The organism is Streptacidiphilus jiangxiensis (assembly GCF_900109465.1).
Taxonomy (GTDB): Bacteria; Actinomycetota; Actinomycetes; order Streptomycetales; family Streptomycetaceae; genus Streptacidiphilus; species Streptacidiphilus jiangxiensis.
This window is the reverse complement of record NZ_FOAZ01000018.1, coordinates 172,441-228,754: the sequence shown is the minus strand read 5'-3', so window position 1 is coordinate 228,754 and position 56,314 is coordinate 172,441. Positions and strand designations below refer to the sequence as shown.

The following is a 56,314-nucleotide window of genomic DNA, read 5'->3' as shown; positions in this document are numbered from 1 at the left end:
CACCGGCATAGGTTGCGCGACGTGCCCAGTTGTGAACCCTTGACCATCCTCCATGTCTCGCAGCCCGTCGACGGCGGCGTCGCCCAGGTCGTGGCCGATCTGGTGCGCGGTCAGGTCGCCGACGGGCATGCCGTGGTGGTGGCGTGCCCGTGTCCCGAAGGCGGGCGGCTCTCCCGTGACGTCGCGGCGAGCGGTGCGCGGCTCGTGCCGTGGGGTGCGGAACGCGCCCCTGGCGCCGGGCTGCCGCAGGAGCTCATGGCGCTGCGACGGATCGTCGCGGAGGCCCGGCCGGACCTGGTGCACCTGCACAGCAGCAAGGCCGGGCTGGTCGGGCGGCTCGCGATCCGCTCGCGGGTGGCGACGGTGTTCCAGCCGCACGCGTGGTCGTTCGAGGCGGTGACGGGGCCGACCGCCAAGGCGATCGCCCGTTGGGAGCGCTGGGCGACGCGCTGGAGCGACCGGCTGGTGTGCGTCAGCGAGTCGGAGCGGGCCCACGGCCAGGCCGCCGGGCTGCACGCCCGCTGGGCGCTCGTGCCCAACGGCGTGGACCTGCACCGCTACGACCCTGCCGCGCTGCCGTCCCGGCAGCGGGCCCGGCGCAGTCTGGGGTTGTCGCAGCACGCGCCGCTGGCGGTCTGCGTGGCCCGACTGTGCCGGCAGAAGGGGCAGGATCTGCTGCTCCGCGCCTGGGGGGAGGTGCTGGCGGAGCTGCCACACGCGCGGCTCGCCCTGGTGGGGGACGGGCCGGACCGGGGCGTGCTGGAGGAGCTGGCGGCGGGGCTGAGTGTGCCGGAGAGCGTGGTGTTCGCGGGGCGGGTGGAGGATCCGCGGCCGTGGTACGCGGCGTCCGACCTCACCGTGCTGCCGTCGCGCTGGGAGGGCATGGCGCTGGCGCCGCTGGAGGCGATGGCGTGTGCCCGACCGGTGGTGCTGACGGACGTGGCGGGGGCCCGGGAGATCCTGGGGGACCAGCAGTTCCCGGTGCCCGTCGGCGACACCCGGACGCTGGCGACGTCCCTCGTCCGGCTGCTGTCGGATCTGGAGCTCGCCGCGGACCTGGGGCGGCGCTCCCGCACACGGACGACGGAGCGTCATGACCTGCGGGCCACAAGGATGTTGATGGGCCAGGTGTACGACGCGGTGTTGCAGTCGCGGCGCGTTCCGGCACCCGCCGCGCCGAGTCAGGCGCAGCGTCGACCGGTCAAAAGATCTGACTAATGGTCAACGGTGTGAAACCCCCCGCCCGGCCTCCGGAATCCGAGTAGAAATTCTGTAATGTCCTATTTGCCTGCTTCATTCCTTTCTCCGTGAGACGGCGTCGGTGCCGACCGCGGCGGCAGGTGCTACCTCCGGCAGGGGAGTACGTGCGCGGATGACCACGATCGACAACGAGGAACTGCCCGCGGGCGTCGGGGCGGTGGGCCTCGAACACGTCCGGGGGCAAGGCTCCGGCCACTCCTCCGCCGCCGGTGCCCCCGCGGTGCGCGGCGGCACCGGTCTGCCGGTCGCCCTGCTCGCCGTGGACGCGCTGGCGGCCGTCGGCGCGCTCGCGCTGGTCCTGCCGGGAGGCGCGGCCGTCGCGCTGCGAGCCGCCTGCGGACTGCTCCCGGCGCTGGTGCTGATGTACTCCTCCGGCGGGCAGTACCGGCTGCGGCTCGCCCCCTCGGTGCTGGACGAGCTGCCGGGGCTCGCCGGGCGCGCCACCATCGCGCTCGCCTTCGCGCTCACCTTCGAACGCTGCCTGCAGACGGTGCTGCTGCCCTTCGCGCTGCCGACCACCATCCCGGCCGACGTGCGCGTGCTCATCCTGCTGCTCCTCGCGCACCTCACCCTGGACTCCCTCGGCCGCGCCCTGGTCTACCGCGCGATCCGCTCCCGCCGTCGGCGCGCGCCGCGGCCCACGCTGATCGCCGGCGCCGGGCACGTCGGGCAGCGGATCGCCGCCGCGCTGTTGGAGCACCCCGAGTACGGGCTGAGGCCCATCGGCTTCGTCGACGCCGACCCGATCTTCCTGCCGGCCGACTTCCCCGTCCCTGTCCTCGGCGGCCCGGACGTGCTGGTCCGCGAGGTGCCGCGGCGCGGCATCCGCGACGTGATCCTCACCGGCGGCGGCGCCGACGAGGACCGCGCGCCGCAGATGCTGCGGATCTCCACCGACTTCGGCTGCGACGTCTGGTTCGTGCCGAGCTTCCCCGACTACGGGGCGTTCGAGCACGCCGGTCGGCGCACCGCCGTCGGCGACCACCTGTGGGGCTTCCCCTGTCTGCGTCTGGGCAGCAACCCGATGCAGCGGCCCAGCTGGGCGGTCAAGCGCGCGTTCGACGCCTGCTTCGCCGGGCTCGGGCTGCTGCTGCTCTCCCCGGTGCTGCTGGTCTGCGCGCTCGGCGTGCGGCTCGAGGGCGGCCCCGGGGTGATCTTCCGTCAGGAGCGGATCGGCCTGGACGGGCGCCCGTTCACGGTGCTGAAGTTCCGCACCCTGCGCCCGGTCGACGAGCACGAGTCGGCGACCCGCTGGAACATCGCCCACGACCACCGTCTCGGTCCGGTCGGACGGTTCCTGCGTCGCGCCTCGCTGGACGAGCTGCCGCAGCTGTGGAACGTGCTGCGCGGCGAGATGAGCCTGGTCGGCCCGCGACCTGAGCGCCCTTACTTCGTTATGCGTTTCGCCCAGGCTTACCCGCGCTACCGCGAGCGTCACCGCGTGCCGGTCGGCCTCACCGGCTTCGCACAGGTCAACGGCCTGCGCGGAGACACCTCGATCGAGGACCGGGCACGGTTCGACAACTACTACATCGACAGCTGGAGCCTGTGGCAGGACGTCAAGATCCTGCTCCGCACGGTGCTCGCTGTTCTGCGGACGGACGGGAGTTGACGGGGTGTCCCCAGAACTGGGACAGCAGGCGAGGCCCGATGGGCCGGGAGGGCCCGATCGGTCCGAGCGGCCGGGCCTGCGAGCGCGGGGCGGGCCGGCGGCGCTGTGGTGGCCGCGGCTGCGGGCGGGGCTGAGCCCGGCGCAGCTGGTCGCACTGACGGTGCTGTTGGTGTGCGTGCCGCTCGGCAACCAGGACGTCACGGCCGCCGTGCACGTGACCCCGGCGGACGTGGGCTCGCTGGCGCTGGTCGCGGTCACGCTGCCGGTCGCGCTGTGGCGCCGCACGCGCTTCCTGGCCCGGCCGACCGCGCTGCTCTTCGCCGCCGTGCTGCTCGCCGTCGGCGTGGCGACCGCCGCCTCCCAGGACCCGCACGAGAGCCTGTCGGGCTTCGTGCGCTTCGTGCAGATCTTCGTCATCGTGCCGGCCGCCGTCCTCCACGCCGTCCGCGACCGCCGCGACCTGCGGCTCGCCCTGACGGCCTTCGCCACCGCCGCGCTGGTCGAGGGCGGGGTCGGCGTCGAGCAGTACGTCACCGGCACCGGCGCCTCCTTCGCCGGTGGCGACTCCCGCGCGGTCGGCACCTTCGGCGCGCAGGACGTGATGGCCATGTCCGTCGTCGTCAGCTTCGGCCTGCTGGCCGCGCTCGGCCTGTCGCTGGAGGCGCGCCGCGAGCGGCGGCGCCGGGCCGCGGCCTGGTGGGGCCTGGCGGCCGGGTCGCTGGCCGTGCCGCTCGCGCTCTCGTTCAGCCGCGGCAGCTGGATCGCCACGGCCGTCGCCGCGACGCTGGTCCTCGCGCTGACCGACATCCGGCTGCTGCTGCGCGGCGGCGTCCTCGTCGCCGCGACCGGTGTGGTGCTGATCGGCGGGCTCACCGCCGCGGGCGTCCTCAGCAGCGGCAGCGGCGACGACGGCTCGGTGACGGCCCGGCTGAGCAGCATCGGCCAGGTCACCGGCGCGGCCGACCACTCCGTCACCGACCGCTACGACCTGTGGACCACGGCCGGACGGATCTGGCGCGAGCACCCGCTGACGGGCGTCGGCCCGAAGGAGTTCCCGTACTTCCGCGACGCCCACGCGCCGCTGCGGCTCTCCTCCGGCAGCGACACCGGCGGCGCGGGCGCCGGTTACTCCAGGGAACCGCTGCTCTCCCCGCACAACATGTACATGCTGGTGCTCAGCGAGCAGGGCCTGATCGGGATCACCGCGTTCCTCGCGCTGCTGCTCGGCACCGCGCTCGGGGCGTGGCGCACGCCGGTGGTGGTGGGGCTGCTGGTCTGGCAGATGGTGGACTTCCTCTACGCCGACATCGGCGGCACCACGACGGTGCTGATCTCGGTGGTGCTGGGCCTGTGCGCGTCGGCCCTGGCCCGGGGCAGCCTGGCGGCCATCCCCGGCCCTCGCTCCGCGCAGACCCTGCGGGAGGCCTCGCTGTGACCGTCACGACCACCGAGGACGCGACGGAGGAAGCGCCGGCGGCTCCGGCCCGGCACGGGCGCGGCTTCGTCGCCAAGGCCTTCGGCGTCACCGCCCTGTTCAGCGCCGTCGGCTCGGTCCTCGGTCTGCTGCGGGACCTGCTGCTGGCCCGCTTCTACGGCGCGGGCTCCGCGACCGACGCGTTCCTGGTCTCCTGGACCGTGCCGGAGACGGCGGCGCCGCTGCTGATCGAGGACGGCATGGCGTTCCTCACCGTGCCCGCGTTCAGCGCGGCCCTGGCCGCCCGCGGACAGCTGGAGGAGAGCGGCGAGGAGGCCCCGGACCCGGTCCGCGCCCTGGTCGCCGCGACGCTGCCGCCGCTGGCGCTCGCGCTGGCGGTGATGTCGGCCGTGGTCGCCGTCGGCGCGCCGGTGCTGGTGACCGTCCTGGCACCCGGCCTGGCCGACCCGCAGCTGGCGATCGTCTGCACCCGGCTCACCGCCGTCACGGTGCTGCCCTTCGGCCTCGTCGGCTACCTGGGCGCGGGCCTGCGCTCGCACCACCGCTTCACCCTTCCCGGGGCCGTCTACATCGCCTACAACGCCGGCATCCTGACGGTGATGCTGCTGCTCCACGGCACCCTCGGGGTCCGCGCGGCGGCGGGCGGCGTGGCGCTCGGCAGCGTCCTGATGGTGGCCGTGCTGCTGCCGTCGTTCGCCCGGCACGTCAGCCGTCTGACGGTGTGGCGGGTACGCGGCGCGAGCGTCGGTGAGCCGGTGCTGAACCCGATGGCGCTGCTGCCCGTCGTGCTGTTCACGCTGACCCGGCAGGCGCAGATCTTCGTCGAGCGCTTCATCGGCTCCTCGCTGCCCCCCGGCACCATCTCGCACCTGAACTACGCCGAGAAGGTCGCCCAGAACGTGATGATCATCGGCATCCTGGTCTGCACCGTCACCTTCCCGCTGATCGCCCGCGCGCTCGCCGAGGGCGACACCCAGGGCGCGCGGCTCCGCGCCGAGAAGGACCTCGGGGTCGTCGGCGCCGTCGTGCTGGCCGGCACCGTCGTGGTCTTCGCCTGCGCCCCGCAGCTGGTCGCGGTGCTCTTCGAACGCGGCGCGTTCACGGCGGCCGACACCGCCGCGACGGCCGTGCTGATGCGGGTCTACAGCCTCGGGCTGCTCGCCCAGGGCCTGGTCGGCGCGCTGATCCGGCCCTATCTCGCGGCCCGTCCCGCCGTCGGCTTCGGCCGCGACGGCCGGGCACGGCCGCTGGACCGGACCGACTGGTACCCGATCTGGTCGATGGGCGCGGGCCTGCTCGTCACCGTCGCCGTCGCGGCCGGGCTGACCCCGTTCGTGGGCGCGGCCGGGCTCGCCGCCGGCAACGCCGTCGGCATCAGCGTCACCGCCGTGCTGCTGCTGATGGCGCTGCGCGCGCGAGGGATCCCGATCCGGCTGCACACCGTCCTCGGCGGGCAGGCGCGGCTGCTGCTCGCCGCGGCCGGAGCGGCGGTGCCGACCTGGCTGGCCGCCAACATCCCGGGGCTGGACGCCCTCGGCCCCGTCCTCCCGCTGCTGCTCGGCACGGTGGTCGGTCTGCTCTCCTTCGCCGCCCTCGCCGGTGCGCTGCGCGCCCCGGGAGCGGACGCCGCGCTCGCCGCCGTCCGCGGCCGGGTGGCCGGCCGGCGTCCGGCCGTGGTCCGTCAGCGCAGCGGTCAGGCAGCCGAAGAAGGCGGCACGGGTGACGGCGGGGCAGGTGCGGGTGGGGGAGTCGAAGGCGCCCACGGCGCAGAGTTCCAACAAGCGAGGGGAGAGACCGATGGTCGCTGAACCGCTTCGGGGTGGAGTCCAGGCGCCGGGTGAGCCGGGTGTCGTGGCCCAGCCGCAGCCGGACGGGAGCGCCTCGCCGCGCCGCCCGGCCGGACCCGTCGAGCGCCCCGCGCTCGAAGGCCGGCCGCCGTGGGCGCTGATGTACCACTCCGTCGACAGCGGCCCGCAGGACCCGTACCTGCTGACCGTCTCCCCGCAGCGCTTCGCCGCCCAGCTCGGCTGGCTGCGGCGGCGGGGCCTGCGCGGGGTCTCCATGCGGGAGCTGGTCCGTGCGTACGAGCAGCAGGCCGCCGACGGCCTCGTCGGCCTCACCTTCGACGACGGCTACGCGGACTTCCCCCGCCAGGTGCTGCCGCTGCTCCGGGCCCACGGCTTCACCGCCACCCTGTACGTGGTCGCCGGACGGATGGGCGGCCACAACGCGTGGGACGCCGACGCGCCGCGCAAACCGCTGGTGACGATCGACCAGGTGCGGCAGCTGGCCGACGCGGGCGTGGAGATCGGCTCGCACGGGCTGAGCCACTGCCGGATGACGGGCCTCGCCGCGGACGAGCTCACGACCGAGACGCGGCGCAGCCGCGAGGCGCTGGAGAGCGTCGTGCGCGGGCCGGTCACCGGCTTCTGTTACCCGTACGGCGCCGTCGACGAGGCGGCCGAGCAGGCCGTCGCCGCGGCGGGCTACGACTACGGCGCGGGCATCTGCCACCAGTCCGCCACCAGCCGTTGGGCGCTGCCCCGTTGCTATGTCGGGGAACGCGACGGCGGCCTGCGCCTGAGCGCCAAGCGCGTCCGCCACGCGCTGCGGGGGTGGAGCGCGTGAGCGCGCCCGTCGCCGACCCGTCCGAGTCGAGGCCCGAGCTGCGCGTCCTGCACGTCGTCACCGGCCTGCACGCGGGCGGCGCCGAGCAGCAGCTGCGGCTGCTGCTACGGCATCTGCCGCCCGGGATCCACTGCGAGGTCGTCGCGCTGTGCGAGGCGGGCACCGTCGCCGACGGCCTGCGTGCCGACGGCGTCACCGTGCACGAGCTGGACATGCGCGGCAACCGCGACCTGGCCGCGGTGCCGCGCCTGGTCCGGCTGATTCGCGAGGGCCGCTACGACCTGGTCCACTGCCACCTCTACCGGGCCTGCGTCTACGGACGCCTCGCCGCCCGCCTGGCGGGGGTGCGGGCGGTGCTGGCCACCGAGCACTCGCTCCAGCCCGGGGTCCTGGAGGGCCGCCGCACCAGCGCCGCGGTGCGGCGTCTGTACCTGGCCACCGAGCGGCTCGGCCGGGTCACCATCGCCGTCTCCGAGGCGACGGCCCGTCAGCTGCGCACCTGGGACGTGCCGGACGAGCGGATCCGGGTGGTGCCCAACGGCATCGACCCCACCGCCTACCGCGTCGACGCGGTGCCGCGCGCCTCCCTGGGGCTGCCCGCCGACGCGTTCGTGATCGGCGCGGTGGGCCGGCTGGTGCCGGGCAAGCGCTTCGACGTCCTGGTGGACGCGCTCACGTTGCTGCCGCCCCAGGCGCACCTGCTGATCGTCGGCACGGGCCCCGAGCGCGACGCGCTCCTCGCCCAGGCGGGCGAGCGCGGGGTCGGCGAGCGGGTGGTGCTGACCGGTGAGCGCGACGACGTGCCGGGGCTGCTCGCCACCATGGACGCGCTGGCCGCGCCCTCGGCGGGGGAGACGTTCGGGCTGGTCCTGGTCGAGGGGCTGGCCGCGGGGCTGCCCGTCTTCTGGTCCTCGGGCCCGGCGCTCGCCGAGCTGCCCATGCAGGAGCAGTTGGCCCTCGGCCGCGGCGGCAGCGCCCGCACCGAACCCACCCCGTCGGCGTACGCCGCCGCGCTGGCCCCCGTCCTCGCCCGCCGCCCGCCGCGCACCGTCGGCCCCGTGCCCGCCCGCTACGACATCGCCCGCCTCGCCCCGCGCGTGGCCGCGGTCTACGCGGAACTCGCGGGCGTCCCGGAGCCCCGTCACCGCATCGCACCCCCGAAGGAGATGAGCCGTGCCCGATAGCGAACTGCCCGGAACCGAGCGGGCGAGAGTCGAGCAGCCCAGGGGCGGGAAGGGCGGCGCACACTCGGCCCCCGCGCCCGCCGCCGTCGAGCGCCGGTCGGCGGCGCTGCGCTCGGCGCTGCGCAAGTGGTGGCCCCTGCTGGTCGCGGTGCCGGCCGGGGCCGTCGCCGGTGGCGGCTACGCGCTCGTGGCGACGCCCCAGTACCAGGCCGACGCCTACGTGATGGTCGTCGCCGACCAGGGCGCGGACAACGCGTCCGCGACGAGCTTCGCCCAGGCCTACGGCCGGGTCGTGGCCCAGCCCGAGATCCTGGCGAGCGCCAGCGCCGAGACGGGCGTGCCGATCCGGCAGCTGGCCCAGGAGGTGCAGGCGCAGACCTCTCCGGACGCCCCGATGATCCAGATCACCGGCAGTGCGACCTCGGCCCGGCTGGCGGCCAAGGAGGCCAACGCGGTGGCCCGGTCCATGGTCACCTTCGGCGGCACCACCGCCAAGCAGACCCGGGTCAAGCTGATGGCCTTCGCCCAGGCCGCCGCGCCCGCCGCGGCGTCCTCGCCCTCACGCAGCCTCGACGTCGCCGTCGGTGGCGCGGCGGGTCTGCTGCTGGGCAGCCTCGCGCTGCTGGTCCGCCCGGGTGCGGGGGCGGGTGCGGGCGGTACGCGCCTGGCCCGCGAGGGCGAGACCGTCGTCGCGGCGGGCGAGCCGCTGGACGCGGCCGCCGCGCCGGTGCCCGAGCAGCAGCGGGAGACCGCCGGATCGGGTGTGGGGTCGGGCGCATGACCACCGCCGTCCGTTCCGACGCCGCCGGGCCCGTGGACGCGGCGCCGCGCTACGAGACCGTCGTGCTGCGCGACGAGCGCGCGCTGGAGGCCCTCGCAGGGGAGTGGAACGCGCTCCAGGAGCAGAGCCCCGGTGCGACGCCGTTCCAGTGCCACGCCTGGCTCGCGTCCTGGTGGCACAGCTACGGCCGGCCGGGGCGGCTGCGCCTGGTGACGGTCCGTCGTGACGGGCGGCTGATCGCCCTCGCCCCCTTCTACCGCGACGGCGCGGCCCTGCGGCCGCTCGGCGCGGAGATCACCGACTTCCACGACGTGCTGCTGGACGCCGAGTACGCCGAGGAGGGCGCGGCTCGGTTGGCCGCGGCGTTGGCCGCGGAGCTGCGCGGGCCCTTCGCCCGCCTCGATCTCCCCGAGGTCCGCGGCGACGCGGCGATCCACCGGCTCTTCGCCCACTGGCCGCGCGCGGCCCGCAAGCTGCCGGCCTCACTGGTCCAGCACCTGCCGGGCGTCCCGATGGACGAGCTGCTGACCCGCCTGCCCGGCCGCACGGCCCAGCGCACCAAGGTCAAGCTCCGGAAGCTGGCCGCGGCCGGGGTCGACGTCCGGCTCGTCCCGCCGTGGGAGGCCCCCGAGGCGGTGGACCGGATGCTCGCCCTCCACGCCCTGCAGTGGCGTGAACGCGGTGCCACCCCGGAGCACATGCGGGAACGCTTCGCCTCGCACCTGCGCGCGGCGGCCACCGGCATGGCGGCGACGGAACGCGCCCAGCTGCGCGAGTACCGCCTCGACGGGCGCCTCATCGCCTGTGACCTGATGCTGCAGAGCCACGCGATGGTGGCGCTGTACGTCTACGGCGTCCATCCGGAGGCCCGTGAGCGCGTCGACATCGCCGGCATGCTGTTCGGCGAGTCCCTCGCCCACGCGGTCAGCACCGGCCGCACCGAGCTGAGCCTGCTGCGCGGCGACGAGCCGTACAAGCAGCGGTGGCGCCCGGACCCGTCGCACAACGAGCGCCTGCTGCTGGGCTCCGCCCCGGCGGTCGCGGTCACGGCGTACCTGGCGGGCGCGGAGGAGCGGGCCAAGGAGTTCGCGCGGCGGCGGATGCCGTGGGTGAAGGAGCTCCGGGGCCGCGTGCGGGTCCTCAAGTCGAAGCTGTAGGTGCAATCCCCCAGGGGCGCGAGGAACCGCGCGAGAAACCAACGGCGTGCGGATGGCCCTGTTACCGGGGGGCCAACTGCTCAGATGGCTTGTCGCGCGGTTCCCCGCGCCCCTGGATGGTGCAACCTAGGCCAGTGGCTGTCACTCGCTCCGTTCTCCTCTTCGTCCTTGCCGCTCTCGCCGAGATCGGTGGCTGCTGGCTGATCTGGCAGGCCGTGCGCGAGCACCGCAGTTGGCTGCTGGCCGTCGGCGGGGTCCTCGCGCTGGGCGCGTACGGGTTCGTCGCGGCGGCCCAGCCGGACTCCCACTTCGGCCGCGTCCTCGCGGCGTACGGCGGCGTCTTCGTGGTCGGCTCGCTCGCCTGGGGCGTCCTGGTCGACGGCTTCCGGCCGTCGGTGTGGGACTTCGTCGGCGCGGCCGTGTGTCTGGTCGGCGCGGGGATCATCATCTACCAGCCGCGCGCCTAGCCGGGCAGCGTGCCGCCGAGCCCTTACCGTGGCGTGCATGCGTTCCCGCCTCTCCCTCCGGGTCCTGCTCACCGTCGTGCTGCTCGCGGGCCTCGCGCTGGTCGGGCAGGCGGCCCGGGCGGCGAGGCCGGCGCCGTTCGGGGACGAGGTGGTGGCGCAGACGCGGCGGACCGACGCCGACGCGCTGCGGGTGGGGGCCGGTGGGGGCGTGGAGGCGTACGACGCCCGCAGCGGCGCGGTGGCGTGGAGCTACCGCCGGAGCGGGCATCGGGCTTTGCGGCTGGTGCCCGTCGGTGCGACGACCGTCGCCCGGTGGGACGACGGGGAGCTGACCGGGATGGAGCCGGAGCCCGCTGTGGTGCGGTGGCACCGGTACGTGCCGGGGGTGGGGGCGAGGACGCCCCTGACGCTGGTGCCGCTCGGCGCGGGAGAAACGTTCCTGGCGCTGACCCGGGACGTGGTGATGACCTACAACACCGACGACGGGACTCTCCGCACCTCCACCCTGCCGCCCGTCGGCTGCAGCTTCCGCGACCAGGGCCCGGCGGGGCCGCTGCACCTGGGCGCGTGGGTGCTCGCCCGGCGTGACTGCGCGGACGGGGCGGGGGGGACCGAGCTGGAGGGGTACAGCCTCGACGGACGACGCTGGCAGCAGCCCACCGTCGCACCGGTGCGGCTGGCGGCGCGGCCGGACGGGGACGCCGACGTGCTCGTCGTGCCGAGGCGCGAACCCTACGCCGTGGACCCGGCGACGGGCCGTCCGGCCAAGGAATGCGTTTGCGCCGCCCGGTAGACTGGAGGCTTGTTGCCTCCTGCTGCACAGGCCGTTCGGACGGTTCTGGCCGCATCCATCGCGAGTGCGCCACCGCGCGCCGCCGCGCACCGTCCCCGGGAGTGGTTTCACCATGATCGTCGCCAACGACATCGAGCTGCGCGCGGGCGCGCGGATCCTGATCGAGTCGGCGACGTTCCGTGTCGCCCCAGGTGACCGGATCGGTCTGGTCGGCCGCAACGGCGCCGGCAAGACCACGCTGACCAAGGTCCTCGCCGGCGAGGGCCAGCCGGCCGGTGGCTCGGTGACCCGCGGCGGCGAGATCGGCTACCTGCCGCAGGACCCGCGCACCGGCGACCTCGACGTGCTCGCCCGCGACCGCGTGCTCTCCGCCCGCGGGCTGGACGAGGTGCTGCGCAAGATGCGCATCAACGAGGAAAAGATGGCGAACGGCAAGGGCGCCACCCGCGAGCAGGCGATGAAGAAGTACTCGCGCCTGGAGACCGAGTTCCTCACCAAGGGCGGCTACGCCGCCGAGGCCGAGGCCGCGACCATCGCCGCCAGCCTGGGCCTGCCGGACCGCGTGCTGGGCCAGCCGCTGCACACCCTCTCCGGCGGTCAGCGCCGCCGCGTCGAGCTCGCCCGGATCCTCTTCTCGGACTCCGACACCCTGCTGCTGGACGAGCCGACCAACCACCTCGATGCCGACTCGATCCTGTGGCTGCGGGACTACCTGAAGTCCTACAAGGGCGGCTTCATCGTCATCTCCCACGACGTCCAGCTGGTCGACGAGGTCGTCAACAAGGTCTTCTACCTGGACGCCAACCGCACCTGCATCGACGTCTACAACATGGGCTGGAAGCTCTACCAGCAGCAGCGCGAGGCCGACGAGAAGCGCCGCAAGCGCGAGCGCGCCAACGCCGAGAAGAAGGCGCAGCAGCTCAACTCGCAGGCCGACAAGATGCGTGCCAAGGCCACCAAGACCGTCGCCGCGCAGAACATGGCCCGCCGTGCCGAGAAGCTGCTCTCGGGCCTGGAGGCGGTGCGCCAGAGCGACCGGGTCGCCAAGCTGCGCTTCCCGACCCCGGCCCCCTGCGGCAAGACGCCGCTGACGGCCGAGGGCCTGTCGAAGTCCTACGGCTCGCTGGAGATCTTCACCGACGTCGACCTGGCCATCGACAAGGGCTCCCGCGTCGTCGTGCTCGGCCTCAACGGCGCCGGCAAGACCACGCTGCTGCGCATGCTCGCGGGCGTGGAGGCGCCGGACACCGGCCAGGTCGTCCCCGGCCACGGCCTCAAGATCGGCTACTACGCCCAGGAGCACGAGACCCTGGACGCGGACCGCACGATCCTGGAGAACATGCGCTCCGCCGCTCCGGACATGGACCTGGTCGAGGTCCGCAAGATCCTCGGCTCGTTCCTCTTCACCGGCGACGACGTGGACAAGCCCGCCGGCGTGCTCTCCGGTGGCGAGAAGACCCGTCTGGCGCTCGCGACGCTGGTGGTCTCCAGCGCGAACGTGCTGCTGCTGGACGAGCCCACCAACAACCTCGACCCGGCCAGCCGCGAGGAGATCCTCGGCGCGCTGCACTCCTTCGAGGGCGCGGTCGTGCTCGTGACCCACGACGAGGGCGCCGTGGAGGCCCTCCAGCCCGAGCGGATCATTCTGCTGCCGGACGGTGTCGAGGACCTCTGGAACGAAAGTTACGGGGACCTCGTGTCGCTCGCGTGAATTATCAGCAGCAAAACGCCGGGTCGGAACTGTTCGACTAGGCGAGGGATCATGCATCTGGCCCAGAAGACCTCATATCGGCTGTTGCGTGTTCTGCTGCTGAGCGCGGCTCGGATTCTGTGGAATCCGCAATCTTCGGCAATGCTCAATTACCGCTGCTGATCAGCAATTTCGCGGGACGGCCCCGCTGTGCCCAGGGGCGTGCGGCCAGATGCCGTGCGCTCCCTGTGTGCGCGGCGACACCAGTTCCGGCCAGGAATCCCGGTATCGACCTTGTCGAATGGGTGGCCATGGAGGCCCCCATGGGTGATCATGGGATTCCAACAGAGCACTGCTACGAGGAGGCACGGGTGGCCGAGACTCTGAAAAAGGGCAGCCGGGTGACTGGTGCCGCGCGGGAGAAGCTCGCGACCGAGCTCAAGAAGAAGTACGACTCCGGTGCGAGTATCCGCGCGCTCGCGGAGGAGACGGGTCGTTCCTACGGCTTCGTCCACCGCATGCTCAGCGAGTCCGGGGTGAACCTGCGCGGTCGCGGTGGAGCCACGCGCGGAAAGGCGAAGGCCGCCGCTGCGGCCGGCTGACGTCCCGACGCAACCCTGACGCAACGGCGGTCCGGGTCTCCTCCCCCTGGCCGTCGTTCGTCATGCTCCGGCTATGGATCGGCCTCGCCGACGTTGTTACTCTTCAGTAGCCACGTTCGCGCGACTGCCGGAGGAACCTGTGACCGATCACGTTGACGAGTGGGCCGAGGCCGGCGTCCGCCTGGACGTGGAGGGCGAGCTCGCCACCGTCACGCTGTGCCGCCCGGAGCGCCGCAACGCGCAGTCGCCCGCGCTGTGGCGTGCGCTCGCCGCGATCGGCAGCGAGCTCCCCGGCACCGTCCGCGTCGTCGTGCTGCGCGCCGAGGGCGTCTCCTTCTCCGCAGGCCTCAACCGGCAGGCCTTCACGCCCGAGGGCATCCCCGGCGAGGTCTCCTTCATCGATATCGCCAAGGGCCCGAACGGCGACGCGATCATCGCCGAGTACCAGGAGGGCTTCCTCTGGTGGCGTCGGCCCGACCTGGTCACCGTCGCCGCGGTCCAGGGCCACGCGGTGGGCGCGGGCTTCCAGCTCGCCCTCTCCTGCGACCTGCGCGTCGTCGCCGAGGACGTCCAGTTCGCCATGAAGGAGACCGCGCTCGGCCTGGTCCCCGACCTGACCGGCACCAAGCCGCTGGTCGACCTCGTCGGTCCGGCCCGTGCCCTGGAGATCTGCGCGACGGGCCGCTGGGTCCACGCGGAGGAGGCGGAGCGCATCGGCCTCGCCAACCTCGTCGTCCCGGCCTCCGAGCTGCACGCGGCCGCGTCCGACCTGGCCGCCGCGCTGCTCGCGTCGCCGCGCGACGCGGTCATCGAGACCAAGGCCCTCCTCCAGGGCGCGGGCGCCCGCACGCTCGAGGAGCAGCGGGCCGCTGAGCGCGCCTCCCAGCTGCGTCGCCTGCGCGACCTGGCGGGCATCGCGGAGTAGCCGAACCGCGCCCCTCCGTGCCGTCCGTGCTGTCCGTGCCGTTGACGCGGACGACGCCGCGTCCGACAGTGGGTGGCAGCCGCCGTGCCCGGGCGGCACGGGGGGAGGCGGGCATGCTGTTCATCGAGGTCACCGATTACGCGGTGCGGTCGGCCGTGATCACCTTGCGGCGTCGGGGGAGCCCGATGACCTTCGTCCTGTTCCCGATGATCCACATCGGGACGCCGGCCTTCTACGCCGACGTCCGCCGACGGGTGGACACCTGCGACATCGTCGTGGCCGAGGGGGTGACCGGCCGGTCGATGCAGGCGGGGATGCTCACCATGGCCTACCGCTTCGCCCCGCGCCGGTCGCGCAACGGGCTCGTGCAGCAGAACGACGCACCGCTGCTGACCAAGGACATCCCGGTGGTCCAGCCGGATCTGGCCGCCGCCGAGGTGATGCGGGGGGTCCGCAGGTCGATCCACTGGCAGTACCCGCTGCTGCTGCTCCTGGCACCGCTGCTCGGCCTCTGGTTCGCCCTGCGCGGCCCGAGAGCCTTCGTCGAGCAGGACCTGGCCGTCGAGGACTACCCGACCACGCGGCGGGCCGAGGCCCGCGCCAACAGCGACCTGCAGCACGCCCTGCTCGACGAGCGCGACGCCCGCCTGGTGGACGCCCTGAGCCGGATCCACGAGGAGCACCAGCACGAGCCGATCCGCGTCGCGGTCGTCTACGGCGCGGCCCACATGCCCGCCGTGGTCCGGGGTCTGCTCGGCCGGTACGAGTACCGGCCGCGTGACAGCGAGTGGATCACCGTCTGCACACCGCGCTGAACGAGCTGCGGGCGCAACGGCGTCAGATGCCGTGCAGCGCGCCGCCGTCCACCGGGATCATCACGCCCGTGAGGTAGCTCGCCGCAGGCGAGAGCGTGAAGGCGGCCACCCGGCCGAACTCCTCCGGGCGGCCGTAGCGGCGCAGCGGGATGGACGCCTCGTGCGCGGCGCGGGTCGCGGCCGGGTCGGCCGACAGGCCGTCGAGATGCTGGACGCGTTCGGTGTCGATACGGGCCGGGAGAAGGCCGAAGACGCGGATGCCCTCGGGGCCCAGCTCGGCTGCGAGCGTCTTCGCCGTCATCGCCAGGCCGGGGCGGAGGCCGTTGGAGACGGCCAGGCCGGCGATGGGCTCGCGGGCGGAGCCGGAGAGCACGAAGCCGATCGCGCCGCCCTCCGTCAGGACGTCCGCCGCCGCCCGGGCGAGCCGCAGCGCGCCGAGGAAGACCGACTCGAAGGCGTCGCGCCACGCCGACTCCGGGGTGGCCAGCGCGGTGCCGGCTGCGGGGCCGCCGACGCTGACGAGCAGGCCGTCGAGCCGCCCGAAGCGGCTGAGCGCCGCGCCGACCAGGCGCTCCGCGGTGTCGGGCGCGGCGTTGTCGGCGACGACGCCCTCGACCCGCTCGGGGCCGCCGAGCGCGTCGACGGCCTCGGCGACGGATTCCTTCTCCCGTCCGGTGATGACGAGGTGTGCGCCCTCGGCCGCCAACTCCCTTGCGCTGGCGAAGCCGAGGCCCCGTGTCGCGGCGGTGACGATGTAGACGCGTCCGGCCAGTCCAAGATCCATGGTTCCTTGCTTCTTTCAGCTCTCTGCTTCGGCTCGGGCGAGGAGGAAGGCCGTGTTGACGAGGGCGACATGCGTGAACGCCTGAGGCGTGTTGCCGAGTTGACGACCTGCCAGCGGGTCCCACTCCTCCGAGATCAGGCCGAGGTCGTTGGCCAGGCCGCGCAGGCGGTCGAAGAGTGCGCGGGCCTCGCCGACGCGGCCGATGGCGATCAGCGCGTCGCAGAGCCAGTAGGAGCAGGCCAGGAACGCGCCCTCGGAGCCCTCCAGGCCGTCGACCGCGTCGGTGGCGGCGTCGTCGGAGGGCGTGGAGTAGCGCAGGATGTAGCCCTCGTGGTTCAGCTCGCGCTGGACGGCCTCGACGGTGGCGATCGCGCGGGGGTCGTCGGGGGCGAGGAAACCGGTCTTGACGGCGAAGAGCGTGGCCGCGTCGAGCGCCGCGCCGCCGTAGTACTGGGTGAGGATGCCGCGCTGCTTGGAGACACCGCGCGCGCAGACGTCCCCGTGGATGACGTCCCGCAGCTCGCGCCAGCGTTCGACGGGGCCGGGCATGCCGGTCTCCTCGGCGAGCTTGACCGCGCGGTCGAAGGCGACCCAGCACATGATCTTGGAGTGGACGAAGTGGCGGCGCGGGCCGCGCACCTCCCACAGACCCTCGTCCGGGTCGGACCAGTGCTCCTCCAGGAACTCCAGCAGCTTGACCAGCAGGCTCCAGACATGGCGCTCTATGGTGATGCCGTGCCGGTGGGCCAGGTACAGGGTGTCCACCACCTCGCCGTAGACGTCCAGCTGGAGCTGGTCGACGGCGGCGTTGCCGAAGCGGACCGGGTGGGAGCCCTCGTAGCCGGGGAGCCAGTCGGCGATCTCCTCCGGCAGGCGGCGCTCGCCGCCCACCCCGTACATCGTCTGCAGGTCGGCCGGGTCGCCGGCGATGGCCCGCAGCAGCCACTGGTACCAGGCATCGGCCTCCTTGCGGTAGCCGGCGGTCAGCAGCGCGGAGAGCGTCATCGTCGAGTCGCGCAGCCAGCAGAAGCGGTAGTCCCAGTTGCGGGCGCCGCCGATCTGCTCGGGGAGCCCCGCCGTCGCCGCGGCGACGATGCCGCCGGTGGGCTGGTAGGTGAGCGCCTTCAGGGTGATCAGCGAGCGCCGGACCGCGGGCATGTGCTCCTCGGCCACCCCGGAGGAGCAGCGTGACGCCCAGTCCTTCCAGTCCTCCAGGGTGGTCTGCAGCGACTTCTCCGGGTCCTGGCGGGGGCCGGCGCTGTGGAACGACGGGGTCCAGCTGAGCACGAACGGGATCCGCTCGCCCGCGTGGACGGTGAACTCGGAGTACGTGGCGAAGTCGCGGCCGTAGGTGTGGACCTTCTCGTCGCAGCGCAGCCAGACCGCGTCCGGGCCGGCGACGGCGATGCGGTGGTGGTTGGTGCGCCGCATCCACGGGATGATCCGCGCGTAGTCGAAGCGCAGCCGCAGCTCGCCGACCATCGCCACGGAGCCGCTGATGCCCTCGACGATCCGCATCACGTCCGGTGTCCGGTCGCGCTGCGGCATGAAGTCGATCACCCGGACGCTGCCGGTGGAGGTGGTCCACTCGGTCTGCAGCACCAGGCTGTCGCCGACGTAGGAGCGGAAGGGGGCCTCGCCGTCGGAGGCGGGGGCCAGTCGCCAGTGGCCGTGTTCGTCGCCGCCGAGCAGCGCGGCGAAACAGCTGGGGGAGTCGAACCGCGGCAGACAGAGCCAGTCGATCGATCCGTCCCTGCCGACCAGGGCGGCGGTCTGCAGGTCACCGATGAGCGCGTAGTCCTCGATGCGTCCGGGCATGGTGCCCATCCTGCCTGCCCGGACGCCCGTTTTCAGGCCTTTCGGGCCGCCAGCCTCGCGTCGCGTCGGAGCAGGAACCACCAGGCGACCGGGATCAGTGCGGCGAAGACCCACCACTGGATCGCGTAGGGCAGGTGCACGCCCTTGCCGACCACGGCCATGCTGTCGGACTGGTTGTCGTTGGGGTTGGGCACCTGCTCGGCCTGCCCGGAGGAGGACAACGAGGGGGAGGACCCGGTCAGCTCCAGGTAGCCGGCCAGCAGCGGCTCGCTGAGGTGCTTGGCCTGCTCGCCGCTGTTGATCAGCATGAACTGCCGGTCGGGCATCCCGCCGGGGTTGCGGATGCCGGTCAGCGCGGTGGTCTCGTCGGGGCGCAGCCGCCCGCTGACGGTGACCTCGCCGGTCGGGGTGGACGGCACGGCGGGGAACTGGGCGCCCATGGTGTTGCCGGGGGAGATCCAGCCACGGTTGACCAGCACGGCCTTGCCGTCGTCCTGGATCAGCGGGGTGACCAGGTAGAAACCGATGTTGTCGCCGGAGGCGTCGGTCCGGTGCCGCACCACGAACTGGTGCGCCGGGTCGAAGTGGCCGCGCGCGGTGACGGTCCGGTACATCTCGCTCAGCGGGATCGTCGCGCCCGGCTGGGACAGCTGCTCCATGGGGACAGCCGCCGCCGCGAGGTTGGCGTTGATCATCGCGTTGTTGCGGTTGGTCTGCTGGTAGCGGTGGTACTGCCACTGGCCCAGCCAGATCATCGCGGGGATGACGGCCAGGAAGACCAGGGTGAGCACCACCCAGCGCCGGGTGAGCAGGATGCGGAACACCACAGAACGGTAACTCCTTCAGCTCAGCGCCCCTGCGCCGGGGGTCGGTCCTGGGCCCCGCCCTGGGGCTGCACGTGCTGCAGCAGCTGGAGGAAGGCCGCCTCGTCGACCGTCGGCGTGCCGACCTCGCGGGCCTTGCGCGCCTTGGTGGACCAGCCGCCCGGGTCGTTGGTGACGAGCAGGCTGGTGAGCCTGCTCACAGAGGAGGCCACGTGCAGGCCGGCCTCGGTCAGCCGGTCCTCCAGCACCTCGCGGTCGATGCCGGTGTCCCCGGTGATCGCCACGCGCATGCCCTGGACCAGTTGGCCGTCCGGCTGCCAGCGGCCCGGGTTCGGGTAGGGGCAGGCGGGCCGCCGCTTGGCCGGACGGTAGCCGCCCCAGGAGCCGGCCCGGCGCGCGGCCTGCGCGGGGCCCGCCTGACGGGGGATGCGCTGGGTGGCGCGGGCCTCCTCGGCGAGGCCGAGGTCGCTTATCGGCACGCAGGGCACCAGTGGCAGCCGCAGCCCGGCCTCGGCGGCCAGCCGCAGGCTCGGTCGGAAGACCTCCGCCAGCACCCGGGCGTCGTCGAGCGCGTGGTGCGCGTGGCGGGTCTCCACGCCGAAGTGCGCGGCGAGGGTGCCGAGCTTGTGGTTGGGCAGCGGCAGGCCGAGGTCGCGGGAGAGCACGATGGTGCACAGCCGCTGCTCGATCGGGGCGCGGTCGCTGATGCGCGCGTACTCACGGGAGATCATCGACCAGTCGAACAGCGCGTTGTGGGCGACCAGCACCCGCCCGGCGAGCCGCCGGCTCAGCTCCTCGGCGATGCCGGGGAAGGTCGGGGAGCCTTCCAGCAGATCGCTGGTCAGCCCGTGGATCCAGATCGGGCCGGGATCGCGCTCCGGATTGACGGTCGTGTACCAGTGGTCCTGCACGGCCCCGCGCGGGTCCAGTTGGTAGACACCGACGGAGATGACGCGGTCCGTCCGGCCGAGGCCGGTGGTCTCCACGTCGACCACGGCCCACCCGGCATTCGGGTAGTCCGGCGGCCACGTCTCGATGTCAGTTCCAGGAAGCACGATGGAACACAATACGGTGGAAGGCCGACAGCGCCCGACGGCCTGCTGACTGAGAGAGACGAAACATGCGCGCCACAGTGATCCACGGACCGAACGACATCCGGGTGGAGGAGGTACCCGACCCGGTGGTGCGGAAGTCCACCGACGCCGTGGTCCGCACGGTCCTCGCCTGCATCTGCGGTAGCGACCTCTGGGCGTACCGGGGTGTCGCCAAGCGGGAGAAGGGCCAGCGGATCGGGCACGAGTTCCTGGGCGTGGTCGAGGCCGTCGGGGCTGACGTCCGTTCGGTCAAGCCGGGCGACCTGGTGGTCGCGCCGTTCGTCTGGTCCGACGGCGTGTGCGAGTTCTGCGCCGAGGGTCTGCAGACCTCCTGCCCGCACGGCGGCTTCTGGGGCACGCCGGGCTCGGACGGCGGCCAGGGTGAGGCGGTCCGCGTCCCCTTCGCCGACGGCACCCTCGTCCAGCTGCCCGCTGACGCGCAGTCGGACCCGCGGCTGCTGACCGCGATGCTGGCGCTGTCGGACGTCATGTCGACCGGCCACCACGCCGCGGTCGCCGCGGGCGTGCGCCCGGGCGCGACGGTCGCCGTCGTCGGCGACGGCGCGGTCGGCCTGTGCGGCGTGCTGGCCGCGAAGCGGCTGGGCGCGGAGCGGATCATCGCGATGGGCCGTCACGAGGCCCGCACGGCCATCGCCCGCACCTTCGGCGCCACCGACGTCGTCGCCGCGCGCGGCGACGAGGCGATCGACGCGGTGCGCGAGCTCACCGGCGGTCTGGGCGCGCACGCGGTCCTGGAGGCCGTGGGCACCGAGCAGTCGATGAAGACCGCGATCTCCATCGCCCGTGACGGCGGCGCGGTCGGCTACGTCGGTGTCCCGCACGGCGGCAGCGCGGGCGTCGACATCGGCCAGATGTTCGACCGCAACGTCTCGCTGCGCGGCGGCGTCGCCCCGGCCCGCGCCTACATCCCGGAGCTGCTGGCGGACGTCCTGGCCGGCGTCATCGACCCGTCCCCGGTCTTCGACGCCGACGTGACGCTGGACGGCGTGCCGGACGGCTACCGGGCGATGGACGAGCGCACGGCGCTCAAGGTGAAGATCACCTTCTAGGTGCCGGTGGTGCCGGTGGTGCCGGTGGTGCCGGTGGTGCCGGTGGTGCCGGTGGTGTCGGCACTGCCGGTGTGACGGCGGCGGACGGCGCGGACGATGTCCTCGCCGATCCGCTCCAGGAAGACCGCCGCCGTCCCGAGGCGCGCCCCGGCCGGGGTGACCGGGCCCAGCAGGCCGGCTCCGTCGCGGGCGAACTCGGCCAGCAAGGCGTTGCGTTGGGCGCTCGCCAGCAGCGAGCGGTACCAGACGTCGTCGTCGATGACGTACCGCTCGCGGCGGCCGTCCTCCGTGCGCTCGCGGCGCAGCAGCGCCTGGCCCTCCAGATAGCCCACGGCCTTGGAGACCGACGCCGGGCTCACCCCGAGCCGCTGCACTAGCTCCGCCGCGGTGAGGCTGCCACTGTCGGTGACGTAGAGGCAGGTGAGCACCCGGGCCGTCATCCGCGGCAGCCCGGTGTGCACCAGCAGGTCGGCGAAGCGTGCCGCGTACTCCTCGACCGCCGCGAGGTCGCGCCCCCGCGCCGGACCGGGTCCGCCGCCCGCCTGCTGCCGCGCCCCCGTGCCGCTCCGCCGGGAGCGCTGCGTGGTGGCGCGCTGCGCGCTGTCCGCGCGGTAGCCGGACGGGCCGCCGTTGCGGGCGATCTCCCGGGTGACCGTGGACGTCGGGCGGGCGAGCTGCCGGGCGATCTCCCCGTAGCCGAGCCCCGCCGCCAACCCCTCGGCGATCCTGCGACGGTCCTCGTGGCGCAGCCTGGCCCCGGGCATCGGTGCTCCCTCCCTCTGTTGCAACGCGGGCATCCAGCTTGCATTAACCGGCAGGCCCATTGCAAGGATTCACCGTCATCTACCTGCGCTTATGCGGGTGTTGGCGACTTTGATCGTTGCTGGTTTCGTGAACGGCGATCTAGGGTTGTCCACGCACCGGGAGACACCGAAGCGACCAGGGGGAAGCATCATGAAGACCACCGTCCGCGCAGCAGTCACCGTCCTTCTCGCCGGCTCCGTGCTGGCCGGCGCGCCGACCGCCTTCGCCGACAGTCGCACTCACGCAGGGGTGCAGACCGTGCTCGACCGCGCGGTGACCGAGGCCGGTCTGCCCGGCGCCATGGCCCAGGTGCGGGACGGGAGTTCGACCTGGTTCGGGCAGGCCGGGACGGCCGACCTGGACAACGGCAGCAGGCTCGTGCCGCAGGACCGGTTCCGGATCGGCAGCACCACCAAGACCTTCGTCTCCACCGTGGTCCTGCAGTTGGAGGCCGAGCACCGCCTCGGCCTCGACGACAGCGTCGAGCGCTGGCTGCCCGGCCTGGTGGACGGCAACGGCTACGACGGTTCGAAGATCACCATTCGGCAGTTGCTCGACCACACCAGCGGGATCGCCAACTTCGCCATGGCGAAGCAGGTGTTCGAGGAGTTCGTGGGTCTGCCGTTCCTCCAGCACCGGTTCGACGGCTTCACGCCGCGGCAGCTGGTCGAGCTCGGCCTCGAGACCAAGCCGTCCTTCGCCCCCGGCCACGGCTGGCAGTACTCCGACACCAACTACGTGCTGGCCGGAATGATCATCGAGAAGGCCACCGGGCACAGCCTGGCCCAGGAGATCACCGACCGGATCATCAAGCCGCTGCACCTGCGGAACACCTACGAGCCCGTCGGCGACGACCCGTGGATCCACGGCCCGCACGGCCGCTTCTACTCCAAGCTGATGATGCCGGGGGACGGTACCCCCTTCTACGACGTCACCGAGCTCAACCCCTCCTGGGGCTTCGGCTCCGGCGACATCGTCTCCACCGTCGGCGACCTCGGCACCTTCGTGCAGGCGCTGCTCAAGGGCCGGATGCTGCCACCCGTCCAGCAGCGAGAGATGTTCACCATGCTGGACACCCAGGGGAACTGGGTCGGCAACAACTCCGAGTACGGCCTGGGTGTCGGCTCGATCAAGCTGTCCTGCACCACCGTCTGGGGCATGGGCGGTGCGATCGACGGCTCCTGGTCCTACACGTTCGGCACCCGCGACGGTCGGCACCTGCTCTCGACCGAGGTCGACGGCGACTGGGGCAACGGCACCTGGCGCAGCCCGGTGGGCGTGTTCAACGCCGAGATGGAGGCCGAGTTCTGCGGCGTCAAGCCGGCGCGGCAGGGCTGAACACCGCGACCAGCCCCGGGTCGTTGAACGAGGTGATCCGGGCCAGCCGCCCCTGGCGCAGCGTCAGCACCTGTGCTCCGTAAGGGTGGTAGCCGCCGTCGTCGCCGCGCTTGCGGATGACCACGGCGGCCTGCCCGTTGGCCCGGGTCGGCTCCAGCCGCCACAGGCCCGGGTGCAGGACGTGGGAGGCGAGGAAGCCGACGACGGCGTCGCGGCCGGTGAACCACGTCGGGGTGGGCGGCATCTCCAGCTCCACGTCGGCGCGCAGCAGGCGCACCAGCGCGTCGGCGTCGGCGCGGGTGAAGGCGTCGACGTAGTCGTCGAGGAGCCGCCGCAGGGCCGCCGCGTCCGGCTCGGCGAGCTCGTCGGGGTGCGGCGCCGCGTCCGACAGCGCGGTGCGGGCGCGACGCAGTGCGCTGTCGACGGCCGCCTCGGAGGTGTCCAGCATCTCCGCCACCTCGGCGCCCCGGAACGCGAGCACGTCCCGCAGGGTCAGCACCGCCCGCTGGCGCGCGGAGAGGAACTGCAGCGCCGCGATGAACGCCAGCCGCACGCCGCTGCGCGCGGCCACGACCACCGCCGGGTCGTCCCCGCCCGCCCCGAGCAGCCGGTCCGGCACCGGCTCCAGCCACGGCACGTCCGGCTCCCGCGCGGCGACCGCGACGTGGTGGTCGTCGGACGGCGCGCCGACCCCGGAGGGGAGCGGCCGCCGTGACCGCGTCTCCAACGCGGTCAGGCAGGCCGCGGTCGCGATCCGGTAGAGCCAGCGCCGGACCGTGGAGCGGCCCTCGAACCGGTCGAAGCCGCGCCACGCGCGCAGGTACGTCTCCTGCACCAGGTCCTCGGCGTCGTGGACGGAACCGAGCATCCGGTAGCAGTGTGCGAGCAGCTCCGGTCGGAACGGCTCGGTGAGAGTGGCGAACTCGGTGTCCGAGACCATGGTCCCCACGGTATCCGCAGCCTGTGGTCGAGGGGGTCAGCCGAGCGGCTTCAGGCCCGCGCCGGTCACGGCGTACTCGGCGGCACTGTCCGGGTCCGACGCCACCTGCAGGACCGCCTTCGCGACCAGCTCGGGTGTCAGGATCGGCTCCATGTTGGCAAGGAACGTCTCCCGGTCGAGGCCGGCCCGCGCGGCGTAGCCGTCGACCGCCTCCGCACCCACGCCCGTCGGAGTGAGCTGCGGCAGCAGCGTGACGAACCGGATGCCGAGCCCCGCCCGCGCGGACTCGTCGGCCGCATAGGCGCCGATGGTGCGGACCGCCGCGTTGGCCCCCGCGTAGCCGCCGCTGAGCGGCGAGCCCTTCAGCGCGGCGCCACTGGACATCTCCACGACCACGCTCCCGGGCGCGAGCGGCGCGCGCAGCGCCGCGCGGGTCCACACGAAGGCCTGACGGGTGTCGACGTTCCAGTTGACGGTGAAGCTCTCCCAGCTCTGCTCGTGCAGCGGTGCGAGCAGCGGCCGGGCGCCGGCGTTCAGCACCAGCAGCGCGGGGCGCTCCTCGCGCACGAGGCGCTCGGCGAGCTCCTCGTCGCCGGCGTCGCCGACGACGGGCACGAAACCGTTGCCGAGCTCCTCGCGTGCGGCGGCGAGATCGGCCTCGGTGCGGGCGACGCCGAGGACGCGGGTCCCCTCGGCGACGAGCGCGGCGGCGACGACGCGGCCGAAGCCGCGGCCGGCTCCGGTGACGACGGCGGTCATGGCGGTCATGGCGTTCTCCCTGTGGCTGGTCCGACAGATCCGGTGTGTCGGTATCCAGACCGGCCGCAGGGAGAAAATCCGTCGCGAACGCGCCGACGACTTTTTACCGGAATGCGTCCTGGCCGGTCAGAGCCTTGCCGATGACCAGCTGGTGCATCTCGACGGTGCCCTCGTAGGTCAGCACCGACTCGAGGTTGTTGGCGTGGCGCATGATCGGGTACTCGAAGCTGATGCCGTTGGCGCCCAGGATCGTCCGGGAGGTGCGGGCGATCTCGATGGCCTCGCGGACGTTGTTGAGCTTGCCGTAGCTGACCTGCTCCGGGCGCAGCGTGCCCGCGTCCATCCGGTTGCCCAGGTGCCAGGCGAGCAGCAGGCCCTTGTTGAGCTCCAGCGACATGTCGGCCAGCTTGGCCTGGGTGAGCTGGAAGCCGGCCAGCGGCCGGCCGAACTGCTCGCGGGTGATGCTGTACTCGCGCGCCGTTTCCAGGCAGGAGCGGGCGGCGCCCAGCGCGCCCCAGACGATGCCGTAGCGGGCCTGGTTGAGGCAGGAGAGCGGGCCCTTCAGGCCCCGGACCTCGGGGAAGACGGCGTCGGCGGGCAGTCGCACGTTGTCCAGGACCAGCTCGGAGGTGACCGAGGCGCGCAGCGAGCCCTTGTGCTTGATCTCCGGGGCGGAGAAGCCGGGCGTGTCGGTGGGGACTACGAAGCCCCGGATGCCGTCCTCCGTCTGCGCCCACACGACCGCGACACCGGCGACGGAGCCGTTGGTGATCCACATCTTGCGGCCGTTGAGGACCCAGTCCGAACCGTCACGCTTGGCGTTGGTGCGCATGGAGGCGGGGTCGGAGCCGTGGTCCGGCTCGGTCAGGCCGAAGCAGCCGATGATCTCGCCGGCCGCCATGCCGGGCAGCCACTGCTGCTTCTGCTCCTCGGAGCCCCAGCGGTGGATGGCGTACATCGCCAGCGAGCCCTGGACGGAGACGAGGGAACGCAGACCGGAGTCGGCGGCCTCCAGCTCCACGCAGGCCAGGCCGTACTGGACGGCGGTGGCGCCGGCGCAGCCGTAGCCGTGCAGGTGCATGCCCAGCGCGCCGATGGAGCCCAGCTCACGGGCCAGCTCGCGGACGGTCGGCAGCTGTCCGGCCTCGTACCAGTCGGCGATGTGCGGCAGGACGCGGTCCGCGCACCAGGCGCGGACGGTGTCACGGACGGCGAGGTCCTCGTCGCTCAGCAGGTCGTCGAAACCGAGCGGGTCACGGGGGTCCAGTGCGGTGCTCATGCTCATTCCTTATCAGGCTCGGTCTCGGAGGGGAAAGGCTGGTCGCTGGGCGCGGCCAGCCAGGCGCGCACGGCGTCATTGTGCTCGCCGAGGCGGGGCGGGGCGAGGGGGGGCCGGACCGGCGTGGCGGTCAGCGTCAGCGGGCTGCGCACCTGCGGCACGCGCCCCCCGCCCACCTCGGCCACCGGGTCCAGGCCCAGTTCGGTGGCGAGCGCGAACGCCCCGGCCAGGTCGTTGACGGGCCCGCAGGGGACACCGGCCTCGGTCAGCCGCGCCTGCCACTCGGCCGCGCCGTGGGCGGCGAGCGCCGCCTCCAGCACGACGACGAGTTCGGCGCGGTTGCGCACGCGCTCGCCGTTGGTGGCCCAGCGGGGGTCCTCGGCCAGGCCCGGCACGCCGAGGACCGTGGCCAGCGCACGGAACTGCCCGTCGTTGCCGCAGGCCACGGCGAGCAGCTCCGGGCCGCCCACGCCGTCGGTGGAGCCGCAGTGCAGCGTCTCGTACGGGGCGATGCTGGGGTGCTGGTTGCCCATCCGCCCCGGCGGGCGGCCGGTGGCGAGGTAGGACGAGGCCTGGTTGGCCAGCGAGCCGAGCAGGGAGGCGAAGAGATTCACCTCGACGTGCTGGCCCTGGCCGGTGCGGTCGCGGTGGCGCAGCGCCGCGAGGATCGCGGCGACGGCGTCCTTGGCGGTCAGCACGTCCACCAGGGCGACACCGACCTTGTGCGGCTCGCCGTCCCGCTCGCCGGTGATGCTCATCAGGCCGCCCATGGCCTGGATCACGAAGTCGTAGCCGGGCAGCGGGCTGCCGGTGCCGAAACCGGTGATCGAGCAGTAGACCAGCCCAGGGTTGGCCGCCAGCGCGGCCGCCTGGTCCAGGCCGTAGCGGGCGAGCGAGCCGGGCTTGAAGTTCTCGATCAGGATGTCCGCGCGGGCGGCGAGCTCCCGGGCGAGGGCGGCGTCGGCCGGGTCGCCGAGGTCGAGGGTGACGCCCTGCTTGGAGCGGTTGGCGCAGTCGAAGTAGGCGGCGGTCCCGTCGACGAACGGCGGCCCCCAGGAGCGGGTGTCGTCGCCCGCGCCGGGCCGCTCGACCTTGACCACCGTCGCGCCCAGGTCCGCCAGGGTGGCCGCGGCGAGCGGGCCGGCCAGCACGCGGCTGAAGTCGGCCACGAGAACGCCGTCGAGCGGCGCGGGTGTGGTTGCCATGGCTCTCATGCTTGCAAGATCCAAACAATGGTTGGAATAGGCCCCTTCGGTGAGAAGTACGACATGGACACTCCGGACCGTCCATGGCGTGGTCGGCGAGGCCGGGCTGTCGCAGCCGGGCACTAGGCTGGAGCACAGGCAAGCGGAAGGCGGAGGGCATCGTGACCACGGTGGAGACAGGCCTGCTCGACACCTTCGGGCGTCGCGCGGTGGACCTGCGCGTCTCCCTGACCGACCGGTGCAACCTGCGCTGCACGTACTGCATGCCCGAGGAGGGCATGCAGTGGCTGGCGAAGGACACCCTGCTCACCGACGAGGAGATCGTCCGGCTGGTCCGCATCGCGGTCGGCGACCTGGGCGTGCGCGAGGTGCGCTTCACCGGCGGTGAGCCGCTGCTGCGCCCCGGGCTGGTCGGGATCGTCGCCGCGTGCGCGGCGCTCGACCCGCGGCCCGAGCTGTCGCTCACCACGAACGGCATCGGCCTCGCCCGCACGGCGTCCGCGCTGGCCGGGGCCGGGCTGGACCGGGTCAACGTCTCCCTCGACACGCTCGACCCCGGGACCTTCCGCACGCTCAGCCGCCGCGACCGGCTGGCCGACGTGCTGGCCGGGATCGAGGCCGCGCACGAGGCGGGCCTGCGCCCGGTCAAGCTGAACGCGGTGCTGATGCGTGGCGTCAACGACCACGAGGCGGCGGACCTGCTGGCCTGGTCGCTGGAGCGGGGCTACGAGCTGCGCTTCATCGAGCAGATGCCGCTGGACGCGCAGCACGGCTGGGTCCGCGAGAACATGATCACCGCGGCGGAGATCCTCGCGAGCCTGGGCACGCGGTTCACCCTCACCCCCGAGCCTGACGCGGCGCGGGGCGCCGCCCCGGCCGAACGCTGGCTCGTCGACGGCGGCCCGGCGCGGGTCGGCGTCATCGCCTCGGTCACCCGGCCCTTCTGCCGGGCCTGCGACCGCACCCGGCTCACCGCCGACGGTCAGGTCCGCAACTGCCTCTTCGCGACGGAAGAAACGGATCTGCGGGCAGCCCTGCGCGCCGGCGGTACCGACGCGGACGTCGCGGAGCTGTGGCGCAAGGCGATGTGGGGCAAGAAGGCCGCCGCCGGCACGGACGCCCCGACGGGCATCGACGCCCCGGCCTTCCACCAGCCGGACCGCCCCATGTCGGCCATCGGCGGCTGACCTCCCGTTGCGAAAAGGCGCGAGCTAGAGTGGCCCGAGCCATTCGAGCCCGGGGGGATGCCCGCATGACGCCTGAGAACCGGAACGTGCTGGTTCGTCATCCCGCCCGGGTGGTCGCGGGCCTCTTCGCGGTGACGGCCGTCGTCGGCTGGCGGCTGGGGTGGCCGATGGGCTTCGACGACGCGGTGTACCGGGCCGGGGCCTGGGCCGTGCTGCACGGCAAGCCGCTGTACGAGCCGTTGGCGACCCTCCCCGACTGGTCGCAGGTGCGGCAGCTGCCCTTCACCTACCCGCCCGTCGCGGCGCTGCTGTTCACCCCGCTGACGCTCTTTCCGCTGCAGCTGGCGTGGGGCGTGATGGCGGTGGCGTCCGCGCTGGCGCTCGGCTTCGTCGTGCGGACGGGGACGGGCCTGCGGGGGGTCGCCGGCGCGCTGACGCTGCTGGGGGCCTTCGCACTGGAGCCGGTCTGGCGCAGCTTCGCGCTCGGGCAGGTCAACCTGCTGCTGCTGGCGCTCGTCATGGCGGACGTGCTGCTGCTGCGGGGGACCCGCTGGGGCGGGAGTCTGATCGGGCTGGCGGCGGCCGTGAAACTGACGCCGCTGCTGTTCGTCGCGCATCTGCTCGTCACCGGCCGGCGGGCCGACGCGCTGCGCGCCGTCGGCACCTTCGTCGGGCTCAACCTGCTCGGCGCCCTGGTGCTGCCGACCGACACCGTGAGCTATCTGACCGGCGGCATGCTGGGCGGCGACGACGCCACCGGGAACGCCTGGGGTGGCAACCAGTCACTGAACGGACTGCTGCAGCGACTCAGCGGGCAGGCGGGCTGGGCCTTCGACGTCGCGGCGGTCGCGGGCGCGGTGTGCGTGGTGGTGGCGCTGCTGGTCGCCCGTCGCCTGCACCGGCGCGGGGAGGTGCTGGGGGCGCTGCTGGTGACGGCGTGCGCCGCGGCGCTGGCCAGCCCCATATCGTGGAGTCACCACTGGGTCTTCGTGGTGCCGCTGGCGGCCCTGCTGGTGCGTCAGGTGGCACGGACCGGCGCGCGCGAGCCGCGTCTGCTGCTCGGCGGGCTGGTCGTCGTCTTCAGCGGGTGGTCGCTCTTCGTCGTGCCCATGGGGGAGGGGCGCGAGCTGCGCTGGAACGCGTTGCAGATGCTGCTGGGCGACCCGTACGTGCTGGTCGGCACGGTGGTGCTCGGTGTGCTGGCGTGGCGGCTGCTGCCGGGTCCGTCGCGTCCGACGGAACCCGTCGCGGTCAGCCTGCCTGGGCCTCGCCCCGAGAGTCGTCAGCCTGCCAGTCAGCCAGCGTCACGACGTCCTTGAGGAAACCGCGCAGGTCCAGGAACTGGGCGAGGTGCTCGCGGTGCTCGTCGCAGGCGAGCCAGGTCTTGCGGCGCTCCGGGGTGTGGATCTTGGGGTTGTTCCACGCCAGCACCCAGGTGGCGGTCGCCCGGCAGCCCTTGGCGGAGCAGATGACGGGTTCGGCTGCTTCGGTGTTCATGGCCCTAACCTACAAGGACCGAGCAACCTGCGATCCGACCCGGCAAAGGCGATGCCGGGCAGCCACGGGGGGAGCCGCCCGGCATCGGTCCGTCGCTCCGACGGGGGGATGCGGAGCGCGTCAGCAGTATGGCACGAAGGCATGTGCCAGTGGCCACCGATCCGAGTAAAGAACTTGAGCCTCGCTGAAGCCTGTCTTAAGGCTGGGTGTCGCTGTTCACGTTCGCGTTCACGTCCGCGCTCGGGCCCGGGCCGAGCGCCGGCGGAGGCACGTAGTCGATCTGGAACGTCTCGGGCGTCTTCGGCGCCCCCTCGCGGCCGGCGTTGGCGAAGACCACGGCGAAGTAGGGGATGACCGTGCCGCCGACGAGGGCCACGATCGCGGCGATCCGCGACTCCTGCCACAGCACGACGGCGAGTATCACGCACACCGTGCGGACCACCATGGCGAACATGTAGCGGCGCTGCCGCCCCCGCACGTCCTCGGTCAGGCCGGTCCGCGCGCCGGTGATCCGGATCGCCTTCGCCTTGCTCATCCCGCTGCACCGCCCCTCTGTCCTGTGTCCGGTGGAGTCCGCGTGGGGCCTCTCCCCGACAGGACCACGGTACGCCGCGGGCACCCGCCCGAGGAGAGGGGGGTGCCCGCGACACGTCGCGCCGTTACGAGGCCTGGCTCACGGAGCTCATGTGGAAGTCCCTCACCCGCACCGGCGGCATCGCCGTGCGGGTGAACCAGTCGCTCCACTCGCGCGGCAGGCAGCGCTCGGTGCGGCCGACCTCGGTGATCCGGCCGAGCAGGTCGACCGGGGACTCGTTGAAGCGGAAGTTGTTCACCGCGCCGGTCACCTCGCCGTTCTCGACCAGGTAGACGCCGTCGCGGGTGAGGCCGGTCAACAGCAACGTGGCCGGGTCCACCTCACGGATGTACCACAGGCACGTCAACAGCAGGCCGCGCTCCGTCCGGGCGACCATCTCCTCGAGCGTCGCGCCCGTCTGCGGCTCGGGGCCCGTGAGGACGAGGTTGTCGATCCCGGGGCGCACCGGCAGGCCGGTGAGGCCCGCCGAGTGACGGGTGGTCAGCAGGTTGGCCAGCTCGCCCTCGCGGAGCCAGTCCGTGGGCGCCAGCGGCAGGCCGTTGTCGAAGACGGAGCTGTCGCCGCCGGAGGCGTGCGCGACGACGAACGGCGCAGCCTCCAGACCCGGGTAGGCCGGGTCGCTGCGCAGGGTCAGCGGCAGCTGGGCCAGCTTCTCGCCGATCCGGGTCTTCCCGCCCGGCCTGGAGAAGACCGTGCGGCCCTCCGAGGCGTCGCGCCCGCCGGCCGACCAGGTCATGTAGATCATCAGGTCGGCCAGCGCGGAGGGCGGCAGCAGCGTCTCGTAGCGGCCGGCCGGCAGGTCCACCTTGCGCTCGGCCCAGGCCAGCCGCTGCGCGAGCTGGGCCTCCAGCGCCAGGGCGTCCACGTCGCGGAAGTCGCGGGTGGCCGCGCCCGCCCAGGCGGAGGCGGAGAGGTCGGCGGTCTTGGCGTTGAGCTCCAGGGTGCCGGTCGGCTGGTCGTGCCGGAGCCGGATCCCGGTGGAGGTGCCCAGGTAGGTCGACGTGACCATGTGGTTGGCGAAGCCGTAGAGCAGCCGGCCGCTCTTGCGGGCCAGCGCGAACGCCTCGCCGAGCGCCGGGGCGAACGCGGCGAAGACCTCGGCGGTGGTCTCGTCCGGGGCGTCGGCGAAGTCCGCCGAGGCGGGGCCGGCGGCGGGGAGCAGCGGCTGCGCGTCCTCGGCCGGACCGGCCGCCCGCGCGGCCGCCTCGGCGGCCCGGACCAGCGACTCCAGGTCGTCCCTGGTGACGGCCTCGCGGGAGACCACGCCCGCGGCGGTGCCCTCCTGGCCGTCGACCGTCGCGACGACGGTGAGGGTGCGGCCGCGCGTCACGCCGTTCGTGGTCAGGCTGTTGCCCGCCCAGCGCAGGTTGGCCGTGGACTCCTCGTCGGCGATGACGACGCAGCCGTCCGCGCGGGACAGCTCCAGCGCCCGCTCGACCAGCTCGTGCGGCCGGCTCCCGGCGGCGGACAGGCCCGGGCCGGTCATCGGATGTCCCCCTTCGGCCTGCGGTGCCCCCGGAAGGGCGAGCGTGCGCGCTGTGCGGCGAGCGTGTGGATATGCGTCGTCATGAGGTCAAAGGTATGGCCAGAGGGAGCCGGGAGGTAACCGTCCGCACCGGTCACTGCCTGAAACTCACGGCCCGGAACTCACCGCCTGACCCACCGCCTGACCCACCGCCCCGGACTCACCGCCCGGAACGGGAGATCGTCACGGCCACGTCGTCGAACGGCACCTGGATCGGGGCCTCGGGCTTGTGCACCGTGACCTCGACCTCGTGCACTCCCTCGTGCTCCAGGCAGGCGTCGGCGATCTGCTGGGCCAGGGTCTCGATCAGGTCGACCGGCGGCCCCTCGACGAGCGCCACCACCTGCTCCGAGACCCGGCCGTAGTCGACCGTCAGGGCGAGGTCGTCGGCGGCGGCCGCGGGGCCGCAGTCCACGCCCAGGGCGACGTCGACGACGAAGGTCTGGCCGTTCTCCCGCTCGTGGTCGAAGACGCCGTGGTTCCCGCGCGCTCGCAGCCCGCTGAGGGTGATCCGGTCCAGCGACATGAGTCTTCCCTTCGTCGCAGTGGTCGTCACAGTTGGTCGGTGTGCTTCGGACGCCACCACACCCGCGGGGAGTCCGGGTCCGGCAGGCTGTGGACGAACGTGTCGGGCTGCTCGAACGTCGGCGCCACGATCCGCGCCACGCAGTCGCCGACCTCGTCGGGGCTCACCCATCCCTCCTGCGTCGGGTAGTGCGGCCAGACGCCGGCGAGCGGCGTGAGGACCTGCAGTTCGTGGAACCGCACCCGGGCGTCGGCCAGTTCGGCGGAGAAGCCGCGCAGCATCATGTTCTGCGCGGCGCCGGCGATGGAGATCAGGCCGGACTTCCGCAGCGGCTGGGTGGCCGCCACACCGTTCAGGGTCAGGTAGACGGACTGCTCATGGTCCGTCAGGAGGGGGACGAACGCCCGGGCGACGAGGAAGTGCACGGTCAGGTTGGAGTGGAGGCTCTCCTCCCACTCCTTGTCCGTCGCCTCGGTGAGGTTCTTGCCCTGCCACCAGGTCCCGAGCGAGGCGACGACCCCGTCCAGCCGGCCGAAGGCCGCGTGCGCGAGGAGGCGGTCCCTGAACGCGGCGACGCCTGCGGAGTCGCCGATGTCGGCGACGAAGGTGTGCAGGCGGTCCACGGTGCCGTCGGGGGCCTCGGCACGCAGGCGCTCCAGCCGCTCGGCGGACCGGGAGGGCACCGCGACCTGCGCGCCCGCGGCCAGGAGCGAGCGCACCACGCCGGTGCCCGCCAGCCCGGCCCCGCCTGCGACGAGAACCGTCCTGCCGTCGAGTTCAGCGTTCACTGGGTCCCCTTCTCTCATGTGGCGGCCTTTCAGGTGGCGGCACGCAGCACGGCCTCGAAGAGGCAGCGCGTACCGAAGGAGAGGTCGCTGATCCGGGCGTGCTCGTCGGTGCCGTGGATCAGTCGCATGTAGTCGACGTCGCTGGCCGAGGGGAAGAAACCGAAGACCTTCACCCCGGGCAGCGCCCTGGCGTCGCTCGAGGCGGAGTTGATGTACGGCAGGATCCGCGCGCCGGGCTCCGCGGCGGCGATGGCCGCGCCGAGGATGTCCAGGGTCTGCGCGTCGTCGCGCACCGGCGCGCTGGCGCGCCCGCGCACGACCGTCACCTCGACCCGGTCGCCGACCACACCCTGGATCACCCGGGCCCACCGCTCGGGCTCCTCGCCCGGCAGCAGGCGGCAGTCCAGCTCCACGGAGGCCTCGACCGGCGTCACATTGATCCGCTCACCGGCCGAGAGCAGGGTGGGCACCGCGGTGTTGTGCGTGCCGGCGAGCACGTACTCGCGCAGCGTGGGGTCGATGTCGAGCCCGGTGACCTTGGCCCAGGTGGGCTCCTCGACCAGGTTCGCGATCGCCGGCGCCGCGTCCGGGTACGCCTCGGCGAGCATGCCCAGCAGGCGGCGGGCGGCCGGTGACACGAGGGTGTCGGGCTGGAACGACTGCAACCGCACCAGGCCCGAGGCCAGATGGAAGATCGCGTTGTCCGTGCGGGGGATGGAGGCGTGGCCTCGGGAGCCCGCCGCCGTCAGGCGAAGCCGGGCGCTGCCCTTCTCGGCGACCTGGACGGTGAAGAGCGGGCCGGTCGGGGTCTCGAAGCGCTGCCCGCCGCCCTCGTTGAAGGCGATGTCGGCCTCGACGAGGGAGCGGTGGTTCTCCCACAGCCAGTGCGCGCCCAGGTGGCTGCCGGCCTCCTCGTCGGCGGTGACCACGTACAGGATGTCGCGGGTGAGCGTCAGGCCCAGCGAGCGGAGCAGCTTCACGATCACCAGGCCGGCGGCGATCTGGCTCTTCATGTCCAGGGCGCCGCGGCCCCAGACGCAGCCGTCGGCGATCTCCCCGGAGAAGGGCGGCCGCTTCCAGTGCTGCGGGTTGGCGCCGACGACGTCCGCGTGGCCCAGCAGCATCAGCGGCGGTTGCCGGTCCGACCCGGACAGCCGGGCGACCAGGTTGGCACGTCCCGGCTCCGCCTGGAGCACCTGGGCCGGCACGCCGACCCCGGCCAGTTCGGCGGTGAGGTACTCGGCGACGGCGATCTCGTTGCCGGGCGGATTGCTGGTGTCGAGCCGGACCAGCCGGGACAGGTGCTCGACCACCTCCGACTCGACCTTCGCCCAGTCCAGGCCCAGCCGTGCGATCAGGCTGTCGTGTTCCATGTCGCCCTTCCCCTTTCCGTTACGCGAGTGGCTCGAGTGAGCAGACCGCGCGCTGCTCCGCCTCGTCCAGTACCCGCCGGCAGGTGTCCTCGTCGTCGGCGACGGTGACGAGGACGGCCAGCCGGGGGATCGCCTCCTTGGGCGGCAGTCGCAGCGCGGTGCCCGGGCCGGCCAGGGTGAGAGCCCGCACCACGCCCGGTACCTCCAGGCAACCGGCCAGGTCGATCTCCCGCACGGTGCAGTCGAAGGGCGGGTAGAGGAACCGGATGCCCGCCGTCCGGTGGCGGTCGGGCGTCAGCAGGACGTCCTTACCGACCGCCAGGTCGCCTGCGGCGCCCACGAGATCGATCCCCGTGGCGAGTTGCCCCGCCCACGGGATCAGGCCGCCGCCGAGCCGCCCGTTGAGCTCCACCAGCCGTGGTCCGGCCGCGGTCATCCGCACCTCGGCGTGGGTCACGCCGTGCTCGACGCCGAGCGCCCGGTGGGCGTCGCGGACGAGCAGCCGGGCCTCCTGCTGCCAGGGCTCGTCCGTGAACCCGCTCACCAGGTGCCCGACCTCCTCGAAGTAGGGCGCGAAGGCCAGTTCCTTCTTCGCCACGTAGGCGCTCCGGACCCGGCTGCCGAGGACCGCCGAGTCGATGGCGACCTCCGGGCCGTCCAGGAACTCCTCCACCAGGACGCCGTGTCCGGTCGGCAGGTCCGCGTAGCCGACCGCGGCGGCCAGCGTGTAGGCGTCGCGGACCTGCTGCTCGTCCTCCGCCAGCACCACACCCATGCTGCCTGCGAGCGCCCTCGGCTTGACGACGACGGGCAGCCCGAGCTCCTCGGCCGCGGCCAGGGCCTCGTCCTCGGAGGTGACCAGGCGGTACCGCACGGACGGCAGCCCGGCCTCGGCCATCAGGCTCCGGGTGCGGTACTTGTCGCGGCAGTGCGCCGCGGCCGCGGCGGACATGTGCGGCAGCCCGAGCTTCTCCGCCGCCTGCGCGGTCACCTCCAGCACGGTCTCGTCCCAGGTGAGGACACCGACGCCGGGGCCGTCGGCGCCGAGCTGCGCCAGCGCCTCACCGAGGGCGGCCGGGTCGGAGGTGTCGGTCACCACGGCGCGGTCCAGGTAGGCGTCCTGCCACGTCGGCCCGGCGGGCAGCACGGCGGAGAGCCGGAACCGGCGGGACAGCGACTCGAAGGAGTACTCGCGGTACTCCTGACGGCCGCTGTTGACGATCAGCAGGTGCGGCAGCTGCGTCGGAGCCAAGGCGGAGCCTCTCGTGGTGTGTTCGGGAGCGGGGAGCGGACTTCAGGTGGCCGGCGGTTCGAAACGGCCGTCCGCGACGGTCCAGCCGCCGTCGACGGGGAGCACGGCCCCCGTGACGAAGCTGGACGCGTCCGAGGCCAGGTAGACCACGGCACCGGCCAGTTCCGGCGCCCGCCCCCAGCGTCCGAGGACGCTCTTGTCGGCGTAGGCCTGGTACCAGTGCGGCTGCGCCATGATCTGGGCCGTCAGCGGGGTCTCGATGATGCCGGGGGCGATGGCGTTGGCCCGCACCCCGTACGGCCCGAACTCGGTGGCCGCGCTGCGGATGAGCTGGGCCACGCCGGCCTTGCTGGCGGAGTAGACGCCCTGTCCGGGCTCCACGGTGACCGCCCGCATCGAGGAGAACGCGATGATGCTGCCCCGCCCGCGCTCGACCATCCGCGCCCCGAAGGCCCGCAGGACGTCGAAGGTCCCGGTCAGGTTGAGCGAGATGACCCGCTCGAACTCCTCGACGGAGTAGTCGAGCAGTCGCTTGCGCACGTGGGTGCCGGCGGTCAGCACGAGCACGTCGACGTCGCCGAGCTCCTCGGCCGCCCGCTGGACGGCCTCCCGGTCCCGGACGTCGAGCTCGTAGGCGGTGGCGTCGCCGCCGATCAGGGCGGCCACCTCCTTGGCCGCCGGACCGTCGATGTCGGCGCACACCACCCTCGCGCCCTGGGCCGCCAGAGCCTGGGCGGACTCACGGCCGATGCCGCTGCCCGCACCGATCACGACCGCGGTGCGGCCGTCGAGACGGAACAGCTGCGCGTAGTCGGGCCGCGCCTGGTCGGGCCGAAGGGTGTCGGTCACGGGTTCATCCCTGTCAGTGCGAAGAACTCCTGCCGGGACCGCGCGTCCTTGCGCAGCGTTCCCAGCAGCGTGGACGTGACGGTGTTGGAGCCGACCGCCCGGACGCCGCGCAGGCTCATGCAGGTGTGCTCCGCCTCGATCACCACGCCCACGCCCTTGGGCTCCAGGTGCTCGTCGAGCCAGTCGGCGATCTGCTTGGTCAGCCGCTCCTGCACCTGGGGACGGCAGGAGAAGTGCTCCACCACGCGGGCGAGCTTCGACAGGCCGAGGATGCCCTTGCCCGGCAGGTAGCCGACGTGGGCGATGCCCACGAACGGGAGCAGGTGGTGCTCGCACACCGAGCGGACCGGGATCCGTCGGGCGAGGACCAGCTCGTCGTAGCCCTCGTCGTTGGGGAAGGTGGTGAGGTCGAAGGGCCGCGGCGAGAACATCTCCGCGTAGGCGTGCGCCATGCGCTTCGGGGTGTCCTTGAGGCTGGCGCTGTCGGTCGCCACACCCAGGGCGGACAGGAACGCCGCTGCGGCGCGCTCCGCCTCGTCGAGGTCGATCCCCTCGCTCTGGTGGCTCACCCGCAGCCGCGAGACGGTCGTCAGCTCCGGCTCCTCGGCCGTGGTGTCAAGCAGGGTCGACATGGGGTGCTCCTTCGCGCGGTGCGGGTTCGTGGGAGGGCGTCATCAGGCCGTCGTCGTCCGGGTGCGGACGAGGGCGTCGGAGATCCGCGCCGCCTGCTTGTTTGCCGCCACGTTGTGGATGCGGATCATGTCGACCCCGGCCTGGATGCCGAGGGCGGTGACCGCGAGGGTGGCCGGGTCGCGCTCGGTCGGCACGCCGCCGACGATCTCCCCGATGAAGTTCTTGCGGGAGTGCGACAGGAGCGTGGGGATGCCGAACTCCCGCATCCTCTCCAGGTACTGGCAGAGCAGCAGGTTCTGCTGCGGCGTCTTGCCCATGCCCAGGCCGTAGTCGGCGATGAGCCGCTCGGCGGGGATGCCCATGTCCTGGGCGTAGGCGATCTGGGCGTGCAGGTCGGCCGTCACGTCCGCGAGCACGTCGTCGAGCGGGACGTGCGGGAAGTAGGGGCCGTTGGGGCCGACGACGGCGCCCTGGGCCGGCGGGTGGTTGGTGAGGATCAGCGGCGCGCCGCGCTCCGCGACGACCTTGGCCAGGTCCGCGTTCCAGCCGCCCTCGGTCGTGCGCAGGCCCCAGCAGCTGTTGATCAGGTGGGCGCCGGCGTCGAGCGAGGCCTCGGCGACGCGGGCCTGGTAGGTGTCCACGGAGATCGCGATCGGGACCTCGCGGGCGATGGCCCGCACGATCGGGACGACCCGGTCGAGCTCCTCCTGCCACGGGACGGGCGCGGCGCCGGGGAAGGCCGGCACACCGCCGATGTCCACCAGGTCCGCGCCCTCCTCCAGCGCCTGCCGGGCGCGGGCGACGGCGGCGGCCTCGGCGTCGCCGGCGAGGTAGACGCCGTCGCCGCTGAACGAGTCGGACGTCGCGTTGAGGATGGCGAGGATGTAGGTGCGGCTGCCCCAGGCGATCTCGAGGTCGCCGACCTGGAGGGTCCTGTCGGTCGTCATGCCAGCTCTCCCTGCTCGGTACTCAGTTCTGGGTCGCGCACCAGGCCGACGAGGACGAAGGAGCCGGTGACGCACACCAGCCCGTCCGGGCCGGCGAGGAGCCGGGCCTGCTCGTAGGCCTTCGCCGGGTCCGGCTCGACGTGGATCTCGAGCGCCGGGTCGAGCTCGGCCAGCACGGCGGCCAGGTCCTCCGCCGGACGGCTCACCGCGGTGCCGAACTCGGTCCGTCCCACGTAGGTGGTGGCGACCACGGAGGTGAGCCGGCCCGCGAGGCCGCGCAGCGAGTTGGCCACGTCCTGGGCCTTCGACAGCGCCACGACACCGACCCGCGGCCGGTAGTGGTCGAACGCCTCCTCGAGCGCGGCGGCGAGCGCGTCCAGCTTCGGCGGGCAGTGGGCCCCGTCCATCAGGACCAGCGGGTTCGTCCCGACCGCCTCCAGGCGGCCCGGGATCTGCACCTTGGCCAGCGCCGCGCGCCAGCGCTCCTCGGGCACGTCGATGCCGTAGGGGACCAGCGCGCGCACCGCCGCCACGGCGAGGGCGGCGTTGTCCACCTGGTGCCGACCGACGGCGCGCAGTCGCAGTCCGGCGAACTCCTCGTCGCCGATCCGCAGCGACCAGCGGGCGCCCTCGTGGTCGACCTGCGCCTCGGTGACGTGGATGTCGACGCCGGCCTCCCGGACGCCGGCGCCCACGGCGGCCGCACGCTCGCGGATGACCTCGGCCAGGTCCGGCTGGGTCACCCCCGAGATCGCGGTGCAGCCGGGCTTGACGATCCCGGCCTTCTCCCGGGCGACCTCCCGCAGGGTGCCGCCGAGCAGGTCCACGTGGTCGTCGCCGACGTTGGTGATGACGCTCACCCAGGGGTGCACCACGTTGGTCGCGTCGGTGCTGCCGCCCATGCCGACCTCGACGACGGCGACGTCGACGTCACAGTCCGCGAAGTATCGCAGCGCCAGCCCGGAGACGGCCTCGAACCAGGTGGGCCCGATGTCGCCCAGGCGCTCCCCCAGATCGCGGGTGCGGTCCAGTAGTTCGTCCGCGTCGATCGGCACGCCGTCGACGAGGAAGCGCTCGGTGAGGGAGTGCAGGTGGGGCTTGGTGTGCAGGCCGACGCGGTAGCCTCCGGCGCGCAGCATGGCCGCGATCATGCGTGAGGTGGAGCCCTTGCCGGCGGTACCGCCGACATGGACGACGCGGAGCCGTTCCTGCGGGTCACCCAGGACGGCCATCAGGCGGTTCACCCGGTCCGCGTCCATCTCCTCGTCCATACGACGAGGCCGTGAGATGGCGGCGACCGCGTCGTACAGCAGATCCGGTGTGATCGAAGAAGTCGTCATTGTCCCCCGTGTTCCCGTGCTGTGAATGTGCAGGTGTGCGCACAATGCGGCGGTTTCGCGGCCGATGCGGGAATAGCGGATCAACGCGGCCGAATGTGCGACCGAATGCAAGGTCAAAGCCGACCATTGCTGCAGTGCGCAGAGCCGTCGCAGTAAAAGTGCGCTCATGGCAGCACTCGTGAGTCCCTTGCCTCCCCGTGGACCGGAGACATCTCCGCACATCCGCGGCCGTCACGTCAAGCGGCAAATTGTCTACCCGCATTGATGCTTCAACCCTCAACAGAACCCCTCCGTCCGGGGGCCCCCGGCTGGCGGTTGTCTCGGCATCCGGGCGGTGCGTAGCGTCGTCCGGCGGCTCTCTCGGGGGGAGTCGCACAACGGGGAAACGGAATAGCTCATGCGCATGCGGCGCCTCTTGTCCGCCGTCGATTCCCATACCGAGGGGATGCCGACCCGGGTCGTGACCGGGGGGATCGGTTCCATTCCCGGGGCCGACATGGCAGAGAAACGACTCACGTTCATCCGGTCCTACGACCACATCCGCGAGCTGCTCGTCAACGAGCCGCGGGGCCACGCGGCCATGAGCGGCGCGATCCTGCAGCCGCCGACCCGCCCGGACGCGGACTGGGGGGTTCTCTACATCGAGTCCTCCGGATGTCTGCCCATGTGCGGGCACGGGACCATCGGTGTGGCGACCGTGTTGGTGGAGACCGGTATGGTCGAGGTGACCGAGCCGATCACCCGCATCCGGCTGGACACACCGGCCGGCCTGGTCGTGGCCGAGGTCACCGTGCGCGAGGGCGAAGCCCGTTCGGTGCGGATCCAGAACGTTCCTGCGTACGTCGACGAGCTCGACGCCACCGTCGAGGTGCCCGGGTACGGCACCGTCCGCTACGACTCCGCGTTCGGTGGGAACTTCTACGCGATCCTTCCCGCAGCCGAGTTGGGCATCGCGTTCGACCGGTCGGAGAAGGCCCGGCTGCTGGAGGCCGGGCTCGCGCTGATGGCCGCCGTCAACGAGCAGCGCAGGCCCGTCCATGTGGCGGATCCCGCCATCGCGGGCTGCAAGCACGTGCAGATCACGGCACCCGGTACCGACGGTGCGGACAGCCGCAACGCGATGGTGATCCATCCCGGCTGGTTCGACCGCTCGCCGTGCGGGACCGGAACCTCGGCCCGCATGGCGCAGTTGCACGCACGCGGCGAGCTGTCGCTGCATCAGGACTTCGTCAACGAGTCGCTGCTGGGCACCCGGTTCACCGGGCGGCTGATCGAGGAGACCGGCATCGCCGGACGGCCGGCGGTCACGCCCACCATCGAGGGCCGCGCCTGGATCACCGGGACCGCGCAGTACGTCCTGGACCCCGCGGATCCGTTCCCGCGCGGCTTCGTGCTCTGACGCCTCGACCACAGACCGCATCGACGTATCGACCAACGGGGGTAACACGCCATGCCCACGCTCCTCGCCGAGAGCGCCGAGCTGAAGGACGCCTACACGACCGAGGGGTGGTGCCGCAGCCCGTTCCGGTTCGGCCCCGACGCCGTGGACCTGCTGCGTCGTCGCATCGACCTGCTCTGTCAGGAGGACCGGCCGGAGGTCGTCCACGAGCGCGACGGCGGAGCCGTGCGCGGCATCCACGGCTGTCACGCCTACGACGAGTTGTGCGCCGCGCTGGTGCGCCACCCGCTGCTGCTGGGGCTGGCCGAGACACTGGTCGGCGGCCCGGTGTACGTCTACCAGTTCAAGGTCAACCTGAAGCAGGCCCGTGAGGGCGCCGCCTGGCCCTGGCACCAGGACTTCGCCTTCTGGAGCGAGGAGGACAGGATGCCGACGGACCGGGCGGTCAACCTCGCCGTCCCGCTCGACGAGGTCCACGCGGACAACGGGCCGCTGGTGGTCCTGCCCGGGACGCACCGACTCGGCCTGTTCGACCTGCCCGAGCGCGACGGCGAACCGGACGGGCGGGCCGACTGGCGCTCCCACGTCTCCGCCGACCTGGCCTACACCGTCCGCACCGACCGCGCCGAGGAGCTGGAGCGACGGATGGGACGACGGACGATCCTCGGACCGGCCGGCAGTGTGCACGCCTTCCACCCGAGCATCGTCCACGCGTCGTCGAACAACCGGTCCCCGGACCGGCGCGCGCTGCTGCTCATCACCTACAACGCCGTCGACAACGCCCCGGCGCAGCCGACCCGGCCGGCGTTCCTGGTCGGTCGTGACACCGAGCCGGTCACCCCCGTGGACGACCCGCGCCTCGGCGTGGAGTCGGGATGACCCCGCCCGGCGGGCCGAGCCTGTGGCGCAACCGGAACTTCGTGCTGCTCTGGGGTGGGCAGACCGTCAGCGAGGCCGGCACCGCCGTCACGACCTTCGCGCTGCCCTACCTCGCCGTCGTCACCCTCCACCGCAGCACCCTCGAGGTCGCGGCGCTGCAGGTGTTCGCCACCCTGCCGTTCATCCTGTTCGCGCTGCCCGCCGGGGCGTTGATCGAGCGCGCCTCCAAGCGCCGGGTGATGATCTGGACGGATCTGGCCCGGGCGCTGGTGCTGCTCACGGTGCCCCTCGCGGCAGGGATGCACGCGCTCGGCATGCCGCAGCTGTACCTCGTCGCCACGGTGTCGGGGGTGCTGAGCGTGCTCTTCGGCATCGCCTACCCGACCCTGGTCCCCGCTCTGGTGGAGCCGGCGCAGCTCGCGGACGGCAACAGCAAGCTGCAGATCTCCACCTCGGTGGCCCAGATCACCGGTGCGAGCGTGGGCGGCGTGCTGCTCGCGGCCCTGGGCGCGGTCGGGGCCGTGGTCGTCGACGCGTGCTCGTTCGTCGTCAGCTGCGCGAGCCTGGTCGGGGTCCGCGGCGACATGCGCCGCCCCGCGGCCCGGACGGCCCGCCTCTCGGTGCGCGAGGACATCGCCGAGGGCCTGCGGGTCATCTGGCGCGACCGGATCCTGCGCGCCCTGCTGCTGAACGGCGGCACCTCGGTGCTCTTCTCCACCATGACCAGCGCGCTGTTCGTGCTCTTCCTGGTGCGTGACCTGCACGGCGCGCCGACCGTGGTCGGCGTCGTGCAGGCCGCCGGAGGGGTGGGCGGGGTCCTGGGCGGCGTCCTCGCGCCGCGGCTCGTCCGGCGGTTCGGCAACGCCCGGGTGATCCTCCACGCCAAGCTCTGGTTCAGCGGGGCCTTCGCCCTGCTGCCCTGCGCCACGCCCGGCTGGGGACTGCTCGTCGCGGGCGCGGTCGGCTTCGCCGGCTTCGCCGGGGTCGTCGTCTTCAACACGGCGGCGATCAGCCTGCGGCAGCAGATGTGCCCGCCGGAGCTGCAGGGCCGGATGAACGCCACGTTCCGCTGGGTGGTCTGGGGCGGGATGCCGCTGGGCGCGATGCTCGGCGGACTGCTCGGTACCCGCCTGGGCGTCCGCGAGACGATCCTGCTCGCCGGGCTCGGCTCGCTCTCCGGCGCCTTCTGGCTGTGGCGCAGCCCCCTGCGCACCCTGTCCCGCACGCCCGAGCCCGCGGCCGAGCAGGCCGTGCCGGTGTCGCGATGACTCCCGGTGCCGCGATGACTCCCGGCGCCGAGGTGGTGGTCGTGGGCGCCGGGATCGTCGGCGCCGCCGTGGCCCGGGCGCTCGCCCTGGCGGGGGTCGGCGTGACGGTCCTCGACCGCGGCCCGGCCGCGTGCGGGACCTCGGCGAGCGGCGAGGGCAACATCCTCGTCTCCGACAAGGCGCCGGGACCGGAGCTGGAGCTCGCGCGGCACTCGGCGGGCCTCTGGCCCGCGCTGGCCGCCGAGCTCACCGAGGAGCTCGGCCCCCGCTTTCCCGCGCTGGAGTACGAGCCCAAGGGCGGTCTGGTGGTGGCGACGACCGCCGAGGGCGCGGCCGGCCTGACCGGTTTCGCCGCCGCGCAGCGCGACGCGGGTGTGCTCGCGACGGAGCTGTCGGCGGACCAGGCCCTGGCGCTGGAGCCCTGGCTGACGCCGGATCCGGCCGCGGTCGTGCACTATCCGGAGGACGCCCAGATCCAGCCGGTCGTCGCCACCGAGGCCCTGCTCGCGTCGGCCCGCCTCCACGGCGCACGGCTACGCGTCGGCTGCGAGGTCCTCGGGCCGGTCGTGGCCCGTGGGCGGCTCGTCGGCCTGCGCACCACGGGCGGCGACATCGCGGCGGACCAGGTGGTCGTCGCGGCCGGACCGTGGTCCGGCGAGGTCGCCGCCCGTCTCGGGGTGGACCTGCCGGTGCTGCCGCGACGCGGCGTGGTGCTGGTGACCGCGCGGATGCCGCAGCGGGTGTTCCACAAGGTCTACGACGCCGACTACGTCGGGGCGGTCGCCTCCGGCGCCGAGGACCTGCAGACCTCCGGCGTCGTGGAGTCCACACCGGCCGGCACGGTCCTGATCGGCTCCTCCCGCGAGCACGTCGGGTTCGACGCGACGCTGCGGGTCCGCGTGCTGCGCGAGCTCGCCGCCAGGGCGCTGCGGCTCTTCCCCTTCCTCGCGGACGTGCCCGTGCAGCGGGCCTACGGAGGCTTCCGCCCGTACACGCCGGACCACCTGCCCGTGATCGGCCCCGACCCGCGGCTGCCGGGCCTGTGGCATGCGACCGGGCACGAGGGGGCCGGCATCGGGCTGTCGGCCGCCACCGCGGAGCTGCTGCGCGACCTGCTGCTGGACCGGACCCCGACGCTCGCGGCCACGCCGTTCGCCGTCGACCGGTACGTCCTCACCTCCACCGCACCGCCCACCGCCGCAGGGACGGAACACGGATGACGATCGAGTTCGACGGACGACTCCTGGAAGGGCGGCCCGGCCAGACGATCGCGGGCGTGCTGCTCGCCGCGGGCGAGCCGTGCGGCGTGTTCTGCGGCATCGGCATCTGCTTCGGCTGCCTCGTCACCGTCAACGGCGTGCCGGACGTGCGCGCCTGTCAACGCCCCGCGCGCGAGGGCGACGTGGTGGCCGTGCAGGGCGGCCGGGAAGGGGAGCGGCCATGACGCAGGTCGTGGTGATCGGCGCGGGCCCGGCGGGCCTGGCGGCCGCCGTCCGCGCCCGCGGCCGAGGCGCCGAGGTCGTGCTGGTGGACGCGATGGCCCAGGTGGGCGGCCAGTACTGGCGACGGCCGCCGGAGGGCCCCGGCGGCGACGGGCCGCTCCCCGGCAACGACGCGCGCCGCTTCGCCGTCCTGCGGGAACGCCTGGCCGCCGACCCCGGCTGCCGGGTGCTGACGGGCACCCAGGTCTGGGCGCTGGAGCAGCGACCGGGGCTGCCACCCGAGGTGCACCTGCTGCAGGAGAGCCCGGACGGGGAGAACCGGCGGCTGGTACTGGCCCCGCAGGCACTGGTGCTGGCCACCGGCGCGCACGACCGGACCCTGCCGTTCCCGGGGTGGGACCTCCCGGGGGTGTTCACGGCGGGCGCGGCGCAGACGCTGGCCAAGGGCGAGGGCCTCCCGGTCGGGCGGCGCGTGCTGGTCGCCGGTGCGGGCCCGTTCCTGCTCCCCGCGGCCGTCTCGCTGGCGGCAGCCGGGGCGCGTGTCGTCGGCGTCCACGAGGCCGCCTCGCTCGGCCGACTGGCCGACGGCTACCTGTCGCGCCCCTGGGAGTCGGCCGGCGCCCTGGGCAAGACCCTCGAACTCGGCCGCTACGCCCTCGCCCACGCGCGGCACCGCATCCCCTACCGCACCGCCTCCGCCGTGGTGGCCGCGCACGGCGCGCAGCGGGTCGAGTCCGTCACCGTCGCCGCCCTGGACGCGGAGTGGGCACCGGTGCCCGGTACCGGGCGCGAGCTGGAGGTCGACGCCGTCTGCGTCAGCCACGGGTTCACGCCGCGCCTGGAGCTGGCGGTCGCCGCGGGGTGCCGGATCGCATCCGGGCGCGCCGTCCTGGTGGACGCGGCCCAGCGCACCAGCGTCCCCGGCGTCTACGCGGCCGGTGAGATCACCGGCACCGGCGGGGCGCACCTGGCGCTCGCCGAGGGCGCCGTGGCCGGGCACTGCGCCGCCGGTGGCGACGTCGCGGACCCGGGGCTGCGCGGGATCCGGCGGCTGCGCCGGGTCCACGCGGCCTTCGCGCGTCGGCTCGAGGCCGCCCACGCGGTCCGGCCCGGCTGGAGGGGCTGGCTCGACGACGCCACGACCGTCTGCCGCTGCGAGGGGGTCACCGTGGGCACGCTGCGGGAGGTGGCCGCGGCGACCGGGTCCGCGGGGATGCGCTCTCTGAGGCTGACCACCCGGGCCGGGCTGGGGATGTGCCAGGGCCGCGTCTGCGGTCGGACGGTCGAGGAACTGCTCGGCGTCGAAGGCGCCGGTGACCACCGCCCGGTCGCCGTGCCCGTCCGGCTCGGCGACCTCGCCTCGGAGCCGGTGGCCGTGGAGCTGGTTGACAGTACATCAGCACATAGGATGAAGCCCGTCGAACCGTGCGGGACACAGCGAGCGAACAGGGGTGGGGCGTGACCGAGGCAGTGACCGTCGAGACGCGGCACGAGGAGACCACCGAGGAGTTCCCCGACCATCTGCCGGCCGCGCTCGTCGAGTTGCTGCAGGAGCGCGGGTGCAGCCCGGACACGCTCTACGAGAAGCTCGGGATGCGGATCACCGAGGCCACCGCGGAGCGGGCGAGCGGCACGATGCCGGTGGAGGGCAACACCCAGCCCTACCGGCTGCTGCACGGCGGGGCGTCGCTGGCGTTCGCCGAGACGCTGGCGTCCATCGCGGCCATCCTGCACGCGGGACGCACCCGCGTGGCGGTCGGCGCCGAGGTGAGCGCGACGCACCACCGGCCCGCCCGTTCGGGGCTGGTGCACGGTGAGGCGACGGCGATCCACCTGGGGCCGACCACGGCCACGTACGAGGTACTGATCAAGGACGCCAGGCAGCGGCGCCTGTGCACGGTCCGGGTCAGCTGCGCGATCCGCCCGCTCTGACCGAGTCATGCTGGGCGCTCTCCGGCGCGGCCGCGGCCCCGGCCCGCCGGGAACGGACGGAGAGCGCCATCACCGCGAGCGTCAGGACCTGGAGGGCCAGCGCGGCCACCGCCAGCGGGGTGGCGCCGTGCACGAGCATCAGGCCGCCGACGAGACTGCCGAGCGCCTGGCCGGAGTAGACGGCGGACCCGCTGAGGGAGAGCACCACCGGCGCGTGCTGTCCGCCCGCGTTGATCAGCCGCTTCTGCTGGGCGGGATTGACGGTCCAACCGATCAACGACCACAGCACCACGACCAGGTACAGCAGCGCGGCCGGGACGAGGCCCGTTCCGCCGGTGCGGGCCAGCACCACCGCGAGGCCGAGCACCGGCACGAGCAGCGCGGTGGCGGCCATGGCGACCCGCTGTGGCGGATAGCGGTCGATCAGCCAGCCGGCCGCCTGGTTGGACACCACGCCGCAGACGCCGTAGACCAGGTAGACCCAGGTGACCGCGCCGCCCTGGATCCCGGCGGTGTGCTGGGCGAACCACGCCAGGTAGGCGTAGAGCACGAACATGGCGCAGAAGGTCAGCACACTGCCGAGCAGGATGCCCGGGATCCCGGGCAGGGCCGCGGCCTTGGCGCGGTCGCGCAGCGAGGCGACCCCGGCGGAGGGGACCGCCGGCAGCGCGCGGGCGATGCCGGCCAGCGCGACCAGGCTCAGCGCGGCGACGAAGACGAACGTCGCACGCCAGTCGGCGAGGCTGCCGATGGTCGTGCCGATCGGCACACCGAGGGCGCTGGCGAGGGTCAGGCCGCCGAGGACGGCGGTCAACGCCCGGCCCCGCTCCGCGGGTTCGACGATCGCCGCCGCGCTGGCGGAGGCCGCCGGCATGTAGAGGGCGGCCGAGAAGGCCGCCAGCACCCGGGCGATCATCATGACCGTGTAGTCCGGCGCCAGCGCCGCCATCAGGTTCGCGGCCACGAAGCCGCCCAGCGAACCGACCAGCACCCTCCGCCGGTCCAGGCTGCCGGTGCCGACCGCCAGGACCGGCGCGGCCAGGGCGTAGACCGCCGCGAACACCGTGATCAGCAGTCCGGCGGTGGCCACGCCCACGCCGAGGTCCTTGCCCACGGACGGCAGCACTCCGCTGATCACGAAGGCGTCCGTGCCCAGCGTGAAGGATCCGAGCGCCATCAGCAGCACCGGCCGACGGGCCGCGCCGCTGGGCAGCGTGGCCGCTATTCCCCGTACACCCATGTGTCTCTCCTGGCTCTGCGTGACTACTGGCCGCTCATGGCGACGTGCCGACTCGGGCGGGTCGCGGCGTAACCGCGCAGATCGACGTACCGCTCCCGCAGTTGACGCTTGAGCACCTTCTCGGTCGGTCCCACCGGGATGTCGGCGGTCTCCGAGGCGAGCTCCAGCAGGGCGAGCGACGGCTGGCCCTGCTCCGCGAGGGCCTGGTTGGCCCGGGCGAGCAACTCCTGCGGGTCGACCTCGGTCCGCCGCGGCCGGACGATCGCCACCGGCACGGTCAGCTCGCCGTCCTGCCCGGCCGCCACGGCGCAGTCGGAGATCTCGGGGAGGGCCAGCAGCAGCGTCTCCTCCATCAGCACCGAGTAGCCGTCGCCGTCGCGGGTGCGGATCCGGTCGATCTCGCGGTCCACGTGGAAGAAGTCGTCGTCCCCGGTCCGGTAGGCCAGGTCGCCGGTGAGCTTCCAACCGCCCAGCCGGCCCCGGTAGTAGGTGTCGGAGTCGTTCCAGTATCCGGGGGAGAGCGACTCGCTGCGCACGGCGAGCAGGCCGACCTCGCTGTCGGCCGCGGGGGAGCCGTCCTCCCGCAGCACGGCGACCTCCGCGAGGGCGACCGGCTTGCCGAGGTAGCGCGGGCTCTGCGGGGAGTCGCCGGTGACGACGCGGCGCAGGGCCGCCCAGCCGAGCTCGGAGGCGCCCAGCGCGTCGCCGAAGACCGAGCCGAGGACCTCCTTGCCCTCCACGGTCCGGCGACCCAGCTTGATCAGTTCGCGGATGTGCGCGTCGTGGGCGGAGTCGCCGGTGTTCATCCAGTCGGCCACGGAGGCGAAGTCGGCCGGGTCGGGGTCGGACTCGACCAGGGCGGCGAACGTCTGGTGGAACGCCAGGACGGTCGTCGGCCGGTAGGCGGCAACGGACTTGGTGACCCCCGCCGGGCTGCGGTCGGCGACGGAGATCAACGGCAGGCCCGCGAGCAGCGCGTAGTAGGTGAACGCGATCGCGCCGGAGTGGGACTGCGCGATCGCCGACAGCATCACCGAGTCGGCCGGCTCCGGGTGGCTGGCCAGTCGGAAGCGGGCGCCCGCGACGCTCTGTCGGTGGGTCCACACCACCAGCTTGGGCACGCCGGTGGTGCCCGAGGTGTGGCACAGGACCACCGGGTCCTCGTCCTGGTGCGCGTACCAGGCCTCGGCGGGCAGCGCGGGCGCGGTGAGCGCGCCGATCTGACGGCGCGTCGTGGTCCAGCGCAGGCTTGCGGTGCGCTCGTGGCGGCCCTGCAGCAGCTCCAGGTGCGCACTGTCGGTGTAGAGGCCGACCGGCGCCGCGCGCTCGATCAGGGCGAGCGCGAACTCGGGCACCATGCGCCCGTTGAGCAGGACGGCGATCGCACCGATCTGGGCGAGCGCGGTCAGGTGGACCTGGTCCTCGAAGGTGTCCTCGAGCCAGACCACGACCCGGTCGCGCGGGCGCACGCCCTGGGCGTGGTACCAGGCCGACCAGGCCTCGGCCAGCGCGTTGAGCCCGGCCAGGCTGAAGAACTCCCGTTCCTCTCCCGCCGCGTCCAGCAACGGGCGGTCGACGACCAGGGCCGTGGCTTCGGGATTGTCACTCGTCTCCAGGGCGACGCGCCACGCATTGCCGCCGCCGAATCGGCGCCCGGCGAGTTCTTCGCGTGCGGCGGAGGGGCGAAGTGTGGATTCGGTGAAGGGTGACGGTTTCGGCACGGAGCATGCTCCCTCGAGAAATGGAGTGGTTCCCGCGGGCAGGCGGGGGAGGCCGCGAGGGCAGCACGAAGCGCGGGCCGGACGACGGCCCGTACGTGCGACCGATCAGCTGCGGCCCAGCCAACCCTGCTGAGGTCCGCCGGAGTTGTACGACCGGTCGCAGGCGACCTGACCAGCCTGTCCGGGCAGGCGATCAACAATCCTGGTAGCCCTGGCGCGCTCGTGTCAAGTATGATGAGCTACCGTCCGAACATTCGGTCTGGCCGCTCAGGTCGTGAACTGAGACACCGTCCGGGCCAAGATCCGTTCGGGCGCCGACGGCGTCCTGGGATGAATACTGGGAGTCCCGTGTCTGATTTTCCTGGAACGGCATCCGGAAGAATCCGTGCAATAGTGGCCGAGGTTCTGGACGTCGATGTCACGGAAGTCTCCGAAACGGACCTCTTCTACGAGGACCTCGGTGTCGACTCGCTGGAGAAGGTCGAGATCACCACCCGCGTCGAGGCCGAGTTCGGCGTCAAACTGTCCGCCGAACAGGCGGCGGCGATCCGCTGTGCCGCGGACGCGGTGGCGGCCCTGGCGGCCACCGCGACGGCGACCGACCTGGTGGATCGCCTGGTCGGCCGTCAGTTGGCGGCGGGCCGTGGCGGGTGCACCGCCGTGGTCGACCCCGACCTCGGCGAGGTCGACTACCGGCGGCTCCACGGCGCGGCACGCGGCTACGCCGGCGCGCTGCGGGCGGCCGGCGTCACGCCCGGCTCGCGCGGCCTGGTCATCGCCGAGGACTCGTTGGCGACCGTGGTCGCGGCACTCGGGCTCTGGTGGCACGGCTGCGTCCCGGCGATCGTCAGCCCGATGCTCAGCGACGCCGAACTGCGGCACATCTGCGACGACTTCGGGCCCGCCCTGCTCCACCTGGACGCCGCCCCGAAGCGACAGCAGGCGCTCGCCACGATGTTCGCCGCCGTCCCGCAGCTGACCGGGGACGACGTCCGCGAGGCGCTGCGCACGGGCACGCCGACCCCGGCCTCCCGGCCGGACGAGGCGTCAGAGCCCGCCGGGCGGGCTGCCGACGACGAGGCACTGGTGCAGTACACCTCGGGAACCACCGGTGTGCCCAAGGGAGTTCGTCACCGCGCCGGGGCGCTCGAGGCCGTGGTCGACGGCTTCGGCTCGCTCCTGGGCCTGCGTCAGGACGACGTGGTGCTGTCCAGCGCCCGCATGTCGTTCGGCTACGGCTTCGGCAGTTCGGTGCTGCTGCCGCTCGCGGCCGGGGCCACGGTGGTCCTCATCCGTGGCGTCGCCGACCTGCATGCGGTGAGCGCGGCCGTGGAGCGCCACCGGCCGACGGTGCTCTGCTCCGTCCCGCGGATGTACGCCGCGCTGCTGGACGGCGGGAAGGCGAGCGAGATCCCGGCGCTGCGGAAGCTGCGGCTGTGCCTGTCGGCCGGTGAGAACTGCCCGCCGGCGCTGGCCCGACGGATCCGGGGCGAGTTCGGCGCCGAGCTGGTCAACGGCCTGGGCGCCACCGAGGCGCTCTACATCGTGGTCGCGACGCCGTCGGACGACCCGACGGTGACCGGCATCGGCACGGCGGTCCCCGGCGTCACCGCGACCGTGCGCGGCCAGGAGGGTCAGCTCCTCCCCGCGGGCGCCGAGGGACGGCTCCACATCGCCGGCCCCACCGTGGCGCTCGGCTACATCGGCCGCGCCGACGCGGCCCGCAAGGCCTTCGCCGACGGGGGCCTCTACACCGGCGACATCGTCCGGCGCACCGAGCACGGCTCGTTCGAGTACCTGTGCCGCGCCGACGACCTGCTGAACCTCGGCGGCTACAAGGTCGCCCCGAGCGAGATCGAGTCCGTGGTGCGGGCGGTGGCGGGCGTGCGCGAGTGCGCCGTCGTCGCCGCCCACGACGGGAACGGCCTGGAGGAAGCGGTGCTGTATCTGGTGGCGGCCGAGGAGGCCGACCCCGGCCAGGTCCGGCGGGCCGTGCTCGCGGCGATGCGCGGGGCGCTCGCCTCCTTCAAGAGGCCGGCCCGGGTCGAATTCCTCGACCGCTTGCCCACCACCTCCACCGGCAAGCTGGCCACCTACCGGCTCCGCACCCAGGCGGTCCAGGCATGAGCTGGGACATCACCGGGATGGGCGCGGTGGCCAACCTGGGCGCCACCCCCGAGGCGGTCTTCGAGTCGCTCTGCGCGGGACAGGAGACCAGAACCCCGCTGCGTGCCTTCGACGCCGCCAAGTACCGCGCGCAGTACGCCTACGAGATCGACGACCGGGCCGAGCCCGGCCGGGACGAACCGCTGCGGGCCTCCCGCTGGTTGACCTCCGTGGTGGCCGACGCCCTGGCCGACGCCGGGCTCGGCGACGACCTGACCGACGTGCCGGTGCTGGTCGGCACGACCATGCGGGAGCAGCGCAGCGCCGAACTCTGGTGGCGCGACGGCGCCGGGATCGGGCCGGCCGACCTGCACTTCGGCACCCCGCTGCGGCGGGCCTTCGGTGCGCGGAACACCTACACCTTCGCCAACGCCTGCTCGGCGAGCCTCTACGCGCTGGGCATGGCCGCGGACCTGATCGAGACGGACATGGCCGACACCGTCGTGGTGGCCGGCGCCGACTCGATGACCGAGAGCGCCTTCGGAACCCTCGACAAGGTGCAGGCGGAGACCCCGCGGGCGCTGCGGCCCTTCGACGAGTCGCATCTGGGCATGCTGATGGGCGAGGGAGCGGTCGCCGTCGTCCTGCAGCGCGCCGGCACGGCGGGGCGGGCCCGGGCCCGGCTGCGCGGGGTGGGGATGAACTGCGACGCCCACCATGCCACCGCACCCGACCACGACGGCATCACCCGCGCGGTCCGCGACGCCCACCGGCGCGCCGGGGTCCGGGCCGAGGACATCGACCTGGTCATGCTGCACGGCAGCGGGACCCCGCGCAACGACGAGACCGAGGCGGGCGTGCTGGCGGAGGTCTTCGCCGACGCCGGAGCCGGTCCGCTGATGACCGCGATCAAGTCCATGACCGGGCACACGCTCGGCGGTTCGGGCCTGCTGAGTCTGGTCATGGCCGTCATCGCGTTCGAACAGCGGCGCGTGCCACCGGTGCTGGGGCTGACCGATCCGATCAAGCAGGCGGCCGGTCTGCGCCTGGTGCGGCACGAGACGGTCGCGGCCGAGCCGAGGACCGCGCAGATCGACGCGTTCGGCTTCGGCGGCATCAACGCCGTGGCGATCCTGGAGGCGACCCGATGACCGCGACATCCGACGACATCGTCATCACCGGCGTGGGGCTCGCCGTCCCGGGACTGGGCGGGGCCGCCGACCTGCTCGGCGCGCCGTCCGGCACGGACGGCTTCGATCCCGCGACGGGCCTGACCGGACGCGAGATGCGCAACAAGGACCGCGCCTCGCGACTGGCCCTGCACTGCGCCCACACCGCGCTGCGCGACGCCGGCCTGGTCGACGCGGACGGCTACACCGGCGACCGCGACACCACCGCCGTGGTGGTCAGCTCCAACCTGGGGACGCTGGAAGGTCTGTGCCAGGCCGTCGACACGATCGCCGAGCAGACCGTCGTCGGCCTCAGCCCGCTGGGCCTGCCCGGCACCTCCAGCAACGTGGTCGCCGGCTGGGTGGCCATCCGCTACGGCCTGCGCGGCCCCAACCTGACCGTGTGCAACGGCGCCACCAGCGGCCTGGACGCGCTGTACTGGGCGCGGAACCTGATCGCGGCCGGACGCGCCGGCGCGGCGGTCGTGGTCGGTGTGGAGCCGGCCAACGAGGCCGTCACCCGGATGCTGGGCCGGCCGAGCACGGACGTGGCCGCCGCCCTGGTGCTGGAGCCCGCCCGGACCGCGGCCGCCCGCGCGGCGGACGGCCGCGCGACGATCGGCCGGTACGCCCGGACCGCGGACCTCGCGGGCGCCGTGGCGGCCGCGACCGGCGGTGCCGAGGCGATCGGCCTGCGGCTCACCGGGGCCGACCTCGAGGCGCGGCTCGGCCCCTGCTCCGGCGCGCTCGGCGTGCTGCAGGTGGCAGCGGCAGCCGCGCACCTGTCCGGCGGCGGGCGAGGCCCCGTCCTGGCGACCACCGGCGGCGCCCCCGAGGACGACGCGGCCGCCGCGCTGGTCCTCACGGCCTGCGGCCACTGATCCCGCACACCCCACCCACCCCACAGAGAGGCACCACCATGGCTGAGAACCTGGACATCGAGGACCTGCGCGCGATGCTGGCGCAGACGTTGGAGCTCCCGCTCGCCGAGATCGGTGACGAGTCCCACTTCACCGAGGAGCTGGAGATGGACTCCCTGATGTCGCTGGAGATCGCCTCCAACCTGGAGTCCCGCTACGCCATCACCATCCGCGACACCGACTTCGCGCAGGCGCGGACGCTGGTCCAGCTGCACGACCTGGTCGCGGCCAAGATCGAGGAACGGTCCGCGGCGTGACCGGGGCGCACACCTCCGAGCCCCGCCGGGTCGCCCTGGTCAGCGGTGGCTCCCGGGGCATCGGCCGGGCGGTGGTGGTCCGCCTGGCCCAGGACGGGCACGACATCGCGTTCTGCTACCACTCCCGTGCCGAGGCCGCCGCCGAGGCCGCGGAGGAGGCGACCCGGGCCGGCGCCCGGGTCCTCGCCCGAAAGGTCGACGTCTCCGACCCGGCCGCGTGCCAGGACTTCGTCACCGCCGCCGAGCAGGAGCTCGGCCCGGTCGACGTGGCGGTCACGGCCGCGGGTATCACCCGCGACAAGCCGCTGGTCCAGATGGACGACGCCATGTGGCGCGACGTCATGGCCACCAACCTGGACGGGACCTTCCACATCAGCCGGGCCGTGCTGCAGTCGTTCATCAAGCGGCGGACCGGCTGCCTGGTGGCGCTGTCCTCCGTCGCCGGCGTGTACGGCAGCGCCTCCCAGACGAACTACGCGGCCTCCAAGGCGGGCATCATCGGCTTCACCCGCTCGGTGGCCAAGGAGTACGGCCGGTTCGGCGTCCGGGCCAACGTCGTGGCGCCGGGCTTCGTCACCACCGACATGACGGCCGGGGTGGGGGAGCGGACCCGGGAGAAGTACCTGGGCCAGATCCCGCTGCGCCGTTTCGGCGCCGCGGAGGAGGTCGCGGACCTGGTGGCGTTCCTGGCCTCGGACCGGGCGGGTTACATCAACGGCCAGGTCATCGGCATCGACGGCGGTCTGGTGATCTGACGGTGCGAATGAGAGAGCGAGCAGCCATGGAGATCCTCGACCGGGCCCGGGCCCTGGCCCCGGAACTGGCCAAGCGGTCCGACGAGATCGAGGAGTCCCGACGGCTCCCCGCCGACGTCGTCGAGGCGCTGCGGGCCACCGGCGTGTTCCGGATGGGCTTTCCCGAGGCCTGGGGCGGCCCGGCCATGACGCCGATGCAGCAGACCGAGGTGATCGAGGCGCTGGCCACCGGCGACGCCTCCGCGGCCTGGTGCGCCATGGTGGGCATGGACACCGGCCTGTACGCCCGCTGCCTGGACGAGTCGGTGGGCCGGGAGCTCTTCCCGGATCTGGACGTGATCACCGCCGGCGCCATCCCGCCGCGCGGCCGGGCCGAGCGGGTGCCGGGCGGCTTCAACGTCACCGGCGAGTGGCAGTTCGGCAGCGGCATCACCCACTGCGACTGGGTGGTGGCCGGCTGCCTGGTCTTCCAGGACGGCAAGCCGGAGGCCAATCCCAACCCCCGTGGCGGGCGTGCCCACTGGCGCATGATCCTGGCCCGGCCCGCGGACTTCGAGATCGTGGACAACTGGTTCACCTCCGGTCTCGCCGGGAGTGGCAGCTGCGACTACCGCACCGCCGGCCTGTTCGTGCCGGAGGAGCACACCTTCAGCTTCGCCAATCCGGCCAACCCCGGCCCCTGGACCACTCCGGACGCGATCCTGCGCACCATGCCGGGCGTGGCGCTCGGGGTGGGTCGGGCCGCCCTGGACCACGTGCGCGAACTGGCCGCGTCCCGGGTGGACCGGCTCACCCAGACGCCGTGGTCGGAGAGCTACCGCGTGCAGATGGCCCTCGCTCAGGCCGAGATGGACCTGACCGTGGCCCGGCAGGCGGTCTACGGCAGCCTGCGCGACCAGTGGGAGCTGCTGCAGGGGGGTGCGGAGCTGACGGCCGACGCCCAGGTCGCCGTGGCGCTGGCCCGGGTCAACGCCTTCCGCACGGTGCGCTCCCTGCTGTCCTCGCTGTTCGACCTGATGACGACGACGGCCGTCTACCGTCCGTCGCCGCTGGACCGCTGGCTGCGCGACGTCACCACGATGTGCCAGCACGCCACCGTCCAGGACCAGATCCTGCAGTCGGCGGGGGCCGTCCTGCTGGGCGGCAAGCCGCAGAACCCGTTCGCCCTGGGCCTGCCGGAGTAGGCCGGCCCCGCCGGTCAGGAATCGAGTGAGACAGATGCAGCAGACCGTGAAGCTGGTCGGGATCGGCGGGTCCGCCCGCCCGGACGGGACGGCGGAGCGGGCGCTTCGCGCGGTGCTGGCCGAGGCGGGCCGGCTCGGCGCGCAGGTCACCGTGGTCTCCGGGGACCAGCTGGTCCTGCCGCTCTACGATCCCCGCGAGGCACGGCGCTCGCCGAAGGCCAGGCGCCTGGTCGCCGAGGTCGCCTCGGCGGACGGGATCGTGCTGG

54 protein-coding genes (1 of these 54 cut by a window edge) are annotated in these 56,314 nt (G+C 73.3%); 32 read left to right on the top strand and 22 right to left on the bottom strand.

What is annotated here, in order from left to right; genetic code table 11:
* Window positions 1-39 precede the first annotated feature (39 nt).
* From BMY61_RS30335 to BMY61_RS30270, 14 genes are all read left to right on the top strand, one after another.
* Entirely contained in the window at window positions 40-1,218 is a 1,179-nt protein-coding gene (locus BMY61_RS30335) for a glycosyltransferase (RefSeq protein WP_063773232.1), read from the top strand.
* Window positions 1,219-1,372: 154 nt separating this feature from the next.
* On the top strand, window positions 1,373-2,872 hold the full coding sequence (locus tag BMY61_RS30330) for a sugar transferase (protein WP_042446295.1): 1,500 nt from the start codon (window positions 1,373-1,375) through the stop codon (window positions 2,870-2,872).
* A 4-nt stretch (window positions 2,873-2,876) separates the two neighbouring features.
* The gene (locus tag BMY61_RS30325) at window positions 2,877-4,307 is read left to right on the top strand and encodes an O-antigen ligase family protein (RefSeq protein ID WP_236655975.1); all 1,431 of its coding nucleotides are present in this window, start codon (window positions 2,877-2,879) and stop codon (window positions 4,305-4,307) included.
* A complete protein-coding gene (locus tag BMY61_RS30320) occupies window positions 4,304-6,115 on the top strand; it encodes a lipid II flippase MurJ (RefSeq protein ID WP_063773229.1) in 1,812 nt (603 codons plus the stop codon). Before BMY61_RS30325 ends, BMY61_RS30320 begins: the two co-directional genes overlap by 4 nt.
* Window positions 6,105-6,935, top strand: a complete 831-nt coding sequence (locus tag BMY61_RS30315; protein WP_082014950.1) for a polysaccharide deacetylase family protein — start codon at window positions 6,105-6,107, stop codon at window positions 6,933-6,935. Before BMY61_RS30320 ends, BMY61_RS30315 begins: the two co-directional genes overlap by 11 nt.
* Window positions 6,932-8,119, top strand: coding sequence for a glycosyltransferase (locus BMY61_RS30310; protein ID WP_052438611.1), 1,188 nt, complete (start codon window positions 6,932-6,934; stop codon window positions 8,117-8,119). The genes BMY61_RS30315 and BMY61_RS30310 overlap by 4 nt, the downstream gene beginning before the upstream one ends.
* Window positions 8,109-8,900 (top strand): Wzz/FepE/Etk N-terminal domain-containing protein, encoded by a 792-nt coding sequence (locus BMY61_RS30305; protein ID WP_052438608.1) that lies wholly within the window; start codon window positions 8,109-8,111, stop codon window positions 8,898-8,900. The genes BMY61_RS30310 and BMY61_RS30305 overlap by 11 nt, the downstream gene beginning before the upstream one ends.
* A complete protein-coding gene (locus tag BMY61_RS30300; protein ID WP_052438607.1) occupies window positions 8,897-10,057 on the top strand; it encodes a GNAT family N-acetyltransferase in 1,161 nt (386 codons plus the stop codon). Before BMY61_RS30305 ends, BMY61_RS30300 begins: the two co-directional genes overlap by 4 nt.
* A 134-nt stretch (window positions 10,058-10,191) precedes the next feature.
* Window positions 10,192-10,524, top strand: a complete 333-nt coding sequence (locus BMY61_RS30295) for a YnfA family protein (RefSeq protein WP_143094587.1) — start codon at window positions 10,192-10,194, stop codon at window positions 10,522-10,524.
* A gap of 37 nt (window positions 10,525-10,561) precedes the next feature.
* Window positions 10,562-11,317: an outer membrane protein assembly factor BamB family protein gene (locus tag BMY61_RS30290; protein ID WP_143094586.1), complete on the top strand. Its 756-nt coding sequence runs from the start codon at window positions 10,562-10,564 to the stop codon at window positions 11,315-11,317.
* A 112-nt stretch (window positions 11,318-11,429) separates the two neighbouring features.
* Complete coding sequence (locus BMY61_RS30285) at window positions 11,430-13,028, top strand: ABC-F family ATP-binding cassette domain-containing protein (RefSeq protein WP_042446285.1); 1,599 nt, start codon at window positions 11,430-11,432, stop codon at window positions 13,026-13,028.
* Between the two features lie 350 nt (window positions 13,029-13,378).
* Entirely contained in the window at window positions 13,379-13,609 is a 231-nt protein-coding gene (locus tag BMY61_RS30280) for a helix-turn-helix domain-containing protein (protein WP_042446284.1), read from the top strand.
* 139 nt (window positions 13,610-13,748) lie between these two features.
* Window positions 13,749-14,534 (top strand): enoyl-CoA hydratase/isomerase family protein, encoded by a 786-nt coding sequence (locus BMY61_RS30275; protein ID WP_042446281.1) that lies wholly within the window; start codon window positions 13,749-13,751, stop codon window positions 14,532-14,534.
* Between the two features lie 113 nt (window positions 14,535-14,647).
* On the top strand, window positions 14,648-15,349 hold the full coding sequence (locus BMY61_RS30270; RefSeq protein ID WP_042446278.1) for a hypothetical protein: 702 nt from the start codon (window positions 14,648-14,650) through the stop codon (window positions 15,347-15,349).
* 22 nt (window positions 15,350-15,371) lie between these two features.
* Here BMY61_RS30270 and BMY61_RS30265 read toward each other — a convergent pair whose 3' ends face one another.
* From BMY61_RS30265 to BMY61_RS30250, 4 genes are read right to left on the bottom strand one after another with little or no spacing between them, the layout of a single operon-like run.
* Window positions 15,372-16,133, bottom strand: coding sequence for an SDR family oxidoreductase (locus BMY61_RS30265; protein WP_042446274.1), 762 nt, complete (start codon window positions 16,131-16,133; stop codon window positions 15,372-15,374).
* Window positions 16,134-16,148: 15 nt separating this feature from the next.
* A complete protein-coding gene (locus BMY61_RS30260) occupies window positions 16,149-17,951 on the bottom strand; it encodes a glycoside hydrolase family 15 protein (RefSeq protein ID WP_042446271.1) in 1,803 nt (600 codons plus the stop codon).
* A gap of 32 nt (window positions 17,952-17,983) precedes the next feature.
* Complete coding sequence (locus tag BMY61_RS30255) at window positions 17,984-18,778, bottom strand: SURF1 family cytochrome oxidase biogenesis protein (protein ID WP_236655974.1); 795 nt, start codon at window positions 18,776-18,778, stop codon at window positions 17,984-17,986.
* Window positions 18,779-18,798: 20 nt separating this feature from the next.
* On the bottom strand, window positions 18,799-19,830 hold the full coding sequence (locus BMY61_RS30250; protein WP_236655973.1) for a DEDDh family exonuclease: 1,032 nt from the start codon (window positions 19,828-19,830) through the stop codon (window positions 18,799-18,801).
* Window positions 19,831-19,895: 65 nt separating this feature from the next.
* On the opposite strand from BMY61_RS30250, the gene BMY61_RS30245 reads away from it, so the two are divergent.
* Window positions 19,896-20,939, top strand: coding sequence for a zinc-dependent alcohol dehydrogenase family protein (locus BMY61_RS30245; RefSeq protein WP_042446269.1), 1,044 nt, complete (start codon window positions 19,896-19,898; stop codon window positions 20,937-20,939).
* On the opposite strand, the gene BMY61_RS30240 is transcribed toward BMY61_RS30245, so the two are convergent.
* Window positions 20,936-21,703, bottom strand: a complete 768-nt coding sequence (locus tag BMY61_RS30240; protein WP_042446268.1) for a GbsR/MarR family transcriptional regulator — start codon at window positions 21,701-21,703, stop codon at window positions 20,936-20,938. The two genes, BMY61_RS30245 and BMY61_RS30240, sit on opposite strands and share 4 nt — an antisense overlap.
* Window positions 21,704-21,893: 190 nt before the next feature.
* Here BMY61_RS30240 and BMY61_RS30235 point away from each other — a divergent pair, with 190 nt between their 5' ends.
* Window positions 21,894-23,081, top strand: a complete 1,188-nt coding sequence (locus BMY61_RS30235) for a serine hydrolase domain-containing protein (protein WP_042446267.1) — start codon at window positions 21,894-21,896, stop codon at window positions 23,079-23,081.
* Here BMY61_RS30235 and BMY61_RS30230 read toward each other — a convergent pair.
* From BMY61_RS30230 to BMY61_RS30215, 4 genes are all read right to left on the bottom strand, one after another.
* Window positions 23,059-24,021, bottom strand: coding sequence for a sigma-70 family RNA polymerase sigma factor (locus BMY61_RS30230; RefSeq protein ID WP_042446264.1), 963 nt, complete (start codon window positions 24,019-24,021; stop codon window positions 23,059-23,061). The genes BMY61_RS30235 and BMY61_RS30230 overlap by 23 nt on opposite strands.
* 36 nt (window positions 24,022-24,057) lie before the next feature.
* Entirely contained in the window at window positions 24,058-24,789 is a 732-nt protein-coding gene (locus BMY61_RS30225; RefSeq protein ID WP_042446261.1) for an SDR family oxidoreductase, read from the bottom strand.
* Between the two features lie 94 nt (window positions 24,790-24,883).
* Window positions 24,884-26,059, bottom strand: a complete 1,176-nt coding sequence (locus BMY61_RS30220; protein ID WP_082014948.1) for an acyl-CoA dehydrogenase family protein — start codon at window positions 26,057-26,059, stop codon at window positions 24,884-24,886.
* Window positions 26,060-26,061: 2 nt separating this feature from the next.
* Entirely contained in the window at window positions 26,062-27,264 is a 1,203-nt protein-coding gene (locus BMY61_RS30215; RefSeq protein WP_042446257.1) for a CaiB/BaiF CoA transferase family protein, read from the bottom strand.
* Window positions 27,265-27,434: 170 nt separating this feature from the next.
* Between BMY61_RS30215 and moaA the strand changes: the two genes are divergently transcribed.
* Both moaA and BMY61_RS30205 read left to right on the top strand, forming a co-directional pair.
* The gene (moaA, locus tag BMY61_RS30210) at window positions 27,435-28,451 is read left to right on the top strand and encodes a GTP 3',8-cyclase MoaA (protein WP_075004120.1); all 1,017 of its coding nucleotides are present in this window, start codon (window positions 27,435-27,437) and stop codon (window positions 28,449-28,451) included.
* A 65-nt stretch (window positions 28,452-28,516) separates the two neighbouring features.
* On the top strand, window positions 28,517-29,770 hold the full coding sequence (locus tag BMY61_RS30205) for a glycosyltransferase 87 family protein (RefSeq protein WP_052438606.1): 1,254 nt from the start codon (window positions 28,517-28,519) through the stop codon (window positions 29,768-29,770).
* Here the strand turns inward: BMY61_RS30205 and BMY61_RS30200 are convergent.
* From BMY61_RS30200 to BMY61_RS30150, 11 genes are all read right to left on the bottom strand, one after another.
* Window positions 29,703-29,948: a hypothetical protein gene (locus BMY61_RS30200; RefSeq protein ID WP_042446251.1), complete on the bottom strand. Its 246-nt coding sequence runs from the start codon at window positions 29,946-29,948 to the stop codon at window positions 29,703-29,705. The genes BMY61_RS30205 and BMY61_RS30200 overlap by 68 nt on opposite strands.
* A 196-nt stretch (window positions 29,949-30,144) precedes the next feature.
* Complete coding sequence (locus BMY61_RS30195) at window positions 30,145-30,483, bottom strand: DUF3099 domain-containing protein (RefSeq protein WP_042446249.1); 339 nt, start codon at window positions 30,481-30,483, stop codon at window positions 30,145-30,147.
* A 124-nt stretch (window positions 30,484-30,607) separates the two neighbouring features.
* Window positions 30,608-32,029: a metallopeptidase TldD-related protein gene (locus tag BMY61_RS30190; RefSeq protein ID WP_236655972.1), complete on the bottom strand. Its 1,422-nt coding sequence runs from the start codon at window positions 32,027-32,029 to the stop codon at window positions 30,608-30,610.
* A gap of 199 nt (window positions 32,030-32,228) precedes the next feature.
* Window positions 32,229-32,588 (bottom strand): dihydroneopterin aldolase, encoded by a 360-nt coding sequence (folB, locus tag BMY61_RS30185; RefSeq protein WP_042446449.1) that lies wholly within the window; start codon window positions 32,586-32,588, stop codon window positions 32,229-32,231.
* Window positions 32,589-32,620: 32 nt separating this feature from the next.
* Window positions 32,621-33,382: an SDR family oxidoreductase gene (locus BMY61_RS30180; RefSeq protein ID WP_052438605.1), complete on the bottom strand. Its 762-nt coding sequence runs from the start codon at window positions 33,380-33,382 to the stop codon at window positions 32,621-32,623.
* Window positions 33,383-33,411: 29 nt separating this feature from the next.
* The gene (locus BMY61_RS30175; RefSeq protein ID WP_042446246.1) at window positions 33,412-34,755 is read right to left on the bottom strand and encodes a M20/M25/M40 family metallo-hydrolase; all 1,344 of its coding nucleotides are present in this window, start codon (window positions 34,753-34,755) and stop codon (window positions 33,412-33,414) included.
* 19 nt (window positions 34,756-34,774) lie between these two features.
* On the bottom strand, window positions 34,775-36,007 hold the full coding sequence (locus BMY61_RS30170; RefSeq protein ID WP_052438604.1) for an ATP-grasp domain-containing protein: 1,233 nt from the start codon (window positions 36,005-36,007) through the stop codon (window positions 34,775-34,777).
* A gap of 42 nt (window positions 36,008-36,049) precedes the next feature.
* Window positions 36,050-36,856, bottom strand: coding sequence for an SDR family NAD(P)-dependent oxidoreductase (locus BMY61_RS30165; protein WP_042446243.1), 807 nt, complete (start codon window positions 36,854-36,856; stop codon window positions 36,050-36,052).
* Entirely contained in the window at window positions 36,853-37,488 is a 636-nt protein-coding gene (gene folE, locus BMY61_RS30160) for a GTP cyclohydrolase I FolE (RefSeq protein ID WP_042446241.1), read from the bottom strand. The genes BMY61_RS30165 and folE overlap by 4 nt, the downstream gene beginning before the upstream one ends.
* Before the next feature lie 42 nt (window positions 37,489-37,530).
* Complete coding sequence (gene folP, locus BMY61_RS30155; RefSeq protein ID WP_042446238.1) at window positions 37,531-38,436, bottom strand: dihydropteroate synthase; 906 nt, start codon at window positions 38,434-38,436, stop codon at window positions 37,531-37,533.
* A complete protein-coding gene (locus BMY61_RS30150; protein ID WP_161791239.1) occupies window positions 38,433-39,776 on the bottom strand; it encodes a bifunctional folylpolyglutamate synthase/dihydrofolate synthase in 1,344 nt (447 codons plus the stop codon). The genes folP and BMY61_RS30150 overlap by 4 nt, the downstream gene beginning before the upstream one ends.
* Window positions 39,777-40,173: 397 nt before the next feature.
* Here BMY61_RS30150 and BMY61_RS30145 point away from each other — a divergent pair, with 397 nt between their 5' ends.
* The 7 genes from BMY61_RS30145 to BMY61_RS30115 are packed head-to-tail and all read left to right on the top strand — an operon-like array spanning window position 40,174 to window position 46,696.
* Window positions 40,174-41,175 (top strand): proline racemase family protein, encoded by a 1,002-nt coding sequence (locus BMY61_RS30145; RefSeq protein WP_042446235.1) that lies wholly within the window; start codon window positions 40,174-40,176, stop codon window positions 41,173-41,175.
* Window positions 41,176-41,226: 51 nt separating this feature from the next.
* The gene (locus BMY61_RS30140) at window positions 41,227-42,054 is read left to right on the top strand and encodes a phytanoyl-CoA dioxygenase family protein (protein WP_042446233.1); all 828 of its coding nucleotides are present in this window, start codon (window positions 41,227-41,229) and stop codon (window positions 42,052-42,054) included.
* Complete coding sequence (locus BMY61_RS30135) at window positions 42,051-43,322, top strand: MFS transporter (RefSeq protein ID WP_042446230.1); 1,272 nt, start codon at window positions 42,051-42,053, stop codon at window positions 43,320-43,322. Before BMY61_RS30140 ends, BMY61_RS30135 begins: the two co-directional genes overlap by 4 nt.
* Window positions 43,319-44,542 carry an NAD(P)/FAD-dependent oxidoreductase gene (locus tag BMY61_RS30130; RefSeq protein WP_236655971.1) on the top strand — a complete coding sequence of 408 codons (1,224 nt, stop codon included), beginning with the start codon at window positions 43,319-43,321 and terminating at the stop codon, window positions 44,540-44,542. The genes BMY61_RS30135 and BMY61_RS30130 overlap by 4 nt, the downstream gene beginning before the upstream one ends.
* Window positions 44,539-44,766, top strand: coding sequence for a (2Fe-2S)-binding protein (locus BMY61_RS30125; protein ID WP_042446226.1), 228 nt, complete (start codon window positions 44,539-44,541; stop codon window positions 44,764-44,766). The genes BMY61_RS30130 and BMY61_RS30125 overlap by 4 nt, the downstream gene beginning before the upstream one ends.
* Complete coding sequence (locus BMY61_RS30120; RefSeq protein WP_042446224.1) at window positions 44,763-46,226, top strand: FAD-dependent oxidoreductase; 1,464 nt, start codon at window positions 44,763-44,765, stop codon at window positions 46,224-46,226. Before BMY61_RS30125 ends, BMY61_RS30120 begins: the two co-directional genes overlap by 4 nt.
* Complete coding sequence (locus BMY61_RS30115; RefSeq protein ID WP_236655970.1) at window positions 46,223-46,696, top strand: hotdog fold thioesterase; 474 nt, start codon at window positions 46,223-46,225, stop codon at window positions 46,694-46,696. The genes BMY61_RS30120 and BMY61_RS30115 overlap by 4 nt, the downstream gene beginning before the upstream one ends.
* Here the strand turns inward: BMY61_RS30115 and BMY61_RS30110 are convergent.
* Complete coding sequence (locus BMY61_RS30110; RefSeq protein ID WP_042446221.1) at window positions 46,671-47,936, bottom strand: MFS transporter; 1,266 nt, start codon at window positions 47,934-47,936, stop codon at window positions 46,671-46,673. The genes BMY61_RS30115 and BMY61_RS30110 overlap by 26 nt on opposite strands.
* Before the next feature lie 23 nt (window positions 47,937-47,959).
* A complete protein-coding gene (locus tag BMY61_RS30105; RefSeq protein WP_236655969.1) occupies window positions 47,960-49,657 on the bottom strand; it encodes a class I adenylate-forming enzyme family protein in 1,698 nt (565 codons plus the stop codon).
* Window positions 49,658-49,987: 330 nt separating this feature from the next.
* On the opposite strand from BMY61_RS30105, the gene BMY61_RS30100 reads away from it, so the two are divergent.
* The 7 genes in view from BMY61_RS30100 to BMY61_RS30070 are tightly spaced (at most 38 nt apart) and all read left to right on the top strand, a layout consistent with a single transcriptional unit that may run on beyond the window.
* The gene (locus BMY61_RS30100) at window positions 49,988-51,784 is read left to right on the top strand and encodes an AMP-binding protein (protein WP_075004118.1); all 1,797 of its coding nucleotides are present in this window, start codon (window positions 49,988-49,990) and stop codon (window positions 51,782-51,784) included.
* Window positions 51,781-52,914: a beta-ketoacyl-[acyl-carrier-protein] synthase family protein gene (locus BMY61_RS30095; RefSeq protein WP_042446215.1), complete on the top strand. Its 1,134-nt coding sequence runs from the start codon at window positions 51,781-51,783 to the stop codon at window positions 52,912-52,914. The genes BMY61_RS30100 and BMY61_RS30095 overlap by 4 nt, the downstream gene beginning before the upstream one ends.
* On the top strand, window positions 52,911-53,813 hold the full coding sequence (locus BMY61_RS30090; RefSeq protein WP_075004117.1) for a beta-ketoacyl synthase N-terminal-like domain-containing protein: 903 nt from the start codon (window positions 52,911-52,913) through the stop codon (window positions 53,811-53,813). The genes BMY61_RS30095 and BMY61_RS30090 overlap by 4 nt, the downstream gene beginning before the upstream one ends.
* Before the next feature lie 38 nt (window positions 53,814-53,851).
* On the top strand, window positions 53,852-54,109 hold the full coding sequence (locus BMY61_RS30085; protein WP_042446209.1) for an acyl carrier protein: 258 nt from the start codon (window positions 53,852-53,854) through the stop codon (window positions 54,107-54,109).
* Window positions 54,106-54,864 (top strand): 3-oxoacyl-ACP reductase FabG, encoded by a 759-nt coding sequence (gene fabG, locus BMY61_RS30080; protein ID WP_042446207.1) that lies wholly within the window; start codon window positions 54,106-54,108, stop codon window positions 54,862-54,864. The genes BMY61_RS30085 and fabG overlap by 4 nt, the downstream gene beginning before the upstream one ends.
* A gap of 26 nt (window positions 54,865-54,890) precedes the next feature.
* The gene (locus BMY61_RS30075) at window positions 54,891-56,048 is read left to right on the top strand and encodes an acyl-CoA dehydrogenase family protein (protein WP_236655968.1); all 1,158 of its coding nucleotides are present in this window, start codon (window positions 54,891-54,893) and stop codon (window positions 56,046-56,048) included.
* A 34-nt stretch (window positions 56,049-56,082) separates the two neighbouring features.
* Window positions 56,083-56,314, top strand: the start of a protein-coding gene (locus tag BMY61_RS30070; RefSeq protein WP_042446201.1) for an NADPH-dependent FMN reductase. The gene runs 365 nt beyond the window's last position; only the first 232 of its 597 coding nucleotides appear in the window; it begins with the start codon at window positions 56,083-56,085; its stop codon lies beyond the right edge, outside the window.

Coding starts and splice junctions, on each gene's coding strand:
- BMY61_RS30330 (WP_042446295.1), top strand. CDS start 1,373: ATGACCACGATCGACAACGAGGAACTGCCCGCGGGCGTCGGGGCGGTG.
- BMY61_RS30315 (WP_082014950.1), top strand. CDS start 6,105: ATGGTCGCTGAACCGCTTCGGGGTGGAGTCCAGGCGCCGGGTGAGCCG.
- BMY61_RS30300 (WP_052438607.1), top strand. CDS start 8,897: ATGACCACCGCCGTCCGTTCCGACGCCGCCGGGCCCGTGGACGCGGCG.
- BMY61_RS30290 (WP_143094586.1), top strand. CDS start 10,562: ATGCGTTCCCGCCTCTCCCTCCGGGTCCTGCTCACCGTCGTGCTGCTC.
- BMY61_RS30285 (WP_042446285.1), top strand. CDS start 11,430: ATGATCGTCGCCAACGACATCGAGCTGCGCGCGGGCGCGCGGATCCTG.
- BMY61_RS30270 (WP_042446278.1), top strand. CDS start 14,648: ATGCTGTTCATCGAGGTCACCGATTACGCGGTGCGGTCGGCCGTGATC.
- BMY61_RS30265 (WP_042446274.1), bottom strand. CDS start 16,133: ATGGATCTTGGACTGGCCGGACGCGTCTACATCGTCACCGCCGCGACA.
- BMY61_RS30260 (WP_042446271.1), bottom strand. CDS start 17,951: ATGCCCGGACGCATCGAGGACTACGCGCTCATCGGTGACCTGCAGACC.
- BMY61_RS30245 (WP_042446269.1), top strand. CDS start 19,896: ATGCGCGCCACAGTGATCCACGGACCGAACGACATCCGGGTGGAGGAG.
- BMY61_RS30240 (WP_042446268.1), bottom strand. CDS start 21,703: ATGCCCGGGGCCAGGCTGCGCCACGAGGACCGTCGCAGGATCGCCGAG.
- BMY61_RS30235 (WP_042446267.1), top strand. CDS start 21,894: ATGAAGACCACCGTCCGCGCAGCAGTCACCGTCCTTCTCGCCGGCTCC.
- BMY61_RS30230 (WP_042446264.1), bottom strand. CDS start 24,021: ATGGTCTCGGACACCGAGTTCGCCACTCTCACCGAGCCGTTCCGACCG.
- BMY61_RS30225 (WP_042446261.1), bottom strand. CDS start 24,789: ATGACCGCCATGACCGCCGTCGTCACCGGAGCCGGCCGCGGCTTCGGC.
- BMY61_RS30220 (WP_082014948.1), bottom strand. CDS start 26,059: ATGAGCACCGCACTGGACCCCCGTGACCCGCTCGGTTTCGACGACCTG.
- BMY61_RS30215 (WP_042446257.1), bottom strand. CDS start 27,264: ATGGCAACCACACCCGCGCCGCTCGACGGCGTTCTCGTGGCCGACTTC.
- BMY61_RS30205 (WP_052438606.1), top strand. CDS start 28,517: ATGACGCCTGAGAACCGGAACGTGCTGGTTCGTCATCCCGCCCGGGTG.
- BMY61_RS30200 (WP_042446251.1), bottom strand. CDS start 29,948: ATGAACACCGAAGCAGCCGAACCCGTCATCTGCTCCGCCAAGGGCTGC.
- BMY61_RS30195 (WP_042446249.1), bottom strand. CDS start 30,483: ATGAGCAAGGCGAAGGCGATCCGGATCACCGGCGCGCGGACCGGCCTG.
- BMY61_RS30190 (WP_236655972.1), bottom strand. CDS start 32,029: ATGACCGGCCCGGGCCTGTCCGCCGCCGGGAGCCGGCCGCACGAGCTG.
- BMY61_RS30175 (WP_042446246.1), bottom strand. CDS start 34,755: ATGGAACACGACAGCCTGATCGCACGGCTGGGCCTGGACTGGGCGAAG.
- folE (WP_042446241.1), bottom strand. CDS start 37,488: ATGTCGACCCTGCTTGACACCACGGCCGAGGAGCCGGAGCTGACGACC.
- folP (WP_042446238.1), bottom strand. CDS start 38,436: ATGACGACCGACAGGACCCTCCAGGTCGGCGACCTCGAGATCGCCTGG.
- BMY61_RS30150 (WP_161791239.1), bottom strand. CDS start 39,776: ATGACGACTTCTTCGATCACACCGGATCTGCTGTACGACGCGGTCGCC.
- BMY61_RS30145 (WP_042446235.1), top strand. CDS start 40,174: ATGCGCATGCGGCGCCTCTTGTCCGCCGTCGATTCCCATACCGAGGGG.
- BMY61_RS30140 (WP_042446233.1), top strand. CDS start 41,227: ATGCCCACGCTCCTCGCCGAGAGCGCCGAGCTGAAGGACGCCTACACG.
- BMY61_RS30135 (WP_042446230.1), top strand. CDS start 42,051: ATGACCCCGCCCGGCGGGCCGAGCCTGTGGCGCAACCGGAACTTCGTG.
- BMY61_RS30130 (WP_236655971.1), top strand. CDS start 43,319: ATGACTCCCGGTGCCGCGATGACTCCCGGCGCCGAGGTGGTGGTCGTG.
- BMY61_RS30125 (WP_042446226.1), top strand. CDS start 44,539: ATGACGATCGAGTTCGACGGACGACTCCTGGAAGGGCGGCCCGGCCAG.
- BMY61_RS30120 (WP_042446224.1), top strand. CDS start 44,763: ATGACGCAGGTCGTGGTGATCGGCGCGGGCCCGGCGGGCCTGGCGGCC.
- BMY61_RS30110 (WP_042446221.1), bottom strand. CDS start 47,936: ATGGGTGTACGGGGAATAGCGGCCACGCTGCCCAGCGGCGCGGCCCGT.
- BMY61_RS30100 (WP_075004118.1), top strand. CDS start 49,988: ATGAATACTGGGAGTCCCGTGTCTGATTTTCCTGGAACGGCATCCGGA.
- BMY61_RS30095 (WP_042446215.1), top strand. CDS start 51,781: ATGAGCTGGGACATCACCGGGATGGGCGCGGTGGCCAACCTGGGCGCC.
- BMY61_RS30090 (WP_075004117.1), top strand. CDS start 52,911: ATGACCGCGACATCCGACGACATCGTCATCACCGGCGTGGGGCTCGCC.
- BMY61_RS30085 (WP_042446209.1), top strand. CDS start 53,852: ATGGCTGAGAACCTGGACATCGAGGACCTGCGCGCGATGCTGGCGCAG.
- BMY61_RS30075 (WP_236655968.1), top strand. CDS start 54,891: ATGGAGATCCTCGACCGGGCCCGGGCCCTGGCCCCGGAACTGGCCAAG.